47 protein-coding genes and 2 pseudogenes (2 of these 49 only partly in view) are annotated in these 57,671 nt (G+C 65.3%); 33 read left to right on the top strand and 16 right to left on the bottom strand.

Features of this window, described 5'->3' with window-relative positions; translation table 11 throughout:
- From WHH00_RS10400 to WHH00_RS10390, 3 genes are all read left to right on the top strand, one after another.
- On the top strand, positions 1 to 1,601 hold the 3' portion of the coding sequence (locus WHH00_RS10400; protein WP_406632554.1) for a putative baseplate assembly protein. 349 nt of this gene lie to the left of the window's left edge; the window shows 1,601 of its 1,950 coding nt (coding positions 350-1,950); the start codon falls outside the window, past its left edge; its stop codon occupies positions 1,599 to 1,601.
- A gap of 10 nt (positions 1,602 to 1,611) precedes the next feature.
- Positions 1,612 to 2,172: a phage tail protein I gene (locus WHH00_RS10395; protein ID WP_406632552.1), complete on the top strand. Its 561-nt coding sequence runs from the start codon at positions 1,612 to 1,614 to the stop codon at positions 2,170 to 2,172.
- A gap of 226 nt (positions 2,173 to 2,398) precedes the next feature.
- Positions 2,399 to 3,340 (top strand): NADase-type glycan-binding domain-containing protein, encoded by a 942-nt coding sequence (locus tag WHH00_RS10390; RefSeq protein ID WP_406632550.1) that lies wholly within the window; start codon positions 2,399 to 2,401, stop codon positions 3,338 to 3,340.
- On the opposite strand, the gene WHH00_RS10385 is transcribed toward WHH00_RS10390, so the two are convergent.
- Positions 3,337 to 6,171: a BTAD domain-containing putative transcriptional regulator gene (locus WHH00_RS10385; RefSeq protein ID WP_406632548.1), complete on the bottom strand. Its 2,835-nt coding sequence runs from the start codon at positions 6,169 to 6,171 to the stop codon at positions 3,337 to 3,339. The two genes, WHH00_RS10390 and WHH00_RS10385, sit on opposite strands and share 4 nt — an antisense overlap.
- Positions 6,172 to 6,977: 806 nt before the next feature.
- Here WHH00_RS10385 and WHH00_RS10380 point away from each other — a divergent pair.
- On the top strand, positions 6,978 to 7,796 hold the full coding sequence (locus tag WHH00_RS10380) for a hypothetical protein (protein ID WP_406632546.1): 819 nt from the start codon (positions 6,978 to 6,980) through the stop codon (positions 7,794 to 7,796).
- 166 nt (positions 7,797 to 7,962) lie between these two features.
- Here the strand turns inward: WHH00_RS10380 and WHH00_RS10375 are convergent, their stop codons facing one another.
- Positions 7,963 to 8,142, bottom strand: coding sequence for a hypothetical protein (locus tag WHH00_RS10375; protein ID WP_406632544.1), 180 nt, complete (start codon positions 8,140 to 8,142; stop codon positions 7,963 to 7,965).
- 136 nt (positions 8,143 to 8,278) lie between these two features.
- On the opposite strand from WHH00_RS10375, the gene WHH00_RS10370 reads away from it, so the two are divergent.
- From WHH00_RS10370 to WHH00_RS10355, 4 genes and pseudogenes are all read left to right on the top strand, one after another.
- A complete protein-coding gene (locus WHH00_RS10370) occupies positions 8,279 to 8,686 on the top strand; it encodes a hypothetical protein (protein WP_406632542.1) in 408 nt (135 codons plus the stop codon).
- Between the two features lie 407 nt (positions 8,687 to 9,093).
- Positions 9,094 to 9,912: an MFS transporter gene (locus WHH00_RS10365; protein ID WP_406632540.1), complete on the top strand. Its 819-nt coding sequence runs from the start codon at positions 9,094 to 9,096 to the stop codon at positions 9,910 to 9,912.
- 109 nt (positions 9,913 to 10,021) lie between these two features.
- Positions 10,022 to 10,318, top strand: a pseudogene (locus tag WHH00_RS10360) (recombinase family protein); the annotation flags it as partial.
- A 448-nt stretch (positions 10,319 to 10,766) separates the two neighbouring features.
- Positions 10,767 to 11,297, top strand: a complete 531-nt coding sequence (locus tag WHH00_RS10355; RefSeq protein ID WP_406632538.1) for a hypothetical protein — start codon at positions 10,767 to 10,769, stop codon at positions 11,295 to 11,297.
- Between the two features lie 101 nt (positions 11,298 to 11,398).
- Here WHH00_RS10355 and WHH00_RS10350 read toward each other — a convergent pair whose 3' ends face one another.
- Entirely contained in the window at positions 11,399 to 11,980 is a 582-nt protein-coding gene (locus WHH00_RS10350) for a transposase (RefSeq protein ID WP_406632536.1), read from the bottom strand.
- Positions 11,981 to 12,395: 415 nt separating this feature from the next.
- Entirely contained in the window at positions 12,396 to 13,430 is a 1,035-nt protein-coding gene (locus WHH00_RS10345; protein ID WP_406638558.1) for a LacI family DNA-binding transcriptional regulator, read from the bottom strand.
- A 212-nt stretch (positions 13,431 to 13,642) separates the two neighbouring features.
- Between WHH00_RS10345 and WHH00_RS10340 the strand changes: the two genes are divergently transcribed.
- The 15 genes from WHH00_RS10340 to WHH00_RS10270 all read left to right on the top strand — a co-directional run bounded on the left by WHH00_RS10340 (position 13,643) and on the right by WHH00_RS10270 (position 34,195).
- Complete coding sequence (locus WHH00_RS10340; protein ID WP_406632534.1) at positions 13,643 to 14,491, top strand: sugar phosphate isomerase/epimerase family protein; 849 nt, start codon at positions 13,643 to 13,645, stop codon at positions 14,489 to 14,491.
- The gene (locus tag WHH00_RS10335) at positions 14,488 to 15,498 is read left to right on the top strand and encodes a Gfo/Idh/MocA family protein (RefSeq protein WP_406632532.1); all 1,011 of its coding nucleotides are present in this window, start codon (positions 14,488 to 14,490) and stop codon (positions 15,496 to 15,498) included. Before WHH00_RS10340 ends, WHH00_RS10335 begins: the two co-directional genes overlap by 4 nt.
- A gap of 126 nt (positions 15,499 to 15,624) precedes the next feature.
- A complete protein-coding gene (locus tag WHH00_RS10330) occupies positions 15,625 to 17,151 on the top strand; it encodes an ABC transporter substrate-binding protein (protein WP_406632530.1) in 1,527 nt (508 codons plus the stop codon).
- Complete coding sequence (locus WHH00_RS10325; protein ID WP_406632528.1) at positions 17,151 to 18,092, top strand: ABC transporter permease; 942 nt, start codon at positions 17,151 to 17,153, stop codon at positions 18,090 to 18,092. The genes WHH00_RS10330 and WHH00_RS10325 overlap by 1 nt, the downstream gene beginning before the upstream one ends.
- Positions 18,089 to 19,975 (top strand): dipeptide/oligopeptide/nickel ABC transporter permease/ATP-binding protein, encoded by a 1,887-nt coding sequence (locus WHH00_RS10320; RefSeq protein WP_406632526.1) that lies wholly within the window; start codon positions 18,089 to 18,091, stop codon positions 19,973 to 19,975. The genes WHH00_RS10325 and WHH00_RS10320 overlap by 4 nt, the downstream gene beginning before the upstream one ends.
- Positions 19,972 to 20,877: an ATP-binding cassette domain-containing protein gene (locus WHH00_RS10315; RefSeq protein ID WP_406632524.1), complete on the top strand. Its 906-nt coding sequence runs from the start codon at positions 19,972 to 19,974 to the stop codon at positions 20,875 to 20,877. The genes WHH00_RS10320 and WHH00_RS10315 overlap by 4 nt, the downstream gene beginning before the upstream one ends.
- A 47-nt stretch (positions 20,878 to 20,924) precedes the next feature.
- Entirely contained in the window at positions 20,925 to 21,794 is an 870-nt protein-coding gene (locus WHH00_RS10310) for a sugar phosphate isomerase/epimerase family protein (protein WP_406632522.1), read from the top strand.
- A gap of 30 nt (positions 21,795 to 21,824) precedes the next feature.
- Positions 21,825 to 22,991 carry a Gfo/Idh/MocA family protein gene (locus tag WHH00_RS10305; RefSeq protein ID WP_406632520.1) on the top strand — a complete coding sequence of 389 codons (1,167 nt, stop codon included), beginning with the start codon at positions 21,825 to 21,827 and terminating at the stop codon, positions 22,989 to 22,991.
- Between the two features lie 103 nt (positions 22,992 to 23,094).
- Positions 23,095 to 24,156 carry a LacI family DNA-binding transcriptional regulator gene (locus WHH00_RS10300; RefSeq protein WP_406632518.1) on the top strand — a complete coding sequence of 354 codons (1,062 nt, stop codon included), beginning with the start codon at positions 23,095 to 23,097 and terminating at the stop codon, positions 24,154 to 24,156.
- A 91-nt stretch (positions 24,157 to 24,247) separates the two neighbouring features.
- Complete coding sequence (gene uxaC / locus WHH00_RS10295; RefSeq protein WP_406632516.1) at positions 24,248 to 25,654, top strand: glucuronate isomerase; 1,407 nt, start codon at positions 24,248 to 24,250, stop codon at positions 25,652 to 25,654.
- On the top strand, positions 25,651 to 27,087 hold the full coding sequence (locus WHH00_RS10290; RefSeq protein WP_406632514.1) for a mannitol dehydrogenase family protein: 1,437 nt from the start codon (positions 25,651 to 25,653) through the stop codon (positions 27,085 to 27,087). Before uxaC ends, WHH00_RS10290 begins: the two co-directional genes overlap by 4 nt.
- A gap of 214 nt (positions 27,088 to 27,301) precedes the next feature.
- Positions 27,302 to 29,125 (top strand): beta-glucuronidase, encoded by a 1,824-nt coding sequence (gene uidA, locus WHH00_RS10285; RefSeq protein WP_406632512.1) that lies wholly within the window; start codon positions 27,302 to 27,304, stop codon positions 29,123 to 29,125.
- Between the two features lie 53 nt (positions 29,126 to 29,178).
- Positions 29,179 to 30,594 carry a glucuronide transporter gene (gene uidB, locus WHH00_RS10280; protein WP_406632510.1) on the top strand — a complete coding sequence of 472 codons (1,416 nt, stop codon included), beginning with the start codon at positions 29,179 to 29,181 and terminating at the stop codon, positions 30,592 to 30,594.
- Between the two features lie 41 nt (positions 30,595 to 30,635).
- Entirely contained in the window at positions 30,636 to 31,865 is a 1,230-nt protein-coding gene (manD, locus tag WHH00_RS10275) for a D-mannonate dehydratase ManD (RefSeq protein ID WP_406632508.1), read from the top strand.
- A gap of 17 nt (positions 31,866 to 31,882) precedes the next feature.
- Positions 31,883 to 34,195 (top strand): gluconokinase, GntK/IdnK-type, encoded by a 2,313-nt coding sequence (locus WHH00_RS10270; RefSeq protein WP_406632506.1) that lies wholly within the window; start codon positions 31,883 to 31,885, stop codon positions 34,193 to 34,195.
- 37 nt (positions 34,196 to 34,232) lie between these two features.
- Here WHH00_RS10270 and WHH00_RS10265 read toward each other — a convergent pair whose 3' ends face one another.
- The 5 genes from WHH00_RS10265 to WHH00_RS10245 are packed head-to-tail and all read right to left on the bottom strand — an operon-like array spanning position 34,233 to position 39,247.
- Positions 34,233 to 34,856, bottom strand: a complete 624-nt coding sequence (locus tag WHH00_RS10265) for a TetR/AcrR family transcriptional regulator (RefSeq protein WP_406632504.1) — start codon at positions 34,854 to 34,856, stop codon at positions 34,233 to 34,235.
- A 28-nt stretch (positions 34,857 to 34,884) separates the two neighbouring features.
- Positions 34,885 to 36,087: an NAD(P)/FAD-dependent oxidoreductase gene (locus tag WHH00_RS10260; RefSeq protein ID WP_406632502.1), complete on the bottom strand. Its 1,203-nt coding sequence runs from the start codon at positions 36,085 to 36,087 to the stop codon at positions 34,885 to 34,887.
- Positions 36,084 to 36,281, bottom strand: coding sequence for a ferredoxin (locus WHH00_RS10255; RefSeq protein ID WP_406632500.1), 198 nt, complete (start codon positions 36,279 to 36,281; stop codon positions 36,084 to 36,086). The genes WHH00_RS10260 and WHH00_RS10255 overlap by 4 nt, the downstream gene beginning before the upstream one ends.
- A complete protein-coding gene (locus WHH00_RS10250; RefSeq protein ID WP_406632498.1) occupies positions 36,278 to 37,450 on the bottom strand; it encodes a cytochrome P450 in 1,173 nt (390 codons plus the stop codon). Before WHH00_RS10250 ends, WHH00_RS10255 begins: the two co-directional genes overlap by 4 nt.
- 51 nt (positions 37,451 to 37,501) lie before the next feature.
- Positions 37,502 to 39,247: an MFS transporter gene (locus WHH00_RS10245; RefSeq protein ID WP_406632496.1), complete on the bottom strand. Its 1,746-nt coding sequence runs from the start codon at positions 39,245 to 39,247 to the stop codon at positions 37,502 to 37,504.
- A gap of 210 nt (positions 39,248 to 39,457) precedes the next feature.
- Here WHH00_RS10245 and WHH00_RS10240 point away from each other — a divergent pair, with 210 nt between their 5' ends.
- From WHH00_RS10240 to WHH00_RS10205, 8 genes are all read left to right on the top strand, one after another.
- Positions 39,458 to 40,468, top strand: a complete 1,011-nt coding sequence (locus WHH00_RS10240; RefSeq protein WP_406632493.1) for a phosphotriesterase — start codon at positions 39,458 to 39,460, stop codon at positions 40,466 to 40,468.
- A gap of 68 nt (positions 40,469 to 40,536) precedes the next feature.
- Complete coding sequence (locus tag WHH00_RS10235) at positions 40,537 to 41,490, top strand: phosphotriesterase (protein ID WP_406632491.1); 954 nt, start codon at positions 40,537 to 40,539, stop codon at positions 41,488 to 41,490.
- Between the two features lie 48 nt (positions 41,491 to 41,538).
- Entirely contained in the window at positions 41,539 to 42,663 is a 1,125-nt protein-coding gene (locus tag WHH00_RS10230) for an FAD-dependent oxidoreductase (RefSeq protein WP_406632489.1), read from the top strand.
- Between the two features lie 4 nt (positions 42,664 to 42,667).
- Complete coding sequence (locus WHH00_RS10225; protein WP_406632487.1) at positions 42,668 to 43,618, top strand: alpha/beta hydrolase; 951 nt, start codon at positions 42,668 to 42,670, stop codon at positions 43,616 to 43,618.
- Positions 43,615 to 44,598, top strand: a complete 984-nt coding sequence (locus WHH00_RS10220; RefSeq protein WP_406632485.1) for an MBL fold metallo-hydrolase — start codon at positions 43,615 to 43,617, stop codon at positions 44,596 to 44,598. Before WHH00_RS10225 ends, WHH00_RS10220 begins: the two co-directional genes overlap by 4 nt.
- Positions 44,591 to 46,321, top strand: a complete 1,731-nt coding sequence (locus WHH00_RS10215) for a CocE/NonD family hydrolase (protein ID WP_406632483.1) — start codon at positions 44,591 to 44,593, stop codon at positions 46,319 to 46,321. Before WHH00_RS10220 ends, WHH00_RS10215 begins: the two co-directional genes overlap by 8 nt.
- 29 nt (positions 46,322 to 46,350) lie before the next feature.
- Positions 46,351 to 46,860 (top strand): MarR family winged helix-turn-helix transcriptional regulator, encoded by a 510-nt coding sequence (locus WHH00_RS10210; RefSeq protein ID WP_406632481.1) that lies wholly within the window; start codon positions 46,351 to 46,353, stop codon positions 46,858 to 46,860.
- Between the two features lie 82 nt (positions 46,861 to 46,942).
- Positions 46,943 to 48,430: an MFS transporter gene (locus tag WHH00_RS10205; protein WP_406632479.1), complete on the top strand. Its 1,488-nt coding sequence runs from the start codon at positions 46,943 to 46,945 to the stop codon at positions 48,428 to 48,430.
- Positions 48,431 to 48,607: 177 nt separating this feature from the next.
- Here WHH00_RS10205 and WHH00_RS10200 read toward each other — a convergent pair whose 3' ends face one another.
- The 4 genes from WHH00_RS10200 to WHH00_RS10185 all read right to left on the bottom strand — a co-directional run bounded on the left by WHH00_RS10200 (position 48,608) and on the right by WHH00_RS10185 (position 52,333).
- Positions 48,608 to 49,357: a maleylpyruvate isomerase family mycothiol-dependent enzyme gene (locus WHH00_RS10200; RefSeq protein WP_406632477.1), complete on the bottom strand. Its 750-nt coding sequence runs from the start codon at positions 49,355 to 49,357 to the stop codon at positions 48,608 to 48,610.
- The gene (locus tag WHH00_RS10195; protein ID WP_406632475.1) at positions 49,357 to 50,181 is read right to left on the bottom strand and encodes a fumarylacetoacetate hydrolase family protein; all 825 of its coding nucleotides are present in this window, start codon (positions 50,179 to 50,181) and stop codon (positions 49,357 to 49,359) included. Before WHH00_RS10195 ends, WHH00_RS10200 begins: the two co-directional genes overlap by 1 nt.
- On the bottom strand, positions 50,181 to 51,311 hold the full coding sequence (locus WHH00_RS10190) for a cupin domain-containing protein (protein ID WP_406632473.1): 1,131 nt from the start codon (positions 51,309 to 51,311) through the stop codon (positions 50,181 to 50,183). Before WHH00_RS10190 ends, WHH00_RS10195 begins: the two co-directional genes overlap by 1 nt.
- A 176-nt stretch (positions 51,312 to 51,487) precedes the next feature.
- Positions 51,488 to 52,333: an IclR family transcriptional regulator gene (locus WHH00_RS10185; RefSeq protein WP_406632471.1), complete on the bottom strand. Its 846-nt coding sequence runs from the start codon at positions 52,331 to 52,333 to the stop codon at positions 51,488 to 51,490.
- Between the two features lie 48 nt (positions 52,334 to 52,381).
- Here WHH00_RS10185 and WHH00_RS10180 point away from each other — a divergent pair, with 48 nt between their 5' ends.
- Positions 52,382 to 53,740, top strand: a complete 1,359-nt coding sequence (locus tag WHH00_RS10180; protein ID WP_406632469.1) for an MFS transporter — start codon at positions 52,382 to 52,384, stop codon at positions 53,738 to 53,740.
- Complete coding sequence (locus WHH00_RS10175) at positions 53,733 to 54,983, top strand: FAD-dependent oxidoreductase (protein ID WP_406632467.1); 1,251 nt, start codon at positions 53,733 to 53,735, stop codon at positions 54,981 to 54,983. The genes WHH00_RS10180 and WHH00_RS10175 overlap by 8 nt, the downstream gene beginning before the upstream one ends.
- Positions 54,984 to 55,645: 662 nt before the next feature.
- Here the strand turns inward: WHH00_RS10175 and WHH00_RS10170 are convergent.
- The 3 genes and pseudogenes from WHH00_RS10170 to WHH00_RS10160 form a co-directional block, all read right to left on the bottom strand.
- Positions 55,646 to 56,284 (bottom strand): recombinase family protein, encoded by a 639-nt coding sequence (locus WHH00_RS10170; RefSeq protein ID WP_406638556.1) that lies wholly within the window; start codon positions 56,282 to 56,284, stop codon positions 55,646 to 55,648.
- Between the two features lie 108 nt (positions 56,285 to 56,392).
- Positions 56,393 to 56,823: pseudogene (locus tag WHH00_RS10165) on the bottom strand (AAA family ATPase); the annotation flags it as partial.
- Positions 56,824 to 57,217: 394 nt separating this feature from the next.
- Positions 57,218 to 57,671, bottom strand: the 3' end of a protein-coding gene (locus WHH00_RS10160; protein WP_406632465.1) for a benzoate/H(+) symporter BenE family transporter. 938 nt of this gene lie beyond the right edge of the window; the window shows 454 of its 1,392 coding nt (coding positions 939-1,392); its start codon lies beyond the right edge, outside the window; the stop codon is at positions 57,218 to 57,220.

The following is a 57,671-nucleotide window of genomic DNA, read 5'->3' as shown; positions in this document are numbered from 1 at the left end:
TGGTGTTCACGACCACGCGGGAGCTGACCATTCCGCCCCGCCGCCTGGCGTATGTCATGGCGCAGGGGAGCGGCGGCACACCGGTGCCGCATGCCGAGGTACTGCACGGAGACAGCGGCTTCGCCTGCTTTGGCACTCCGCCGGCGCTCGGGGATGCGTTGCTGCTCGGGTTGAACGATCAGGCGCCATCCTGCGCGGTTGCCCTCCGGTTTGAGTGCGAAGTCAGGGGAGTCGGAGTCAACCCGCGGAACCCTCCCCTCGTATGGGAGGCGTGGAACGGCGCTGACTGGATCGCCTGCGAGCTCGACAGCGACGGGACCGGAGGCCTGAACCGGCCAGGTGACGTAGTCATCCACCTTCCCGACACGCACGCGGCTTCCCTGTTGGGCGGGTCCCGGGCAGGTTGGCTGCGGTGCCGCGTCGTTGAGCCGCCACCGGGGTACCCGTCCTACAGCGCATCGCCCATAGTCCGGTCGGCCAGCGCGTTCACCATCGGCGGTTCCGTGCCGGCCGTCCATGCGGAGACCATCACCGATGAAATCATCGGCATGTCAGAGGGCGTTCCCGGGGAGAGCTTCGAACTGGGCAGACGTCCCGTTGTGCCCGGCGGTGAGGATTTCATTGTCGAGATCGCTGCCGGGCCAGGCTGGGAATCCTGGACGGAGGTGGACTCGTTTGCGGGGTGCGGACCGAAGGACCATGTGGTTGTAGTCGACCGCACAGCGGGAACTGTGCACTTCCCGCCCGCCGTCCGCGAACCTGACGGTTCGCTGCGGCACTTCGGGGCAGTGCCGCCGGCCGGCAGCCCCGTCAGGGTGCCGCGTTACCGCACCGGGGGAGGACCGCGCGGGAACGTGGCTGCCCGGGCAGTATCAGTGCTGCGGTCAACGATTCCCTTCGTCAACAGCGTCGAGAACCGGCGGGCTGCCCACGGGGGCGTGGCTCCGGAAACGATCGAGCAGGCCAAAATCCGGGGGCCTTTGGCTTTGCGGACCCGGGACCGGGCCATCACCGCCGAGGACTACGAACAGCTTGCGAAGCGGGCGGCGCCGGACGTAGCCCGGGTCCGCTGCATTCCGGCGCTGGCAGAGGACGAGGCCGGCGGGGTGCGGGTGCTGGTGGTCCCGGCAGCGGTGCCGGACAAGGAAGAACGCCTCGCATTCGAGGACCTGGTGCCCGATGATAAAACGCTCTCCGCCATTGCGTCGTACCTGGATGCTCGGCGACCGGTGGGCGCACGGGTTCTCGTGGAACCGCCCTTTTACCGCGGTGTTACGGTCGTGGCCAGGCTGACGGCACGGCCCAGGATTTCCCGCGAGGTCCTGCAGCGGGAGGCCCTGCGGGCGCTCTACCGGTACTTCGACCCCATCCGCGGCGGCCCTGATGGCGACGGCTGGCCTTTTGGCCGTCCCGTTCACGCCGGGGAAGTCCACGCGGTGCTTCAGGGACTGTCCGGAACGGAAATCGTGGACGAGGTGCTCGTGTTCGCCGCGGACCCCATTACGGGCCGGCGCGGGGAACCGCTGCAGCAGGTCGAGGTGGAACGCAATGCCCTGGTCTTCTCCTTCGACCACCGCGTTCGCGTATCGGAAGGTGCATGAGATGCGGGGGATGGTCAGAGGACTGCCCAGCGCGGTGCCGCTGGCACCGCAACTCCCGGCCGTCCTACAGGAAGACGCTTTCCTGCGCAGGTTCCTGATGGCTTTCGACGACGCCCTTGCGCCGGTGTTCACCACCCTGGACGGCCTGCCCTCCTACTTTGACCCCCGCTTGGCGCCCGAGGATTTCCTCGATTGGCTGGCCGACTGGGTGGGCGTTCGGCTGGACGAGACCTGGCCCGCATCCCAGCGGCGAGCTGTTGTTGCCAATGCAGCAGCCATCCACCGCCGCCGTGGCACTGTCGCCGGAGTGGCGGACGCCGTACGGCTTGCGGTGGGAGGGGTGCTGGATGTGAGGGTCGATGACAGCGGCGGCGCCACGTGGTCCTCGACTCCGGGTGGGCGCCTTCCCGGAAACGCTGCTGCGTTGTTGCACGTTCGCGTGTACGCCTCCGCGGTGGAGGACGTGAATGTGCGGCGCCTGGAAGGAATAGTCAACGCTGTGAAGCCGGCCCACGTTCCCCACACCTTGGAAGTAGTGCCGCGAGTTACCCGTCTGCCTGACGATTCCTGAGGAGGCCCAGGTGTTGATCTGCGGAGAATGCAGTACGCGAAATAACGACGGCGAGAGCTTCTGCGCCAACTGCGGAGCCTACCTCGTATGGCAGGGTGATCAGGAGAAACCTTCAAGAGATGCAAAAGCAGGGCCGGAGGCGGACCCCGGTGACGGAAAGACGGTTCTCATGCCGAAGGTCCCGGCGCCTCCCGACCATGGCCCGGCGTCGCAGCGGAGTACCAGAATGGACCAGCCCTCAAGCGTGCCGCGCGTTACGCTTCTCCCCGGAACCTTCCCGGAGGAGGAAGCTGCTGGGGTCATTAGAGCGGAAAAACCGCTGAAGCCAGTTCCCGGTGGCGACAGGACCGAGCCGCCTCCAGAGGTGAAGCCCGGCCGGCGGACGACACCTCTGGAAACCAGCCCTCCTCCTCCCAAGGATGAAACGCCGCCAGTTCCAGGCGAGCTGATCTGCGGACGGTGCGGTGCAGGGAACAACCGCGAGCGCCATTACTGTCGACGGTGCGCAGCGAGCCTCGCCGAGGCCGCCGTCGTACCGCCTCTTCCCTGGTGGCGGAGGCTCGCCAGCCGCCGGCCGAAGGCTCCGCTGCCCGCCGGGACCCGGCCGAAGCGGAAGCGGCGGCACTTTCCTGTGAGGCTGGTGTCCTTCCTTGCGGTGCTTGGGGTTTTAGGCGGCGCGGCATATGCAGGGAGGGGCGCCATCGACACTGCCGTGGCACAGGTTCAGGACAGATTCCTAAGTTCAGATAAGCGGGCCATGTCCGTCACCGCTTCCAGTTCCCAGCCGGACCGCCTGCCTGACTTTGCCATAGATACCTTTAGCAACCGGTCATGGGCCGCCGGGGTAGCGGGCAACACCAGCGACCAGTTCTTGGATTTTGTTTTCGAAAGGGAGTTCCGGCTGACCCAGATATTCATCACCGGCGGCGCGTCAGACGACTCAAACGTTTTCATCAAGGATCGGCGCCCACTCAATGTGGAGGTGACAGCGGTCCAGGCGGACGGGCAGCCGAAGATTGAAAGTTTCGAACTCAAGGATGTGAAGGAAAGGCAGCCCTTCTCCATCGTTGCGGACCGGGTCTCGGCAGTGCGGCTTAGGATTCTGGATTCGACGGGTCCGGAGGAGGCCCCGGTAGCTATCGCGGAGGTACAGTTCTCGGGACGCTAATGATCCTTTCCTTCGGCGAAGCCATATTCCGCGTCAACGCCGAGAGTATTCAACATGCGGTCGTATTTTCTCTGCGCGCGTTGTGCGGCAGCCGGATTACCCAGTCGTTGAAATGTCTCCACCAGGGTGCGCCATGATTCGTCGCGCCATGGATCGATTTCAACACTTCGTGTTGCGGCGGCGGCCGCAGCAGCAGTATTACCCAGACTCAGTTCAACGCTGGCAAGGGTAGCTGCCGCCTCAGCCGCCCGTTGGCGGTACCTTTCGCGTATATCTGAGACCCATTCCGCCGGACCATCCTCCGGCAGCACCTCACCGGAATAGAGTTCGACAGCGTGGCGGAGCTCCTGCGCCGCGCCAAGGGAGCCGCCAGCGGACTTCGCCAAGGATGCGGCGTGCAGAGACTGGTCGAAATCGGCGAGATCAAACGTCGACCCGGTGCCGAGAACCAGCGCGTAGGCCGCACCCTGCCGGACTAGAAGCTGCCCGCCTCCAGATACTCCCTCAGGCTGCAAAGCACCCCGAAGGCAGGACACGCTCACTTGAAGGGCATGCAAAGCTGCCGGTGCATCCAAATCGGGCCACAGTATCCCTGCAAGCCGCTCCCGGTGCACCAGGCGGCCCGCGTTCAGGCAAAGAATCCGCAGGACGGTCCTGGCCTGGGGCCGGATTCTGGACAGATCCACAGGCACCCTTTCACGGCTGAGGGCGAATTCGCCCAGACAAGTGATTTGAAGTGAAGGCAGCCGGGCACGCTCTGGCATGGGTTCGGTGTTGCCGTCACTGTGTCGTATTGGCGGCTCATAGTCGCTGGCCACCGCCGGCGGCAGGCTTGGCGGCGGGACCAGTTCGTGGCGGCACGGCGCCAACCACGTCCAGGGACGGCACACCAGGCCTGCAGATTGTGCGGTTTCGGAGGCCTGACGCATGAGCTCCGGGTATTCCTCCGGTTTGTGAAGCGCCATTGCCGCGTAGGCGACGGCAAGCGCTCCCGGAACCGACGCTGTTCGGGCGAAAGCCTCTGCTGACTGAGCGTCCTCGGGAGCGCAAGGCAAGTCGAGGTTTGCGGAGACAAGTGCCTCCGCGGAGTATGTCCAGGCCTCAAGTGTGCCTGCGGGAAGCCGTCGGAAACGCTTGGCCAGTGCTTCAAGTTGCCCAAGATCCGCGGCGCCGGTCCGCAGCCGCAACAGGACTGCACCTGCGGCGATGAGGGCGGCGCCCCATTCGTCGCCCCGGTCCTCGCAGGCTGCGATAACAGAATTGGCCGCCACGAATGCTGCAGGAGTTCCCGGGAGGGCCGCCTGGATACCCCCGGCCAGGCGCCCCAGCCAAGTGAAGCCACGCCGTTCTGCCTGACGCTGCACGGAGTCGACTTCGGCAGCCATATCCCAGGAGTCCGAGCCAGCGGAGTCATGTCCGAATACGGCCAATGCAAGCTGTGCTGCGAGGGCAGCTGCAGGGTCCAGGTCCAGCCGCTCGGCGCACTGAATGAGCAACGGCAACGCGGACCGCTGATCGCCCGCAAGCAGAAACGCTAACCCTGTGAACAGGTATTCCGGATGGCCTTTGATGGACGACGAGCAGGTCGTCGAACGCGGATTTCCCTTGATGGCCTTGCGCAAATTCCGAACAGGGCTGTCAGCGCCTTCCGGTTCGCCACGTACGGACCAGACCGCCGCTGTCAGACGTAGGCCGTTGGCAATCCGCAGGCACTCGGGGTCGGTAGTCAGGTCCCGAACCCGAGCTGCAGCACCCTCTGCCGCCGTGGCCCGGCCGTCGTCGAGCATTTCCCTCGAACGGGCGGCGAGGACCCAGGCGTCGTCCGGCATCACACGGTCCGGGATGGAAGCCGCCCATCCGCAACGGCCGGGCTGCAGGGCTGACCCGCCAGCCCTGGCCAGCAGGAGTTTGACGCTCTCCCAGTCACCGCCCTCGGCCAGGATCCGCAAACCCTCTCCGACTTCCCCTTCCCGTTCAAGCAGAGCGGCAGTACGTTGCCTCAAGCCAGCCTGTTCTTCGGGCTCCATCTCGTCAATACCGGCAAGGAGATACAGACGTAATACCTTCGGCATTCGGTATGTGGCCCCATCGTCATCCGTAGCGATAATGCCCAACTCTTCAAGCCTGTGAAGCACGGCTCGGCTGTCGTGCCATTCGAGCAGGGCGTCACACCGAGACGGCGTGATGAAGTCCAGCAAGCTCGTCACGGTTAACAGCCGATTCATATCCGGCGTTGTGCCGGCTAGGAAGTGATTGACCAGGTAGTCTCCGGCAAACCGCGACCTGGAGTTGAGTGACTCCGCGGCACGGCGCCTTTCTACGTTCGAACGGTTCGTCGTCGCCAGATGGAAGAGGTACAGAGCTGCAGCCCATCCATCCGTTACCCGGGCCACATTCGATACACCGTGCACGCTGAGTGGGCGCTTGAAGGTAGTGCGGAAGAGCTGCTCAATTTCATAATCGCGAAACCGCAGGTCGTCACCAAAAACGCTGAAAGCGTTCCGCATTTCAGACTTGGCCATATTGATACGGGGGAAATGCCTGCTTCCAATAAGGAAGTGCATGTGCGGTGAATTGACCGCAATGAGTTGTTCCAGCTCCTCCTCTGCAGGGGTGCCTGCGAGAAGGTGGAAATCATCAACAACGAAGTAGATATGCCGATCGAGCAATTCTGCCGCGTTGGCTAGACCGGGAAAGGAGCTTGCCGGCTCACGTTCAATGGCGGCACCTAACGCACACGCAAGGAAGGAGAACATTTCCCCAGATTTCGCATCCGGGCTTCCCGATTGATACCAAACCACATCGCCGGGGTACTGGGCTGCCCATTGCATGAGCAGAGTGGTTTTTCCGGTTCCGGTGGGGCCTACTGCAAGTCTTAGCCGCGGATTGACGACACCATGGGGCGCCGACATTAGCCGTGGACGGAGCAATCCAGGAGCTAAAGGCGTCGTCGTCCGTCGTTCAAGAGGCGGGTCGGCCATACCGTCCTGCTTTCCTAAAGTTCTCGGTACCCATTGTTTCGCCGGGACCTTTGCAAGTCCACCGTTTCGAGTATTTACGGGACGTGTTAGGTAGGTGGATCTAAAGGAAGGGGTCCAGGGCCGACAAACGGGGCCACGGCTATCAGTTACCCCGGTTTCTGCCACCGTTGAATAGACCATCGGTGTGCGGAAGTTCCCGTTGATGGCAGTTGGCCCTTGACCTTGTAAAGGTCGAGAAGGTCCCGCAGGTTCCGCTGGCCTGCAGGTCCTTAGCCTCTTTTGACGCGGCCTTCGCGTCCATAGCATGAGCGCATTAGTGGCGCCGTTTCAGGCGGCAGCTTGTGGAAGATGAGAGGGAAGCAATGTGCGCTCACCGGAAGCTTGCCCCTCGGACAGTTGTTATTCTGTCCGCGGCACTGACCTTGCTCCTTGGCGGGTGTACGCAAGGGGGCACGCCCTCGTCCCCGACCCAGTCTTCGTCATCCGGATCTGCCCAGTCTCCCTCAACCAAAGCAGCCGAGTCTCCAATGGCCGTGTCGGGCAGCCCGGCCTGTGATCTGATCACCCCCGAGATCGCTGCCAAGATCGATCCCGATTTGGCGCAGATGGGGTCGGAAGGCAAGTTCGGGGGGAGCCCGGCGTACGGTTGCGGCTACATGAGTAAAGCGAGCAAGAGCCGGGCACTGTCCGTCTCGTTGACGTCGCCCGCGTCGGCGGCGCAAATTGCCGAGACGAGAAAGACCCCGGACTGCTCAGCAGTTGAGGGCATCGGTGACTTCGCATGCATGCAGTGGACGGGGTGGTTCCGTGGCGAGTCCGGAGGGGCGTCGGCCAATACTGTCCTGAAGGCTGTCCGGGGCAACGAGTCCCTCGACCTGCGCATCGTCGAATTCCCACCAATATCGCCGGAGTTCCCGGTACCGGATGGGGATGCTGCGGCGCGCGCACTTGCCCAGGCCCTTGTCGAGGCCGGGTGGGGCAACGGGGCTGAGCTTCGGGTTCCCCCTGCGCCACCTGTCGGTCCGCAAAGTTCTACGAACAGTCCCGTATGTGCCCTGGTCAGCGACGACGCGCTCAAGCAGGCATTTGGCGCCACAACCCAGGCGCAGGTTCTCCCGGGCGAGGGCAATTGCCGGTACAGCTTTGGCGCATTGGGGACACCTGGTCCGGACTCGCTTGTATTCTCCATCGAACTTCACGAGGGAGGTGCGTCCCTGCTGTCCCGTCAGGTTCCCGATGGCCAAAGCATCGAGAGTGTTGGCGACAAAGCGATCCTCATCATCCGGTCGGAACCGGGTGGACCGAAGTCCCTCAGGCCCGAGAGCGATGTGCCGGTCACGGTCCTGTCCCTCATGGTGGCCCGCGGGCAGAGCATGGCTATTTTCACGGCGCAGATCCTGATCTCACCGGCCGGCCCCAACGAAGAGCAGGTCAAGGAACAGTTCGTCACTTTGGTTAAGAGGATCGACTTTTGAGCCAGCCCATGCTTGCCGCCCCACAAGCTCTTAGGAATGAATCGGAGGAAGCCCTGGTGCATCTGGAAGCCGGAAGATGCGTGCGAAGGCCCCTGCGTGCTGACAGCTTCCGCCCAGCGGTCGTGCTGGTTGCTGGGCTACTGATCCTCACGGCATGCGGACCCGGTCAGCCTGGTGGCACCACGCCGTCCAGCGACATCAGCAGCTCGCCAGCTGCCAGTGTTACCGCCTCGCCGTCGGCTGAGGTCACCGCCACGCCACAGAAAGTCTTCACGGACCAGGAGCTCATGGCAATCAGCAGCAGAGTTCTGGAGCCGCACGGCGGAAGGGCCGAAGACACAGCCATGGCCCGCAAGTCTTATGCCTTGATGCCCCAGCCGCCAGCGTCTGCTTCGACCTCGTCAATACTGGGTCCGACCGAGCCGGCTGAGTGCAACGTCTTCCACAGGTCGTGGCAGCACCAGGTGCAATTGGATCTCTCCATGGGCTTCGCGCAGGGCGAGGTCTTCAACCTGGGAGCTCACGGAACCGGCATGATCCTCTTTGATGTCAGAAGTGCCCCCCGGGAGGCTCTCGCTAAAGCTGACTTTGATTACAGCCAGGACCTGATGGTTCGCTGCGCCACGTTCGACCAGACGGTGTCCGGAGCTGCCGGGCCCCAGAAGATGATGATCCAGCTTCTCCCCGGTCCGGACATCGGGGAGAAGGCTTATGTCACCAAGGAGTCCTTTAGCGGGAACGCTGCTGGGGTCGGGCTCCGCGTCCTAGCTGGAACGGTGTCTCTCGACATGGGGTCCAACACAGGGCTGGCGATAACTGAGGAAGAGGCGCTGAACCTGATGTCGCAGATCGCGAAGGAGTTTCTCGAAGAGGTGAGGAATTCGCACTAGCGTGAAGGTTTCCGCCAACTGTTCGCTCCCCGTCGCATCCTGCCCTGGCGTCAGCCGGGGATGACGTCGTTGAGCCGGGCTTCCTTGGCTGCGGTCAGCTTCCCGGCCCGGGTAGTCTATGCGCTGGGTGTGCAGCCAGACCCCGAGGGCCCGCTCGGCCCGGTCGTCGATCCTGTTGCCCCGCGGCCACTCGTTGCTGGCGGCCAAGTAGGCAGCCACCTCGGCCAGGCGCTGCTTCCACCTGGCTGCGTCGGCGTCGCGTTTGATCGGCTGGTCACGCCAGTTCGGGGTCGTATCGAGGCCGTGCGGGCGATGGTGGTCAGCGGAATGGCCCTGGTAGCGGCGACCTATGCCTGGCGCGCTTCGGTTACGGGCTTTTCCTGCCCCGGTTCACGGAGGCTTTTCAGATGGGTTCGGCCACTGCGGGGTTCATCCAGGCCGGGAGCTTCCTTTCATTCTGTTTGGCGGCAGTCCTGGCTTTACGCCTTGCTGCCCGTCCGACGCTGGTCGTGATGTGCGCGGGCACGACTGCTGCCCTGGGATCAATCGGTGTGGCGGTTGCGCCCAACGTCGCTGTCCTCGCAGTGAGTGTCGTCCTGGCCGGTGCCGGCGCAGGGTTCGCGACGCCGGGCCTGGTCACGTTCATCGAGCGCAATATCGCCCCTGCACGCCAGGAGAGCGCGCAGACGATTGTTAATGCCGGCACCGGGGCGGGCATCGTCGTCGCGGGCATCCTTATGCTTCTCACGGTTGGCCAATGGCGCCTGGGCTGGGTGGCCATCGCGGCCCTGGTTGCCATGGCAGCAGTTGCCACCCTCCGTGCTGACCGGGCTGCCGGCCGGGACAGGGCGGTCGGCCGGCCATCCCAGGTGCGGGCCCCCGACCTGGCGCCACTGGCCTGGCCCATCGCCGCGGCAGTCCTGGCCGGGGCGTCCAGTGCCGCGGTCTGGACTTTCGGTCGCTCGGTCATGGCCGCTTCCCGCACCGGTGAAGAGACATGCTCCATCCTTGCGTGGATGGTCCTGGGCGCCTTTGGGGTACTCAGCGCGACCGCCAGAAAGATCGTGCAGGCCTGGAGCCTGCGGACGGCCTGGAACCTGACCTCGCTGGTCATGGCAGGGGCGACCATCGTCCTGGGTCTGGCACCGAGCATTCCCTTTAGCGCGTATTCCTCCGTGGCGCTGTGCTGTTCGACCACGTCTCACCGGTCCTGGCCTTCACCGTAGCCGGAATCCTCGGACTCCTCGCAGTACTACCGGCGATGAAACGTCCCCTACGGCGCTACGACAGCGGGCCACATGAGATTCAAGGCGCCCCGTACGCGAACGGTGCGCGGCTTCGGGAAAGCTCGTCTTCGGCATTTTCGCGGCCCTCGCTGAATTCGAACGCGAACTCATCGCCGAACGCACCCTCGCGGGTCTGGCCTCCGCCCGGGCCCGCGGCCGCAACGGTGGACGACCTTACAAGATGACCGCCGCCAAACTGAGGCTGGCGATGGCCTCGATGGGCAAGCCCGGTACCAAGATTGCTGAACTCTGCAGTGAACTTGGTGTCACGCGCCAAACCCTGTATCGGCGTGTGTCGCCGACCGGGGAGTTGCGCCCCGACGGTATGGAACTGCTTTCCCGCTAGCCGGATCCGGCTTTCAGCTGCCAGGAATCCTCATCTCAGTGAAGCGCGACGGCCACTGGATTCTCGATTTCGATGGATATCCAAATTCTTCGTTTCCGAGAAGGGGCTCAAGGTGTCAAAGCAGATGGTCCTGGGCGGGGTCGCCGAGGTCATCAGAGTGCGCGGCCGCCGGCAGCGGGGGCTAGAACCGTACCCAAAGTAGGGTAGGGCAACACCTCCCCGAGAAGCAGGAGGGGTGTAGCGTCAAAGGTACGGGAGCCTCCGCATAGCGGGCTGACCCATGATGCAGGGAATGGCTGGGAGCCCTCCCAACCCAAGCCGCTATCTGGTCCTCTTGAAGGGCCGGGAACAGAAATCCCGAGAAGCAATTGTCGGGACTGGCTGGGGGTCCAATTCCCCGCTAATTAGCGGAGGCCAAGTCCTACCTCTTTTGCTGCAGGAGACAAAGATGTCTAAGCGTTTTCTAGCAATCATCGCCGCACTGGCGATGCTCTTGTTCGGCGTCACCACAGCGGCACTGGCCGCCACCACCACCAATCCCGCTGCCGCCCCGACGGGCACGCATCTTCAGACGGGAACTATCGGCTGTAGCGTCGACCCAACAACACAGCTCGTCAGCTGCACCACGTTCGAATTGGCGGGCGTCGGAAACGCCAACGCCGAAGCAACCTTGTCCACGACCTACACAGCCACGGTCCAATGCCGCAACCGCGGTGGCCAGATCGTCGAGGTCAAGTCTCAGGTAAAGACTGTGCCGGTGACCACTGGCAGCCTCGAGCCCAAGAACGGCAGGCTCAGCGTCCCAGCTCTGAGCTCGTCGCCCGTCCCGACGGCGGCACAGTTCGAGGCCCTTGCGACCTGCCCCAACGGCAACTGGACCAAGGAACTGCTTGGAGGAACCATCACGCTCAGCAGCTTCACCTATAAGCTGCACTTCGCCGGCTTCACCGGCGACTACATCACGATCACCGGGCCGTGACCATCGCACGCCAGTAGTTTCGCGCAAGGCGGAGAGCCGGGGCCAAGCCCCGGCTCTCTAATGTGGAACTGTCCGATTTTCGGTGGATCCAAGGTTGGCATTTAGTTGATTCTTCCGTCGAAGCTGATGGCGAAGGCGTTGAGCGCCGGCTTCCATCGTGTGGCCCATCGTGCGCTGCCTATGCCGGTGGGGTCCAGTGCCCGGGTGGCGAGGCAGAGGCATTTCAGCGCCGCCTGCTCTGTGGGGAAATGCACTCGGGCCCTGACCGCGCCCCGGTAGCGGGCTTTGAGGGATTCGACGGCGTTGGTGCTGCATATGACCCGCCTGATTTCGACGTCGTAGTCTAGGAATGGCACGAACTCGCTCCAGGCGTTTTCCCATAGCCGGATGATTGCCGGGTACCGCTTGCCCCACTTGCTCGAGAACTCGACGAAGCGCTCATTCGCCGCGGCCTCGCGAGGGTGCTGTGTAGACCGGGCTGAGGTCCCGGGACATTTCGGTCCAGTATTGCCGGGCCGCCTACCATAAGGTGTGTTGCGGACCAGGTGCACGATGCAGCCTTCGCCGCCGTCCGCGGCCCACAGCCCTAGGATGTCGCGTTCACCGTTAAGGGTGACGCCAATGCTATTCTCTGTGGCCTTTTCGCCTTCGTCGTCGCTACGGGCCGGCCCACGTTCCCTCATTCGCATTGGGGGTAGCTCATACGGGACGTCTTGTGAACGACGGTTCGTGAGACTGTGACGCTCACTGCTCCCATTCCTGTGACTTTCTGCGGTAAATGGCGGCCTTTTCGCGGCGCTATTTGTTGCGTGGCGCAGACCGTAAGGGGATCCCTTACCGTGATGATGGCCAGTCTGGGCATCCTGCCGGTCTACCTGAGGATGGCTTGGCGCGGGGATTCGGACAACCCGGCCCTCCCACCGGTCCTCACGCTTGCGGAACAGGTTTGGGCCGGCCGTCCCGACAGCCTCGCCGGTGTAGAGCAATAGCCTCCAGGGGGTGGACGCTGGTACGACACCGCGGAACAGCGTCTCATTGCGTATTGAGTAGGAATGCGAAGAACCGGGCCCATAGGCCCGAGGAAAATTGCGTCCGGCCCTACAACCCTTCGTGACGGCTGCCCAATGCCGGTATCGGTCCGGTGGAGCCTCGAACCGTGAGGTGCGTGGGCATGACAGAGCGGTTGCGGATGCCGCCCCCAGCCAACGGATTGAGCTTCGCCAGCAGCATGGACACCGCAACTCGGCCTGCCTGTTCAATGGGCGAGGCCATGGTGGTCAGCGGGGGATTGCAGAAGTCTGCGCCGAAGATGTCGTCACAGCCCACGATGCTTATCTCTTCAGGCACCCGGATTCCCCGCTCGCGCAGGCGCTGGAGCATGCCAATGGCAATGAGGTCGTTGAAGGCGATGCAGGCTGTCACTCCGCTGTGGACTGCGGCGTCCGCGGCTGCTGCACCGGACTGCGTCTTGGGGGCGAAGGGCCCGAGGCTGCGCACCTCCACACCCCGGTCCTGTGCTGCCTCGGAAAGCGCGGCCCAGCGGCGTTCACTGGACTGGGAGGTCAGGGGGCCGGCAATGTAGGCAATCTTGGAATGGCCCAGTGAAACCAAGTGGTCGAGGGCCTGGCTGGTGGCGGAGGGGGTGTCGATGATGACGGCAGGAACCCCGGCAACGTCACGGTTGATGGTGACCAAGGGTGCCCTGCCGGCAGCGGAAAGCAGCTCGGCATCACTGAGCCTGGACGCCGCCACGATGACTCCGTCGGCGGTCTTGCGAAGCTGCTCCAGGGTATTGGCTTCGACCTCGTCCGACTCCTCGGTATCTACCAGCAGCTGCGTATAGCCTGCGGCCTTGAGCTGCAGCTGGGTTCCCCGGATCAGGTCAAAGTAAAAGGGATTGGTGATGTCCGGCACGAGCACTCCCACTGCTCCCGTGCGACCGGAGCTCAGCGCCTTTGCCTGCGCATTGGGCATGTAGTTCAGGGCTGCGGCGGCCGCCTGGATGCGTTCACGGGTGCGGACGCTCACCCGGTCCGGGGTGGAAAGGGCCCGCGACACAGTGGAGGCCGCCACACCGCACCGGACAGCGATGTCATGGATGGTGGCCGGACGGTCCATCCCTGCAGCTTGCATCGCCATGGCGCTCCTCTTCAAGCGTAGTGACACAGAGTCCCTGTGACTCCTGACACAGCGGAACAGCTCTAAGGATGCCACAGGTTGCATAAAATGGCAACCGGTTGTCATTGGTGCGGCAATGAGCTTACGATGTCCGGACTGCCCGTGAACTGAGTCACCCCGCCAGGCCTGGACCACCGCCCTGCCGGAGGTGCACCAAGGAGACTCCAATGACAAAGCAAGCAACAGCCGTGTGGCCGCTCTCTGGATTCGGCGACGAAGTGGATCCGGACCCGGCCATCCAGGCGTCCGTCCTGCTCGCCCTCGGCGCCACCCATATCGAGGTCCGCAGTGCGTGGGGAACCAACGTTGCAGAGTTCTCTGCCGATCAGGCGGCAGAGCTCAAGGACATCCTCGACGGCAAAGGGCTCAAAGTTTCCGCCATTGCCAGCCCCATCGGCAAGGTGGACGCTGCTCTTCCCGTTGAGCATGAGCTGGAGCGCCTGCGAAAGGTCATTTCAGTGGCCCGGGCGCTGGACTCCCGGTACATCCGGATCTTTTCCTTCTACCGGGCCGAGGGCCGGCGCCCCGAGGATGTCCGTGGCGAGGTGATGGTCCGCATGGCCGCGCTCGCGGCACTCGCGGAGGAATCCGGCGTCGTGCTGCTGCACGAAAACGAGAAGGACATCTATGGCGATACGCCCCAACGGGTGCTGGACATCATGGAAACCGTCGGCTCGCCGGCGCTTCGCGTGGCCTGGGACAACGCGAACTTCGTCCAGGTGGGCGTCAAGCCCTACACGGAGGGGTATGCCATGCTGCGCCCCTACCTTGAGTACCTGCAAGTCAAGGACGCGATCGCGGGCACGGGCGAAGTGGTGCCGGCGGGCGAGGGGGACGGCGAACTGGATGACACCATCAAGGCTTTGGCCGCGGACGGTTACAGTGGCTTCGCATCCCTTGAACCGCATCTGGCCAGCGCCCACGAATTGGGAGGCTTTTCCGGCCCTGTGGCCTTTGGTGCCGCGGCCCGTGCCTTCGCGGGGCTTGCTGCGCGGCACGGAGTTGAGCTCGCGTGAGCATCAGGGCGGCCGTCATCGGCTGCGGTGATGTTTCCGCCGTTCATTTTCAAGCTTTGGAAAAGCTCGACGGCGTCCAGCTGGCAGGGGTGTGCGATACGGATCCCGGCCGGCTTGCCGCAGCCGTGCAGGCCTACGGTGTGCCAGGTTATCCGGACCACCTCAGCCTGCTGGAGGCAGTGGGTCCGGACGTTGTCCACATAACCACGCCACATAACATGCATGCTTCCGTGGCCTCGGACTGCCTGGAGCGCGGCGTCAGCGCCATTGTGGAAAAGCCCCTGGCGCACACGCTTGCGGAAGGGCGGCGGCTGGTTCAGGCTGCCCGGAACGGCACCGCAAAGATCGGGGTCTGCTTCCAGAACCGCTACAACTCCACCGCGCAGGCCATGCACGCCCTGCTGGCCTCTGGAGAACTGGGTGCCGTGGCGGGCGCGTCCGCAACGGTCATGTGGCACCGCAACGCGGATTACTACCGCAGCCGGCCGTGGCGGGGAACCTGGGAGGGCGGCGGAGGCGGCCTCATGATGAACCAGGCAATCCACACTGTTGACCTGCTGCAATGGCTGGTGGGAGACGTGGTGTCCTTGAGTGGCCACGCTGCCACGCGGTTCCTCGGCGGCTCGATCGACGTTGAGGACACCGCCGAATTCGTGGCAGAGCATGCGGGAGGGGCGCGGAGCGCCTTTTATGCCACGCTAGCCAACGCGGTCAACGCGCCGGTCACCCTGGAGATCGTGGCGGAGAAGGCGACGCTCAGCCTCCGGGGCGACCTGACGGTGACTTACGCGGACGGGCGCGTGGAGACTGTCCCGGAACGCGCTTCGACGTCCGGCGGGCGGGACTACTGGGGCGCCTCGCATGAGCTGCTGATTGCAGACTTCTACGCCCGGCTGGACGATCCGTTTCCTTTTTGGATAGATCCCGCCGAAGCGGAAAAGTCGCTGCGGATCGTGAAGGACCTCTACCGGCAAAGCTATCCGGACAGCGTCCAGGAAGTCATGTGACCGGATAATTGACAACCGGTTGCCAAGAATGGCAACAATGCGTACTGTAATTCGCACAGGCGGGTGTGGTGCACACCACACGACCCTTCTCACTACCCTCACGTTCCACAGATCCAGGAGCCAACAATGAAGTTAGGTCCCCGTGCGGCAGCCGCCGCCATCATTACCAGCGCAGCCCTCGCGCTCACGGCCTGCGGCGGCGGCGCGCAGGGCAACAACCCCAGCGGCCCCAAGACGGCTGCCCTCTCCCTGGGCACCGTGCAGGAAATACGTTCCTGGGATCCGGCCCAGGCCCATGTGGGCCACATCCTGCAGCCGTACCAGGCCGCCTACGACTCCTTGCTGCTGCGCGAACCGGACGGCACGCTCAGCCCCATGCTGGCCACCGCCTGGAAGTACAACGAGGCCAACACCAAGCTCACGCTGGACCTCCGCACAGGCGTAACCTTCAGCGACGGCGCCACCTTCGACGCCGAAGCAGCCAAAGCCAACCTGGACCACTTCAAGAAGGCCAATGGCCCGCAGATGGCCCAGCTCACCGCGGTCTCCGACGTAGCGGTGGTGGATGCTGACACCATCGAACTCAACCTCACCACCCCCGATCCCTCGCTGGAGTTCTACCTCAGCCAGGCAGCAGGCCTCATGGGCAGCCCGAAGGCCCTGGGCACCGAGGCCATCAAGACCGAACCCGTGGGCAGCGGCCCGTACGTGATGGACAAGGCCGCAACGGTCAAGGACTCGCAGTCGGTGTTCACGGCCCGGCAGGACTACTGGAACAAGGATCTCCAGAAGTTCGAGAAGGTCACCTTCAAGACCCTGACGGATCTGACCGCCCGGACCAACGCCCTGGTTTCGGGGCAGGTTGACGCTACGCTGCTTGACCCCAAGACCGGCAAGCAGGCTGAGGGCGCCAAAATGCAGCTGGCCTCCAACCAGGTGGACTGGCAGGGACTGCTGCTCCTGGACCGTGACGGCGCCAAGAATGCCCCGCTGCAGGACGTCCGCGTCCGGCAGGCCATCAACCACGCGTTCGACCGCAAGACCATCCTGGACCAGGTGCTGCTGGGACAGGGCACCCCCACCTCCCAGCCCTTCGGCAAGGAAAGCGGCGCCTGGGTTGAAGAGCTTGAGGACAAATACCCCTACGATCCCGAGAAGGCCAAGGCCCTGCTGAAGGAAGCGGGCCATGAAAACGATGTAGTACTCGAACTCCCGTCGGTACCGGGATGGGAAACCCAGATCGCTGTGGTCAAGCAGCAGCTGGCCGATGTGGGCATCACCCTGAACGTGGGCTCTGCCATCACGAATACCTTCACGTCGGACGTTGCGGCCCAGAAGTTCACCAGCATGTACTTCTCGCTGTTCCAGGGGGAGCCGTGGGTTGCCATCAACCAGATCGTTTCCACCAAGGCGCTGTACAACCCGTTCAAAAACACCACCCCCGAACTCCAGGCAAAGATCGACGCCGTGGAAAAGGGTGGCAAGGATGCAGGCAAACTGGCCCAGGAAGTGAACAAGTACGTCGTGGAGCAGGCATGGTTTGCCCCGCTGTTCCGTGTCAACCAGATGTACTACCACAACGACAAAATCACGGTCACGCCTCAGATCCAGCAGGCTGTTCCGTCGATCTACAACTACGCGCCGGCCAGCTAATGATTCAGTTCATCCTTAAACGCCTCGGCAGCGGACTCGTGGTCCTCGTCGCCGTTTCGGCGCTGACCTTCTTCCTCCTCTACCTCTCCAGCGGAAGCATCGCCCGGAACATCGTGGGTGACCAGGCCACACCAGAGCAGGTGGCGCTGAAGGAAACCGAGCTGGGGCTGGACCAGCCCATCCTGGCCCGGTACCTCGACTGGGTGGCCAACGCCCTACAAGGGAACCTGGGCAGCTCCTGGTTCACCTCCGAACCCGTAGCCAACGCACTGGCCACGCGGATCCCCGTGACCATGACCATGGTGTTCACCGCCATGATCCTCATTGCCATCATTGCCACCCTCATCGGGATGGCGGCAGCGGTGAAGCGGGGCTGGGTGGACCGTGTGGTCCAGGTCGGTGCGATCATCGGCGACTCCGTTCCCGGCTTCGTCATTGGCATCATCCTGGTGACCATCCTTGCCATCCAGATGGGCATGTTCCCCGCGACCAGCACCATCTCACCAGGGGTCGGGGCCGACGCGTGGGTGCTTTCGCTGACCCTGCCGGTGATTGCGCTCCTGATTAATGGGGTGACCGGCGGCGCCCAGCAGATCCGCAGCGCGGTGATCAAGCAGCTGGAGCGCGACTACGTCCGCACGCTCCGCAGCCGCGGCATCAAGGAAAGGGAGATCCTTTTCAAGCACGTCCTGCGCAGCGCCGCCCCGGCGGGGCTCACCGTGCTGAGCCTGCAGCTGATCGGCATGCTGGGCGGCGTGGTCATCATCGAGCAGATCTTCGCCCTGCCCGGGATGGGCCCGCTCGCCGTCGCCGCCACCAGCCAGAGTGACCAGCCGGTGGTCATGGGCGTTGTTATGTACACCGTCGCCGTTGTGATCGTGGTCAACCTGATCGTGGACCTGCTCAACGGCTGGCTCAACCCGAAGGTGCGTGCCTCGTGACCGAGTCCGTTGAAACCACAGCCCTGACCCCTGCGCCAGGAACCCCTTCCCCCGGCACCAGCACCACGGGCGCTGGCGGTCCGGGCCAGTCCGGGACGGTGGTCCGGTCCACGGTGCTCAAGCGCCTGCTCCGGAATCCGCTGGGCGTGATCGCGATGGCGGTCCTGCTGGGCATGGCCCTGCTGGCGGTGTTCGCTGACGTCCTGGCCCCGTTTGATGAGAACTTTGCCAACATCTCCAAGACCCTCGCCGCCCCGGACGAGATGAACATCCTGGGCACGGACAGTTCCGGCCGCGATGTGTGGAGCCGGTTATTGTTCGGTGCCCGGTTGACGCTGCTTTCGGCGGTGTTGTGCGCGGCGGTAGCGATCGGCATCGGCCTGCCTGCCGGGCTGATCGCCGGCTATTACGCGGGCAGGTTCGAAGCCATCTCGAACTGGGTTGTCAGTATCCTCATGAGCCTGCCGGGCCTGATCGTGCTGCTGACCATCCGCGCAGCATTCGGCCCGTCGGTCTGGATCGCGATGATCGCGTTCGGGATCCTGATCAGCCCGTCCTATTTCCGGCTGACCCGCTCAGCAGTGCAGTCGGTCCGCAACGAACTCTACGTGGACGCCGCCCGGGTCTCCGGGCTCTCGGATGCGAGCATCATTGCCCGGCATATCTTCTCCGTGGTCCGGGCCCCGATCATCATCCAGACCGCCGCGATCGCCGGGGTGGCCATTGCCATCCAGTCGGGGCTGGAGTTCCTGGGCCTGGGGGACCCGGCCAAGGCGAGCTGGGGCGTGATGCTTTCGGAGGGGTTCAAGAACGTCTACCTCACCCCCACGCTGCTCTTCTGGCCCGCCTTTGCGATGGCGCTCACCATCGGCGCGCTGGTCCTGCTGGGCAACGCCATCCGCGACGCCCTCGAGGACGGCGAGAAGATCAAGCACAAAAAGCAGGCTGCGCCGGCAGGAAGCACGACGGCGCGAGGGGACAGGGTGCGTCCGTCCCGCAAGGGCATGACCACCGTGGAGGAAGGGACCGAACACCACCTGGTGAAGGTCACCCACCTCGGCGTCGGGTATCCCCAGGCGGACGGTTCCATCAAGAAGGTGGTCGATGACGTGTCCTTCCACGTGGACCGCGGGGAGATCCTGGGCATCGTGGGCGAGTCCGGCTCGGGCAAGTCCCAGACGGCGTTCTCCATCCTGGGCCTGCTCCCGGACACCGCCCGCATCGTGGCCGGATCCATCCAGTTCGACGGGAACTACACCGTGGCACCCGGGGATACGAAGGTTAACCAGGGCAGGGTCGCGGCACTGCGCGGCAAGCGCATTTCCTACATTCCGCAGGAGCCCATGTCCAACCTGGACCCGGCGTTCACCATCGGCTACCAGCTGGTTACCCCCATGGTCCGCGTCCTGGGAATCTCTAAGGCCGAAGCCAAGCGGCGGGCCCTGAAGCTGCTGGCCGACGTCGGAATCACCCACCCGGACCGGACCTTCAGCGCCTACCCGCACGAGGTCTCCGGCGGCATGGCCCAGCGCGTGCTGATCGCCGGGGCGATCAGCTGCGAACCGGACCTGATCATCGCCGATGAACCCACCACGGCCCTGGACGTCACGGTCCAGGCTGATGTGCTGGACCTCATCCGGGACCTCCAGGCCCGCCTGGGGGTGGGCGTGCTGCTGGTCACCCATAACTTCGGTGTGGTGGCCGATCTCTGCGACCGCGTTGTGGTGATGCAGAACGGCCGCCTCGTGGAGGAAGGACCGGTCCGGGAGATCCTGTCCACCCCGAAAGAGCCCTACACCCGGACCCTGCTTGGTTCGATGCTCGAAGGCAGGGAACCCATGACCATGCTCGTCACCGCCACCCCGAACGGAGCCACATCATGACCGCCTCCACGGCCAACGCTGGCGCCACCGCGCCGGATGAACGAACCAGCGGCGCCGGGCTGCTCGCTGTTGAAGACCTCGTGGTGGAATACCCGGGCAAGGGCTGGCGCTCCCGGCCGTTCCGTGCCCTGACGGAGATCAACATCAGCATCGGCCAGGGCGAAACCCTGGGCCTGGTGGGGGAATCCGGCTCCGGGAAAACCACCCTGGGCCGCGCCGTCCTGGGCCTGGCCCCGGTCACCGGCGGACGGATCATCTTTGAGGGCAAGGACATCAGCCACGCCACCCGCAAGGAACGCCGCGTCCTGAGCCGGGACCTGCAGGTGGTCTTCCAGGACCCCTACACCTCCCTGAACCCGGCCCTGGAAATCGGCGACATCCTCGCCGAACCCCTCGGAGTCCAGGGCAAAGCACCCGCGGAGGCCAGGAAACGCGTCAGGGAACTCCTGAACCAGGTGGGCCTGCCCGCCGACGCGATCCACCGCCTGCCCCGCGAGTTCAGCGGCGGCCAGCGCCAGCGCGTGGCCATCGCCCGCGCCCTGGCACTGTCGCCGAAGCTGATTGTCTGTGACGAGCCGGTCAGCGCCCTGGACCTCTCCACCCAGGCCCGCGTCCTGGACCTGTTCCTGCAAATCCAAAAGGACACCGGCGTCTCCTACCTCTTCATCTCCCACGACCTGGACGTGGTCCGCCACATCAGCCACCGTGTCGCCGTCATGTACCACGGGGAAATCGTCGAACAAGGCCCCGCCCACACCGTCACCACCAACCCCGAACACCCCTACACCCAGCGGCTGCTTCTCGCCTCCCCGGTCCCTGACCCCGACCGGCAGGAACAACGCCGCGCCGACCGCCACCGGCTCCTCGAGGCCCAGCGCCGGCAGGCAAGCACAGCCGCCTAGGGGCGCGGATAAGACCACCACCATTCAACAAAATCGGAGGACTACACATGGGCAGCACTGCCACCATCGGCGTACAGGCCATGATGCTGAAGGACAGCTTCGCGGAGATCGGACCCTTCGAGACGCTCCGCAAGGTCAGCGCCATCGGCTACAACGCCGTCGAAATTTCCCAGATCCCCATGACACCGGAAAACGTGGCCGAACTGGAGCGCTCCCGCACCGAGCTCGGCATGGACGTGGCCGCGCTTTCGGTAGCCCTGGAAAAGCCGGAAGGCCGCCCGGGCGATTCACTCCGCGACGACTTCGACAAGATCGTGGACGATGCCGCCAGGCTGGGCTCGTCGCTGCTGCGGATCGGCATGCTTCCCTTCCCCGCAATGAAGTCCCTGGACGCCGTGATCGATTTTGCCAGGGAAGCCAACGGGTACGCCGAGCGCCTCCAGGAGCATGGGCTGAGCTTGTACTACCACAACCACCACATCGAGTTCGCGAAGTTCGACGGCAAATACATGCTGGATATCATCGCCGAGAACTCACCGGCCATGGGCCTGGAAATCGATGTGCACTGGGTCCAGCGGGGCGGGCTTGATCCCGTCCGGACCCTGCAGAAGTACGCAGGCCGGACCGCCATGGTCCACCTGAAGGACTACCGGATCGGCTCCATGCCGGAAGCAGCATTCGGAATGCTGGGCAGTGGTGATTTCGCCGGCTTCATGCAGGCTTTCAAAGACGTGGTGCAGTTCGCCGAAGTGGGTGAGGGAAACCTGGATTTCCCTTCCATCATTCCTGCGGCCCAGGCCGCCGGGGCAAAGTACCTGCTGGCGGAGCAGGACGACCTCTATGGCCGCACCGTGTGGGATGCGCTGCAGACCTCGCACGACAACCTGGTGGCCATGGGCCACGGCGACCTTTTCTAGATTCCAGAAAAAGATACGGAGAACCAATTCATGGCCAAGAAAGTACGCCTAGGCATCATCGGCCTGGGCCAGCAGGGCGGCGCCTACGCAAAGTTCATCACCGACGGACTGGTCCCCAATATGGAGATCGGAGCCCTCTGCGACACCGATCCCGCCAAGAAGGACGCTGCTGCGGCTTCCTATCCCGGGGTCCCCTTCTACGACGACTACATCGCCATGCTGGAGAGCGGAAACGTGGATGCCGTGGTCACTTGCGTGCCGCACTTCCTGCACCCGGAAATGGGCATTGAAACGCTCAGGCGCAACATCCACGCGCTGGTGGAGAAGCCCGCCGGCGTATACACGAAGCAGGTCCGTGAACTCAACGGCTTCGCGGCAGCGAAGCCGGAACTGTCCTTCGCCATCATGTTCAACCAGCGCAACAACCCGTTGTACCGCCGGTTGAAGGAGATCGTGGAGAACGGCGAAATCGGTGCCATCCGCCGGACCAACTGGATTATCACCAACTGGTGGCGCCCGCAGGGCTACTACAACTCCAGTGCGTGGCGGGCCACGTGGGGCGGGGAGGGCGGCGGCGTGCTGGTCAACCAGGCACCTCACCAACTGGACCTCTGGCAGTGGATCTGCGGCGTCCCGAAGTCCGTGTATTCGAAGGTGGCGTACGGCTTCCGGCGGGACATCGCCGTCGAGGACGAAGTCACCGCCGTGGTGGACTACGGCAACGGCGCAACCGGCGTGTTTGTCACCGCCACCCACGACATCGTGGGCACCGACCGCTTCGAGATCCTGGGCGACCAGGGCAAGATCGTCGTCGAGAATTCCAAAACGGCAACGGTCACCCGTCTGAAGAAGCCGGAGCGCGAACTCAGCGACGGCATGGGCATGGACGATGTCCGGAAGCTGTTCATGGGACAGCTGAACCCGGAGGAGTACTACAGCACCGAGGTGATCGAATTCGAGTCCGCCTGGGGAGCGCAGCACTCCGGCGTCCTGGAGAACTTTGCCGCGAACATCCTGGACGGCACGCCGCTGCTGGCCCCCGGCTCGGACGGGATCAGCGGGGTCAGGCTGGCCAACGCCATCCATCTCTCGAGCTGGACCGGCACTGAGGTGTCATTGGACTTCGACGAGGATGTGTTCCTCGCCGAACTCAATAAGCGCATCGCTGAAGAAGGCACGTTCCCGGAGCGCAGCTAGCCCCCTGCCACCGCCCAACTGGGTAGCAGCAGGTGTCGTTTAGACCCGTCAAAACGACACTTGCTGCGACCTGGTTGGGTTGTTTCCTCGCTAGGATGGGGCGGTGACCGAACCCAAGACGCACGGCCCCGCCGCAACGCCGCACACCGCCAGGAAACCGGCCCGGGACGGCAAGGGCAACGCCACCATCTACGACATCGCCAAAGTGGCCGGCGTCAACCCCTCCACCGTTTCGAGGGCGCTCAGCAAACCCGGCAGGGTCAGCGCCAAGACGCAGAAACTCATCGAGGACGCGGCCGCAGAGCTGAACTACCAGGTCAACCCCTTCGCCCGGGCCCTGCCCACCGGCCGGACCAACACGTTCGGGCTGATTGTCGCCGACATCACCAACCCCACCTTCTTCGACATCATCCGGGGCGCCCAGACCACCGGAACCCTGCGGGACTACACCCTGGTGCTGGCCGAATCCGCCGAATCCGCAGCCACCGAGCTGACGGCGGCGCGGCGCATGATGACCACGGCTGACGGCCTGATCCTGGCCAGCCCGCGCATGGACGACGACGACATCCGCGCCCTGGCCCGCGACAAGCCCGTGGTGGTCATCAACCGGGAAGTGGAGGGCATGCCATGCGTCATCCCTGATGTCCGGAAGGGCATCGGGGAAGCAGTCCGCAGCCTCGCGGCCAACGGGCACAAGAAGATGGCCTTCGTGGCGGGCCCCGCCAGGTCCTGGATGTCCGCCCGCCGCTGGGAGGGCGTCCAGGCCGCCTGCGAGTGGTCCCGGCTCGAAGCTGTGCGGGTGGAATCCACCAAACCAACGGTCGACGGCGGCCGGCAGGTGGCGCGCGACGTGCTGGCAACCAACGCCACGGCTGTGCTGACGTACAACGACCTCCTGGCCATCGGCCTGATGCAGGAGCTCCAGGCCGGCGGCATGGCGGTCCCGGACCAGATCAGCATCGTTGGCTTCGACGACATCTTCGGAGCAGACTTCACCACCCCTCCGCTGACAACAGTGCGCTCACCGCTGGGGGAGTGCGGCGCCGGGGCGGCCACCTGGCTGCTCGACCTGCTGCAAGGGAAAGGGGAACCGGACGGGACCCTCCGCGTGGAAACCGAACTGGTGCTGCGCGGCTCCAGCGGCCGCCTCCTGGGTTCCACCTGACCTCGACCAAGGCTCCACCGCCCAAAGGCAACGTATGGCAATTAATGGCAACCGGTTGACAAAAAGAGTGCATAACCCGGACCATTGACCTATGTCACAGTCGATTGCCGCCAACCCAGACAGGCTCCTGCCCGCGGACCCAGGAACGCGCAGCATCGCGCGGGACCTCCTGCAGCGCGTCCAGGACCTCCCCATCATTTCCCCGCACGGGCACGTTGATGCCTCCGTCATCGAGCAGAACACGCCGTTCCCGGATCCGGCAGCGCTGCTGGTCAGCCCGGACCATTACGTCACCCGGCTGATCCATGCCAGCGGCGTCCCGTTGGACCGGCTCCGGGCCTCCACCACATCACAGCCGGACAGCCGTTCAGTCTGGCGCGAGTTCTGCAACGCATGGCCGCTGTTCGAGGGCACCGCGTCCGGGTACTGGCTCCGCACCCAGTTCTCCAGCGTCTTTGGCCTTGAGGGGGAGCTGGGCGCGGACACAGCCGATGCCAGCTACAACGCGATTTCCGCAAAGCTCCAGGAGCCAGGCTTCCGGCCCCGCGAACTGTTCAAGGACTTCAACATCGAGGTCCTGGCCACCACCGACGATCCGCTGGACACCCTGGCCAGCCACAAAGCCATCGCGCAGGACCCCACCTTCCACGGGCGCGTCCTGCCCACCTTCCGCCCGGACGCCTACCTCAACATCGCCCACCCCGCGTGGGCGGAAAACGTGGACCGGCTCATTGCGGCAGCGGGCGACGGCGGCACGGGCTACGGTGCCTACCTCACCGCACTGGAGAACCGGCGTCGTTATTTCGTGGACCACGGCGCGGTCTCGGCAGACCATGGGGTCCGCACCCCGGCCACCCTGAAGCTTGATCCAGCGGACGCTGCGAAGCTGTTTGACCGCGCCCGCTCGGGCACGGCAACGGCCCGGGACCGGGACGACTTCGAGGCCCACATGATGTACCAGATGGCCAGGATGTCGGTGGAGGACGGGCTGGTGATGACCATCCACCCCGGCTCGTACCGCAACCACCACGAACCAACCTTCAACAGCTTCGGTGCTGACACCGGGCACGACATCCCGTTCGCCATCAACTACACCGAGGCCATCCGACCGGTCCTGCAGGACTTCGGCACCGCCAAGGACTTCCACCTGGTCCTCTTCACCCTCGACGAGACGGTGTTCTCCCGCGAACTGGCACCCCTGGCGGGGTTCTACCCGTCCGTCTACCTGGGCGCACCGTGGTGGTTCCTGGATGCGCCGGATGCAATGCTGCGGTTCCGGTCCGCCGTCACCGAGACAGCAGGATTCTCGCGATCCTCCGGTTTCATCGACGACACCCGGGCCTTCTGCTCCATCCCTGCCCGGCACGACGCCTCACGCCGGATCGAAGCCTCCTTCCTGGCCCGGCTGGTGGCCGAACACCGGGTCAGCGAGGAGCGCGCACATGAACTCATCGTGGACATCGTGGACGGCTCGCCGCGGCGGGTGTTCAAGCTGTGAGCACCGGACTGCGCACCGTGTCCGCCTCCGCTCCGGCCGTGGACCTTCCGCTGCTGAACCGCGCCCTTCACCCCATCCCGAAAGCCCCGGTCCGCATCGTCCACCTCGGGCTGGGAGCCTTCCACCGTTCCCACCAGGCCTGGTATACCCAGCAGGCCGGAGACGCCGCGAACTGGGGCATCGCGGCCTTCACCGGCCGGCGGCCGGACGCCGCAACGGCCCTGGCCGGACAGGACGGCCTGTTCACACTGGTGGAACGCGCCGACACCGGCGACTCCTTCACCGTGGTGGGCAGCATCGTTGAGGCCGTGGACGGCGCCGACATCCAACGGTTGACGGAGGTCATGGCCGCACCGGCTACCGCAGTGGTCACGCTGACCATCACCGAAGCGGCCTACGGCCTGGGCTCCGACGGAAAGCTGGACATCTCTGCGCCGGAGGTCGCGGCCGACCTCGCGCGGCTGGGCTCCGACCAGGGTAATCCCGCGACGCCCCTTGGCCGGCTGGTGCTGGCGCTGGCAGCGCGCCGTGATGCCGGGGCAGGTCCGCTGGCCGTCGTCTGCTGCGACAACCTCTCCAGTAACGGCACGGTTGCCCGGGAGGCCGTGGCCGGCTTCGCCGGTGCGTGGGACACCGGGCTGGCTGCCTGGATCGGGACGAACGTCAGCTTTGTCAGCACCTCCGTGGACCGCATTACCCCGCGCACCACCGGGGAGGATGTGGCCGGCGTCCAGGCCGCGTGCGGTTACAGGGACTCTTCGCCGGTTATTGCGGAACCCTTTTCCAGCTGGGTGCTGAGCGGTGACTTCCCGGCCGGCCGGCCGCGCTGGGAGGACGCGGGCGCATTGTTCGTGGAGGACATCGAACCCTACGAGAACCGCAAGCTGTGGCTGCTCAACGGTGCCCATTCGCTGCTGGCCTACGCCGGGCAGCTGCGGGGGCACAGCACTGTGGCGGAGGCCTTGGCGGACCCTCTGTGTATGCAAGCCGTGGAAGCATTCTGGGACGAGGCTGAGGCCAACCTTTCAGGGACGGAGGCGACGGCGGACCTGCAGATCCCTGCGTACCGTGCCGCCTTGCTGGCCCGTTTCGGCAACGCCAGGATTGCCCACAACCTCGCGCAGATTGCCTTGGACGGCAGTACCAAGCTTCGGATGCGGGCAGTCCCTGTCCTGCAGGCCGAACGCGCCGCAGGCAGGTCCGGAGCCGCTGCCGCACTGATGATCGCTGCGTGGATGGACTGCAGTTCTGCATTGCCAGGCTTCCAGGATCCGCTGGGCGATGAGGTGGCAGCCGCCAACAGCCTCGCAGGAGCGGGACGCGTCCGGGCACTGCTTGCCGTCGTGGACCCGGCCCTGGCCGCTGATGATGCCGTGGTTGAACTGGTCCAGGGCCAGTGCGGGAGGTTCGCCGGGCACCCTGCCTCCGGGTAGGAGCACGGCAGGAGCAGGCACAAAAGGACTGCCCGGCCCCTCCCTGGGGTGCCGGGCAGTCTTTGTTGCTTGTTTTTTCAACAAACATTTGGCAACCGCTTGCCAAATGTTTGCCAAGTGACTAGCATTACATCAAGAGCACAACCCCGGCCGGTGGCCACCCCAGACATTTCTTCTTCACGCGAAGCCCGCAAAGACGCGATAGGAATCCCAAATGCTCAAGCCCCAAGCGAGCGAAAGCCGCGAACTCGTCAACCTGGATGGCCTGTACCGGTTTAAGGTTGACTTTGACCGGACCGGGCACCGCGACGGCTGGTTCAAGGCACCGCTGGACACCGCCCTGGAAATGGGGGTTCCGGCCAGCTACAACGACGTCTTCCCCGACAAGGCCATCCGCGACCACGTAGGTTACGTCTGGTACCAGCGCGAGGTGCGCGTTCCGCGCGGCTGGGCAGGGGAGCGAATCCACCTGCGCCTGGACTCCGCCACGCACGAGGGAATGGTGTGGGTGGACGATGTCCTGGTCGCCCAGCACACCGGCGGCTACATGCCGTTCAGCGCCGACATCACGGACCACGTCACCCCCGGCCGGGCCTTCCGCCTGACCATCTCCGTGAACAACGAGCTCACCCAGGCCACCATCCCGCCCGGCACCATCACTGTTACCGCGGATGGGCGGCGGCAGCAGAGCTACCTGCACGATTTCTACAACTATGCGGGCCTGCACCGCAGCGTCTGGCTCTACAGCACCCCGGCCGTCACCGTGGACGACATCACCGTCGTCACCGGCTTCGAGGGCCCCACCGGCACTGTTGACTACGCCATCACGACGGCGGGCGGCAGCGGGAGCGAAACGGTGACCGTCTCGCTCCACGATGCGGACGGCGTCGAAGTGGCCACCGCGGACGGCGCCACCGGCGCACTGGTGATCAACGACGTCGTCCTCTGGCAGCCCGGTGCCGCCTACCTGTACAGCCTGACCGCCGAGATCCGCAACGGCACCAACCTGCTGGACAGCTACACGCTGCCGGTCGGCGTCCGCACCGTGGAAGTCCGCGGCAAGGAATTCCTCATCAACGGCGAGCCGTTCTACTTCACCGGCTTCGGCATGCACGAGGACCACGTAGCCATCGGAAAAGGCCACAGCAACGCTCAGATGGTCAACGACTTCCAGCTCCTGGACTGGGTGGGCGCAAACTCATTCCGGACGTCGCACTACCCCTACGCCGAAGAGGTCATGGAGTTCGCCGACCGCCACGGCATCGTGGTCATCGACGAAACCGCCGCCGTCGGGCTGCACCTGGGCTTCGGCGCCGTCTTTGGCGGCATCGCAAAGAAGACCTATGAGGACGGCGGAGTGGACGCCAAGACGGCCGCCAGCCACCGGCAGGCCATCGAGGAACTCGTTGCCCGGGACAAAAACCACCCCTCCGTGGTGATCTGGTCCATCGCCAACGAGCCGAACGGATCAGAGGAAGGCGCCCGCGAATACTTCGAACCGCTGGCACAGCTCACCCGGGAGCTCGATCCCACCCGTCCCGTCGGTTACGTCAACGTCATGTTCGATACGCCGGACAAAGAACTGCTCGGCGACCTCTTCGACGTCATCATGCTCAACCGCTACTACGGCTGGTACCTGAACAACGGGGACCTAGAAACAGCTGAACAGGTCCTGGAAAAGGAACTCCGGGAATGGGAAGCCAAGTACGGCAAGCCGATCATCATGACCGAATACGGACCTGACACCATGCCCGGCTTCCACTCCATCTACGAACAGCCCTGGAGCGAGGAATACCAGGCCGCCTTCCTGGCCATGTACCACCGCGTCTTTGACCGCGTGGATGCCATGGTGGGCGAGCAGGTCTGGAACTTCGCCGACTTCCAGACGTCCAACGGCATCATGCGCGTGGACGGCAACAAGAAGGGCGTCTTCACCCGCGACCGACGCCCCAAGCCTGCAGCGTTCGCGCTCCGCCAGCGGTGGACAGCACTGGCCGGTACTAAGAACGGCAGCACCAAAACCGTTTCCAACCCCTAACGTTTCACTTTTGCCGCCCCCTACCGGCGGTACCGGGTAAAGGAGCCCACACCATGAAAAAGCTGAGCAAACTGAGCATCGTCGGCTATGGCGCCGGCGACGCCGCCAACAACCTGGCCTTCACCACCGCCACCATGTTTCTGCTCGTGTACTACACGGACGTTGCCGGTATCTCGGCAGCGGCAGCCGGAACCCTGCTGCTTTCCGTCCGCATCTTCGACGCTTTCGCCGACGTCTTCGCCGGCCGCGTGGTGGACCGCACCTTCAGCAAACGGTTCGGCAAGTTCCGCCCGTTCATCATGTTCGGCTCCATCCCGCTGCTCCTGCTGAGCGTCGCAACCTTCTCGGTGCCGCAGCTAGGTGAATCCGGCACCCTGCTCTACGCCTACGTCACCTACGCCGCACTCGGCCTGGCCTACAGCCTGGTCAACATCCCCTACGGCTCCCTGGCCGGGGCGATGACCCAGGATCCGGGGGAGCGCGCCAAGCTCGGCTCTGCCCGGATGGTGGGTGCGCTCCTGGTCGGGTCAGCCCTGGGCATTTTTGTGGCCCCTCTGATCAAACCCGGCGCCGACCTCCAGGGAACCTTCACCACCATCACCCTGGTCTTCGTGGCGATCGGCGCGGCGCTCTACTTCTTCACCGTCCTCACGGCCAAGGAACGCGTCCACCGGGCCGTCCCCAACGTGACGCTGAAACAGAGCATGGACACGCTCAGGACCAACAAACCACTCCTGATGCTCTGCCTCAGCTCCTTCTTCTTCCTCACCGGCTACCTCGCTCTGACGTCCGTGCAGCTGTACTACCTGCGCGACGTCCTGGGCCGGCTGGACCTGTACCCCGTGCTGTCCATCGCCCAGCTGGTCCTGACCTTCGTGCTGGCCGCGTTCATGCCCAGGCTGGTCCGCGCCATCGGCAAGAAGCGCGTCTACATCTACTCATCCCTGGTGACCGTGGTTGGCGGGACCATCATCTTCTTCACGCCGGCCAGCCAGGTGTGGATCGGCTTCACCGGCCTGCTCATCAGCGTGGTGGGCGTCCTCGCCGTCAACATCGTGGTGTGGGCCCTGGAAGCGGACACCGTGGAATACGGCGAATGGAAGACCGGCGTCCGCACCGAGGGCATCACCTACGCCCTGTTCTCCTTCACCCGCAAGACGGGCCAGGCTGTGGGCGGCGCGCTCGCCGCCTACGCCCTGGCACTGGGAGGGTACAAGTCCGGCGCCACGCAGTCCGCCGAGGCAGTGTTCGGAATCCAGGTTGCCGCAGGCGCCCTGCCGGCCATCCTTACCCTCCTCGCCGTCCTGGTGATGTCCAAATACAAGCTCACGGATGCCATGCACGCCGAAATCCTCACAGAGATCCGCGCCCGCCGGGAAAGCGGCGCACCGGACGGTGGGGCCTCCGCTCCCGAGTCCGGCCGCACGGCCAACGCCCCCGCGGCACCTTCCGCCGCCACCCCCAACTGACCACCAGCCCCGCCTCCATCCCAGCCCTGAAAGGACCTGCAGTGAAAATCATTGCCGCCGACGTCTTCGTGACCAGTCCCTCCCGCAACTTCGTGACCCTCCGGATCACCACCGAGGACGGTGTGACCGGCATCGGTGACGCCACCCTGAACGGCCGCGAGCTCGCCGTTGCCGCCTACCTGAAGGAGCACGTGGCGCAGCTGCTGATCGGCAAGGACCCGCACCGGATCGAGGACACCTGGCAGTTCCTGTACCGTTCCTCGTACTGGCGCCGCGGCCCGGTCACCATGGCCGCAATCGCCGCCGTGGACATGGCGCTGTGGGACATCAAGGGCAAAATGGCCGGCATGCCGGTCTACCAGCTCCTGGGCGGGGCATCCCGCAACGGGCTGCGCGCCTACGGCCACGCCTCGGGAGCTGACCTGCCGTCCCTGTTCGATTCGGTCCGGGAGCACCTGGAGCTCGGCTACAAGTCCATCCGCATCCAGACCGCCGTTCCCGGCATCAAGGCCGTGTACGGGGTGGCGGCCCAGGCGCAGGCTTCGGGCGAACGCTACGACTACGAACCCGCCGGCCGCGGCGCGTTCCCGGTGGAGGAGGACTGGGACACCCGCGCCTACCTCCGCCACCTGCCCACCGTGTTCGAGGCTGTCCGGAACGAGTTCGGCCCCGAGATCCCGCTGCTGCACGACGGCCACCACCGGATGACGCCCATCCAAGCCGCGAAGCTGGGCAAGGCGCTGGAGCCCTATGACCTGTTCTGGCTGGAGGACTGCACCCCTGCCGAGAACCAGGAAGGCCTGCGCCTGGTCCGCCAGCACACCACCACCCCGCTGGCCATCGGTGAAATCTTCAACACCGTCTACGACTACCAGACCCTCATCAAGGAACAGCTGATCGACTATGTCCGCGCCGCCTCGACCCACTTCGGCGGGATCTCACCGCTGAAAAAGGTCATGGACTTCGCCGCGCAGTACCAGATCAAGTCCGGCTTCCACGGCCCCACGGACATCTCTCCGGTGGGCTTTGCCGCCCAGCTGCACGTAGGCCTGGCCATCCACAACTACGGCATCCAGGAATACATGCAGCACTCGGACAAGACCAACGAGGTCTTCCAGCAGTCCATGACCTTCAAAGACGGCTACCTGCACCCCGGCGACAACCCCGGCATCGGTGTCGAATTCAATGAGGAAGCCGCCGCCGCATTCCCGTACCAGCAGGCCTACCTGCCCTACAACCGCCTCATCGACGGAACGGTCCACGACTGGTGAGTACGCCTAATCCCGAAATGACAGTTCACGCTGCCGGACATCCCAAGCTCCGCGTGATCGTAATGGGCGTCTCCGGCTGCGGCAAGACCACCATCGGAGACCTCGTTGCCCGCGAACTGGGCGTTCCCTTCCTGGACGGCGACTCCCTCCACCCCGTGGAGAACGTCGCCAAGATGGCTGCCGGCACGCCGCTGACCGACGAGGACCGCTGGCCGTGGCTCGCCACCGTGGGCACCGAGCTGGCAAATGCGGGCGACGGCGGGCTGGTCCTGGCCTGCTCCGCGCTGCGCCGCAGCTACCGCGACGCCATCCGGCAACAGGCCCCGGACACCATCTTCCTGCACCTGCACGGCAGCAAGGACGTCCTCCGGGCCCGGACAGAAGGGCGCTCCGGCCACTTCATGCCGCCGGCCCTCCTGGATTCGCAGCTGGCAACACTCGAACCGCTCGACGCCGGCGAAACCGGCATCGTTGTGGACATCGCGGCGCCCGTGCAGCAGGTGGTGCGGGAGGCACTCGCCGGACTGGCCGCCGTCGGCCCTTCCACAGAACGAAGCGCAGGGGGTGCCGCGGGCACCCAGGCCCGCCAGTTCGACGTCGACCTTCAGGCCGCGCCGTTCAGTCTCGACGACGACGCCCTCACCTGGGTGGAAACCACCATCGCCGGCATGAGCCTCGAGGAAAAAATCGGGCAGCTGTTCATCAACCACAACAACGACTACTCCGCGGAGTACCTCGACGGCGTGCTGGACACCTACCACGTGGGCGGCATGCGGTACCGGCCGGGCCCCTCGGCCGCGGTGCAGGAACACATCCGCTATGCGCAGTCCAGGACCCGCATCCCGCTGCTGGTGGCCTCCAACCCGGAAATGGGGGGAGCCGGAAGCTGCGACGACGGAACGTTCGTGTCCACGCACCTGCAGGCCGGCTCCCACCCGGACAAGGCCATCGCCCGTCAGATGGGCCAGGTTGCCGGCGTCGAAACCGCGGCGCTGGGCTGCAACTGGGCCTTCGCCCCGATCGTGGACATCCACTACAACTGGCGCAACACGGTCATCTCCACCCGGTCCTTCGGCAACACCCCGGAAATCGTTGTGGAGCGGGCCAAAGAATATTTCGATGGCATCAGCGAGTCACCCACCGCCTGTGCCATGAAGCACTTCCCGGGCGACGGCATCGACGAACGCGACCAGCACGTGGTCACGTCCTACAACACCTTCGGCTACGAGGAGTGGAACCGGACCTACGGGCACGTGTACCGCGAAATGATCGGCCACGGCGTGCAGTCCATCATGATCGGCCACATCGGGGCACCGGAACTGTCCAGGCACTTCCGCCCCGGCATGGCGGACGCGGACATCCTCCCGGCCACACTGTCTCCGGAGCTGCTCCAGGACCTGCTCCGCGGGGAGCTCGGCTTCAACGGGCTGGTCCTCACGGACGCGTCCCAGATGATCGGACTGACCCAGGCCATGAAGCGCAAGGACCTGGTGCCGGCCACCATTGCCGCCGGCTGCGACATGTTCCTGTTCTTCCGCAACCCCGCGGAGGACTTCCAGTACATGATGGACGGCTACAAGTCCGGCGTCATCACCGAGCAGCGGCTCCATGATGCCCTGCGCCGGATCCTGGGGCTGAAGGCCTCGCTAGGCCTCCATGTGAGGGCCCGCAACGGGCTTGTCCCGCCGGCGGAAGCGCTCGGCGTGATCGGCAGCGACGCGCACCGGGCCATAGCAGCGGAGATCGCGGACAAGACCGTCACCCTGGTCAAGGACACCGCCCGCAATCTGCCCATCACCCCGGAGACGCACAAACGGATCCGCCTGTACGGCATCTCCGGCGGCGCCGATTTCACCCGTGCGGACCCGCTCGCCTACCTGGACACGGTCAAGGAGGAACTGGAAGCGGCCGGCTTCGAGGTGCACCTGTTCAGGACGGCGGACCAGCGGGAGGCCGCGGGGGAGACCGGCGTGAACTTCATGTCGGTGATTTCTGAGGAAGCCACCGGGGACTATGCGGAGAAGTACGATGCCGCTTTTGTGTTCGCCAATGTGAAGGGGTTCGCCCAGGAGGCGGCCATCCGAATCAAGTGGTCCACTCCCATGGCCGCGGAAATCCCGTGGTACGCCACCGAGGTTCCCACCGTGTTCGTTTCGCTCAACCAGCCAAACCACCTGATTGACGTGCCCATGGTGAAGACGGCAATCCACGCCCACGCCGGGTCCCGCGAGGCCATCCGGGCCACCATCGAAAAGATCCAAGGCAAGTCGGATTTCCAGGGCACGTTCAACGACAACGTGTTCTGCGGTTCCTTCGACACCAGGCTCTAGGAGCGGACCCCAGCAAAGGGCAGCAGCCGGCTATCGGCTACTGCCCTTTGCCGTCGTCGCAGAGCAGGTGGTACCAGGCGTCGGCGAGGACCTCGAGGGCGTGTTCGCGGTTTGGCTCAAGCTTGCGCCTCGTCCAGAGCGTGGCAACGTAGTCGAGCTGGGTGAAGGCGAGCGTGCCGCGGATGTGGCGCGTCTCCTCAGGGAAGCGGCCGGCCAGTTCCAGACCGCGGACGATGTCCGAGATGACCTCCTCATGCCAGCCCTCAACCAGGTCCCGGACCTCGCGGTCCACGGCGGCAGCCTCGTCCAGCACGTCCAGGTACGGGCGGAAGACCGGCCACAGTGCAGCCCGCGACTCCAGCCACGCGAGGATGCCAGGCAGCTCGCCGGCCCGCACCACATCCACCAGGTCGGCGGCAGTGGAGGCGCGGCCGGGCCCGTCAGCACGGTCCAGCACCGCGTTAACGCGGGCCATGAAGTCCTTCATCAGGTCGCTGCGCGTCGGGTAGTACGCATAGAACGTCACCCGCGTGGTGCCGGCCGCCGCGGCGATCTCGTCAATGGTGGTGGCTGCGTAGCCCTTCTCGGTGAAGAGCTCGAGGGCCTTCTCGACGATGGTGTCGCGCGTCAGCTGCTTCTGGGCTTCTCGCAGTGAGGGCATGAAGCAATCCTATCGGGGCTCCGCAGGGTCAAAGTGCCGCCGGCTCAGGCGGCCGCACCGGCAAGGCGGCGGAACCGGCAAGGCGGCGGAGCCGGGGAATGGGAATCCGGTAGTTGAGCGCCGCAGCGGTCCCGGAGCCATCCGGGTTTTCCCAGCGCAGCAGCATTGACCCGGGGTCCGCTCCCTGCTCAAAGTATCCTGGCGGACCAATCACGGGCGTGCGACCCACTGCCTTCAGGGCCAGGCCAAAACCCTCGGTCCAGAAGTACGGCTGGAAGTCCAGCTCCCCGGCGTCGTCGCCCTTGAGCAGGCCGTGGGCGGCCACCTTGGCCTGCTCGATGGCACTGGTCCACAAGGGCACCCGGGACAACCCGCGGCTGGTGGGGAAGAAGGCCACGTCGCCGGCCGCAACGATATCCGGACGGACCCGTCCCCGGGAATCGACGTGCAGTGACCCGTTAACCAGGAGATTGGAACCGCCCAGCCACTCGACGTTCGGTTCGTCGCCGATGGCCGTCACAATGAGCTCCGCTTCCAGCCGGGTGCCGTCGGCCAGGACAACATGCGTTCCGCCACCGGAGCCCTCCAGCCGCGCCTTGCCGCCCCTGGCCAGCCGCAGGCCGCGCCTGGTGGCCGCATCCACGAAGATCCTGGACAGATGCCCGCCGAGCTGGCGCTGCAGGGGCGGGACATCGGAGACGAGCGTGACGTCGCACCCGGCGTCCAGGCAGCCCGACGCGACTTCCATGCCAAGCGGTCCGCCGCCGATCACCACCACCGATGGCCGTGAGGCGACGCGTTCCCTGAGCAGGATCGCGTCCTCAATGGTGCGCAGGGTAAATTCCCGGGCTGCCTGCCCGGGGGAGAGGCGCCTCGCCCGGGAGCCTGAAGCGATGACCAGGCCGTCGTAGGGCAGCTCACCGCCCCCGTCCAGCCGGACCACTTTGGCGCCGGCGTCCAGGCCCGCAACGCCGACTCCAAGCAGCTCCGTTGCCCCGTGCGTTGGTGCCGGCAGCCCGTGGGCGGCCAGGCCGCCGTCGTTGGTCCCGCCGGTGCTGCCTCCCTCCACACCGTGCAGCAGCGCCTTGGACAGTGCGGGCCGGCTGTAGGGGCGGTGCGGTTCTGCACCCACCACCGTCAGTTCGCCGTCGAACCCCGCATCCCGCAACGAGTCGCAGGCCGTAAGCCCGGCGATGCCGTTGCCCACCACCACGATCCTGCGCATCGTCATGCCGCGGCAGCCAATCGCAGCGCGGCCACCGGGCAGACCCTGACCGCAGCCTTGGCGGCGTCCAGGTCGGCCCCGTCCACCTCCGGCACATCGATGACCAGTTCGCCGTCGTCATCCAGGTGCATCAGCGTGGGCGCGGCTTCCTCGCAGAGGCCGTGTCCTTCGCAGCGGGGACGGTTTAGTTCGATCCTCATGCTGCCACCACCTTTTCGACCTGGAGCAGCTCGAAGCTCCGGGTAATGTTGCTGGGCTCCCGGAGCTCATCCGAAACGGCCAGTGATACCACCCTGCGGGCAAGCGCCTCGATGATGGCGTGCGCTTCGAGCTTCGCGAGGCCCTGGCCAGCGCAGCCGTGCGGGCCGTAGCCGAAGGAAAGATGGTCCACCGGGTTGCGCAGCACGTCGAAGGTGTCAGGATTTTCGTAGTGCCGCGGGTCGCGGTTGCCGGCGCCGAAGAGGATGCCCACCTGGGCGCCTGCCGGAATGGTGGCGCCGTCGATATCCACGTCGCGGGTCGCCTTGCGGCCCCAGATGTGGACCGGCGCCCAGTAGCGCAGCACCTCGGCGAAGGCTGCGGGAACCAGCTCAGGGTTTTCGCGCACCAGCTGGAACTGCTCCGGGTGATGCCCGAACAGCGCGATGATGTTCCCGATGGAGGCGATGGTGGTGTCCACGCCCGCCCCCAGGTACTGGTGGATGATGTGTCCCGCAGAGCCCTGGGGAATGTCGCCGCGTGCCTCGGCGTCGAAAATCCCGCGGCCGATTGAGCCGGGTGCGAGGTCCTCCGCCGTGACCGATGAGCACCAGCCGTAGAGCTCGCCGGCGATCGGGAAGCTCTCCTGCGTGCGCTGGTTCAGCGGGCCAATGACCTGCATGGCGGCCTGGCCCCAACGAAGCATGTTGTCCTTGACGTGCCCCTGGAAGCCAATGAGGTCTGCAACGATCTCGATCGGGAAGGCCCGGGCCAGGGAATCGATGGCCTCGAAGCTGCCGCCGGCGGCAAGCTCCGCCACGAGCTTGTCCGCTTTTTCGTCGATGACCACTTTCAGGCCGCGGAGTGCCCGCGGGGTGAGGTTCTGGGACAGCGTGGCGCGCAGCTGCGTATGGATGGGCGGGTCGGAGGCGAGCGAGGTGCCCTGCAGTGCGTCGTTCACCATGGGGTTGAAGCCGATGCTGGTGGACGAGAAGGTTGCCGGATCACCGAGGGCGTCGCGGATGGCGTCGTAGCGGGTCAGGACGTAGAGGTCGTTCTTGGGCAGGTGGACCACGGCGGCCTGCTCGCGGAGGGCGGCGTATGTGGGGTACGGGTCCACAAGGATGCGGTCATCCCAGATGTCGATGTCGGGTTCGGTAGGTGCAGTCACGGTGTTCTCCTTTTGGTAGGGGCAGGTAGTGGCGGACGCCGGCCGTCAGCGTCAGACGGCGGCTTCGGCGTTGGCCGCAGTCGTTTCCTGGGCTGCGGCGATGGCGTCGGCTGATGGCGCCGAAGACCGCGCGGAGATGAAGAGGGTGAGGGCAGCGGAAAGGACCGCCGCGATGCCGGCGGCGAGGTAGACAGTCTGGAAGCCCTGTCCGAGCGAAGTCCCCGCCACGCCCTGGATCTGCGGCTGAGCCGAGGTGAGGGCCTTGACCATGGCGTCCACGGCCTGTGCCGGTGCGCCACCGGCCGCTGCCTGGCCGGAGAACTGCGCAATGACTCCGTCCCACCCGGAGAGGTAGCCCAGCGGCGGCACGTTCGACAGTCCGGCTACGGCCTCTGCCGGCAGCCCTGCCCCGCCGAGGATGCCGGCCAGGGGCCCGGCAAAGGCAGTGGCGCCGACCCCGAAGGCAATGGCGGAGCCGATCACGGGCCCCAGGGCGAAGCCCAGGTCGCGCAGGAGGTTCGTTGTTGCCGAGGCCATGCCGATCTGCTGCGGCGGAACGGTGTTGATGGCCACGGCGGTGATGGAGCCGACGGTGAGCGCGAATCCGATGCCCAGCAGCAGCAGCGGCGGAATGAACGCAGTCCAGGGGGTCCCGCCGAAGGCCTCCGGCGTGCCCAGGGGGAAGGTCGAGAGCCAGAAGCCGGACACAGCCATAAAGGCAAAGCCTGCGGTGAGCACCCAGCGCGGGGCGACGTGGTGGATCAGCCAGCCCACCACCGGGATCAAGGCAAAGGCCGGGCCCTGGATGAAGATGAACAGCACACCCACCTTCCAGGCTTCGGCGAGGGCGAGCCCGCCGACGGCGACGCTTGTGCTGAACGCGATCGCGAGGAAGGCGAACATGCCCGTGACGGCCACAATGCCGGTGATTGAGTAGGCGCTGTTCCTGAACAGCGCCAGGTGGATCAGCGGCTGCTCGGTGCGTGTTTCGATGATCACGAAGGCGACAAGGAGGATACCGCCCACGATGTAGCTTGCGATGACCTCGGCGCTGCCGAAGCCGGCGTCGACCGCCGTCACCGTGGCGTAGAGGACGGCGATCAGGCCGAGCGCGAGGGTGAACTGGCCGGGCAGGTCCAGCTTGCGTCCCTCGGCGGCCGCGGAGTCCTTCGCGCGGACCGCGACGATAATAACGACGACGGCGATCGCGGCGGCTGCGTAGTAGGCCACCCGCCAGCCACTGAAGACGTTGGGCGAACCCGCAGCCGGACCTGCCACGGTGAATGCCTGGGAGGTCAGGCCAGCCAGCACGGGGGAGATCACCGCACCAAGCGACAGGAAGCCGGCCCAGGTGGCGATTACCTTTGCCCGGGCGCGGTGGTCTGGGGTGATCGCCGCGATCATGGACAGCGAAATGGGGAAGAGGATGCCCGCCCCGATGCCGCCGACCGCCTGCGCCGCGATCATCATTTCGGTGGTGGTCGCCAGCGCAGCCAGCACGGAGCCGGCGACACTGACTGCGGCACCTGCGTACAGCAGCTTCTTACGGCCGAACATATCGCCCAGCAGCCCCCAGCTGAGCTCAAACACCACGATGCCCATCATGAACATGCCCGCTATCCAGGTCAGGCCTGCGCCCGAGGTGCGGAATTCCACCGCGAAGGTGCCGTTGAGTGCGCCCGGCAGGGCATTGGTGATCTGGGCCAGGGTGACCGCGCTGTAGGCGGCTAGAAAGGTGGCCCGTATGGACCCGGGGCTGGACGGTGATGCTGTCTGCGCGGTGGCGGCCTGACTCATCGGTGAAACTCCTTTGTTTCCTCGCTCAAGTGATGTCCGTAACAGTTTGGAGGAATTTCTTACATGGTGTCAAGGAAATTTGGTAGAAAAAGACTCCTTGACACTATGTAAAGAAATATGTGATGCTGGCTGCACCGCAACGGAGCGACGGCACGTTCGAACTCCGCGGCGCTCCTGCATTCAGCACCCGATCTCCAAGGGAGAAGCCAAGTGAGTCACTCAACACCAGTCGCTGCCGGCGGCGCGTTCCAGCCCGAGGCCGGGAAGGCCGTCAATACGGTCCTGGGTCCCGTCCCTGCGTCTGAACTGGGCGTGGTCGCGGTCCACGAGGCACTGTTGTCGGTGCTCCCCGGTGCGCAGTACGCGCCGGACATTTCCATGGACAGGGCGGAGATCTTCGAGGCCCTGGCAGCGAAGCTCAAGGACTTCCGCGAGCATGGCGGCCAGACGATCGTGGACAGCACCGGCATGTTCCACGGCCGCGACCTCAAGCTCTACGAGGCACTGTCCCGCTCTACCGGCGTCCACATCGTCGCCTCCACGGGCCTCGGCCCGGAGGAGGAGCTCGGCGGGTACTTCCTGACACCACAGACCAACCCGCCCACGCCGTGGCCGGCCGAAAAGTTCAGCGATCTCTTCGGCAAGGAGGTCACGGAGGGGATGGTGGTTCCCCGCGTGGAACGCCGCGCCCCCGCCGGGATCGTGGCCACTGTCGCCGACCGTGCCGGCATGACCCCCACGGAGGAGAGCCTCTTCCGTGGGTCCGCCCGCGCCGCCAAGGACACCGGCGTCCCGGTTTCCATCCGGTTCGGCGGCGATGTCCTGCACGACCTGGACATCGTCCTGGACGAGAAGATCAGTGCCGACCGCGTGCTTGTCGGTGATCTGGACCGCCGGGATGCAAAAGGCTCCGCCTTCGAGGTGGCTGAACGCGGGGCCTTCGTGGGCATCGACCATGTGGGACTCAACGACCATGCCGATTACGTCACCGACCAGGAGCGCGCCGATCTGGTGCTTGAGCTGGTCAACGCCGGCCATGCAGGCAAGGTCATTCTTTCGGGAAACTCGATTGGCGTGGCCAAGGGCCTGCCGGAGTACAACCTCCCCTTCAGCCACGTACTGAGTACGTTCGTGCCCTTCCTGAAGGCCCGCGGCCTGGGCGAAGAAGACGCGCAGCGCATCCTGGTGGACAACCCGCGCAACCTGCTCACCGTGCGCTAAGTACGCGCCGGCCCATCCACAAACAAAGCTTTCGAACCCTGAGATGAAGGAATGAGCAGGACTTTTCAATGAGCAAAGTCAACACAGTGCTGGGAACCATCCCCGCCGAAGAACTGGAAATCGTGGCGGTCCACGAACACATCGGCTACGGCATGCCCGGTTCCGAGCTGGACACCAAATGGTGGAAGTCCCCGGAGCAGGCCTACGAGGAAACCGTTCCGAAGCTGCGGAAGTTCCGTGAATACGGCGGCGGCACCTTCGTGGACGCCACAGGCATCTGCAATGGCCGGGACGTGGACTACTACAAGTCCCTGTCCCGGAAGACGGGCGTACACATCGTGGCGTGCACCGGCTTCGTGGGCGGCGACACCGCCCTGCCGCACTTCTCCCGCGCCACCGTGGACTACCTCACCAAGGTGTTCATCCACGAGATCACCGTTGGCATCGGCAGCACCGGCGCCAAAGCCGGCGTCATCAAGGTGGGCGTGAGCCGCGGCGGACGGATGACGGACCTGGACAAACGGATCTACCGGGCTGCGGCCCGCGCCGCCGTCGTTACCGGAGCCCCGATCCTCACCCACCTGGCCATCGACCCCGAACCGGCGGTAAGCATCTTCAGCGAAGAAGGCCTCCCGCTGGACCGCGTGCTCTTCGGCCACGCCGACGACGGCCTGAACGCCCCGATCACCCCGCATGACTGGATCTACGAAAAGGGCGGCCGGATCGGCTTCGACACTTTCGGCTACGACCTCGAACTGCCGGATCCGCCGTTCTGGGGACGAAAGCGCGCCGAACGCATGGAGCACTTCGTCAAGCTCGTCAACAAAGGCTACGCGGACAAGCTCCTCGTCTCGGCCGACGCAAACTGCAGCCCCCTGGGCTGGCCGGGTGTGAAGGGCCACACCATCAACTACATCTTCGAGGACATGATCCCGGACATGCGGGCGGCCGGCATCGACGACGCCACCCTCAAACTCCTGCTCCAGGACAACCCGGCCGACTTCCTGTCGCTGAGCGCCTGACCCCAGGCAAACCCCCACAACGCAGACAGCCAAGAAAGTGATGAAACCATGAAGTCTTCGGAGATCAAGGACCTCAAGATCGCCATCGTCGGCGCGGGCTACGGCGGCGCTGCCGCTGCCAAGGCCCTGAGCCTGCTCGGTGCCGACGTCAAAGTCTACGAACAGGCCCCCCAGATGGGAGAAGTCGGCGCCGGCATCGGCCTGCGTCCCGCCACCATGGCCCGGTTCCGCCAGTGGGGCATCTTCGACGCCGTCGCCCAGGTGAGCTCGCCGAGCGACTACTTTGAGATCCTCACCGCCACCGGTGAACCGATCATGAAGGACACCTGGCCGGAGTTCGGCGCAGAGAAGAATACGTACCTCATCCACCGCCGCGACTTCATCGAGGCCCTCCTCGGCGTGCTCCCCGAGGGCATGGTGCAGCTCGGCCACAGGTTGGAGACCGTCGAAGACAAGGGTGGCCGCTCCGTCCTGACCTTCACCAACGGCGAGACCGCCGAGGTTGACCTGGTGGTGGGTGCCGACGGCATCAAGTCCACTGTGCGCGAGCAGCTCTTCAGCCGCAAAGGCCCGGTGTTCTCCGGCGAGCACGCCTACCGCGTGGTGATCTCCGCCGACGACGCCCACGGCATGGTGAGCGACGACAACCTGCGCATGTACATCGGCAAGGGCACCAAGGTCTACCTTTTGCCGCTGCGCCACCGCAACCAGATGTCCTTCGACATCACCGCCCTGAACCCTGACGGCACCTGGGCGCCCGCGATCAGCAAGGAGGACCTCCTGAAGACTGTGGAAGGTTTCGACGAGCGGATCGTGGCAATCGCCCGCGGCCTGGACATGGACACCGTGAACATCCGCGCCGTCTACGACATCGACCCCGTCGAGTCCTGGCACACGGACTCCGTTGTCCTTATGGGGGACGCGGCCCACTCCATGCTGCACCACCAGGGCCAGGGCGCGAACTCAGCCATCGAGGACGCGGGGGCGCTGGCAGACGCACTGGCCCAGGCCGGTTCGGTCAAGGAGGCGCTGGCCCTGTTCCAGGCCACCCGCAAGCCGGTGACGGACGAGCTGCAGCGCATTTCCCGCCAGGGCTGGAGCGAGGAAGAGGTCAACGACGTCTTCCCGGGGCAGAAGCCGGCGTCGCAGAAGCCCGTCCAGGTGGACGCATAAAGCCATGACCATCCATCCCGAAATTGCCAAAATCCTGGCCACCCTGCCGGCACCGGACGGTTCGCCCTTGAACCCGGAAGCCATGCGCGCAGGCGAAGCGGCCCACGTCCCGCCGCTGGAGGACCGGCTGCCGCTCCACGCCGTCGAGGACGCCACGGCCGTGACGCCAACCGGCGAGGTGCCCGTGCGCATCTACACACCTGCCCAGGCGGACTCCTACCGCCTGCTGGTCTACTTCCATGGCGGCGCGTTCTTCCTGGGCAGCCTGGATACCCACGACCACGTGGCCCGGGCCCTCGCAAAGGAAACCGGCCACAAGGTGATTTCGGTGCGCTACCGCCTGGCCCCGGAGTCAGTCTTCCCGGCAGGCCTCGACGACTGCTACGGCGTGGTCCGCTGGGCAGCCGAGCAGGGGAGCAGCCTTGGCTGGAACGGGAAGAACCTCGCTATCGCCGGTGACAGCTCAGGCGGCAACTTCGCCGCCGTCGTGGCCGGGAAAGCCCACGACGACGGGTTTGACCGCATCACGCACCAGGTCCTCTTCTACCCGTCCGTGGACCTGGACTTCGACGGCGACCGCTACCCATCGCTGCGGGAGAACGCCGAGGGGTACGGGCTGGAGACGGCAGGCCTGGCACCCTTCAACGCCTTCTACATCAACAGCGGCGCCGACCCTGCCAATCCCCTCGTTTCCCCCATCAAGCGCCAGGACCTCACCGGCCTTCCGGCCGCTTTGGTCATCACGGCCGAGCACGATCCCCTGCGGGATGAAGGCGAACTCTACGGCCGGCGCCTGGAGGAGGCCGGCGTGGAGGCAACGGTCAGCCGCTACGACGGGGCCAACCACGGATTCGTCCAGAACTTCTCCTGGATTCCGGAGTTTTACCGGGCGTTCGAGGAGACAGCTGAATTCCTGAACGCGGGCACAGCGTCTGCCGGGAGCACAGCGCAATGACGGCGCCGGTCGCCATTCATCCCATGGTCTCCCCGTGGGGGCGGTTCGGCCTCTACAGCTTCTTCATCGACGCCCCTGAGCCCGCCATCGTGGACACCGGGATCGCGTCCTCGCCGGCCGAGGGCATGGTGCCCGCGCTGGAGGCGATCGGCCGCCGGATCGAGGACGTCCGCTGGATCTTCCTGACCCACGGACACATCGACCACATCGGCGGCGCCCACGCCCTGTGGGAGCTCACCGGACGGCGCGCGCAGGTGGTCATCCACGAGGCCGACGCACCCATGCTCCGCTCGCGCCGGGGCCACGTGGACGAATACCTTTCCGGACGGGCGCAGTACCTGCACGACCCCGAGGGTGAGGCGAAGCTGACGGCCGCCACCAATGCTGTGATCTCGGGCGAGATGGAACCCGCCATGGTGGTGCGTGGCGGTGAGACCATCTCCCTCGGAGGCGGCGTTACAGTCTCCGTCCACTCGATTCCGGGCCACACCCGCGGGTCGGTGGCCTATGTGGTTGACGGACAAAACGATGTGTTCGTGGGCGACGCCGTACAGGTCCACGGCGCGGCCAACGGCTTCCCGGGATTCGTTGACCCGGCCGGCTACCGTTCCAGCCTGGAGTACCTCAGGGACGTGATCCGCCCCCGGCACCTCTACCTCGGGCACCCCTACCGCCGCGCAGACGGCACACCCTACGGCGTGGAACTCGACGCCGGGCAGGCGCGGGAGGCGCTCCAAGGGAGCCTTGAGATTGAGGCACGCGTGAAAGAGGCGGCCTGCGGCTGCCTGGCTGCCGGCCTGCAGGAGACGGACTCGCCGTACTCGCCCTTCGCCGGCGTTGCCGAGGCGCTTCATTACGACGCCGACCCCTCCCTGGAGCCGTCCCCGTTCTTCACCACGCTCCACGGCTACCGCAAGGCGTTGGACCACCCGCCGATGAACCACTTGACCGAAGATGAGGAGACCAGCACCCATGGATGACTTCCAGTTACTGAATGCCGGCGGGGAAAAGATCGCTGTCCGCAAGGACCTGCGGGTTCCCATGCGCGACTGCGTGGAGCTCGCCGCGGACGCCTACCACGGCACTGATGACAAGCCGCGCCCGGCGCTGGTTGCGTTGAGCCCTTACGGCAAGGAGCTGCAGGCGCTGGCCCTGACCACCCCGCCGCAGCGGCGCCCGAGCCCGATGTGGGACGGCTGCATCGAGGCCGGCGACATTGCCCGCATCGTCAAGGAAGACTACGTCCACGTCATCGGAGACCTGCGCGGCTCCGGCCACTCCGGCGGCGAGCACATCGGCAACTACAACGCCGGCGGTGTTTCACTGGGCCAGGACGCCTACGACTTCATCGAGTGGGTCGCAGCCCAGCCGTGGTGCGACGGGAACGTGGGCATGGTGGGCATCTCCTACTTCGGCTCCATGCAGGTCCTCGCAGCAGCCGAACGCCCGCCGAGCCTGAAGGCCATCTTCGTCTCCGGCGGCCACTACGACTTCTACGAGACCACCTACCACGGCGGCGTCATGTGGTTCATGCCGCGTGCCGCCCGCGAAGGCCGCGGCGGTGACTCCGGCTGGGCGTTCACGGACAACGTGAAGTCCCGCATGATCGAGGAATATCCGCCCGCCGAGCTCAAGAAGCTCGTTGAGAAGCGGCTGCAGGACCCGGACGTGGCCGCCTGGCCCAACCTGGTGCACGTCCTGAACTACCCCAAGAACCACGAAGCCTGGTTCGACATTGTCATGAACGAACTCGACGGTGACTGGTACGAGGAACGCAACCCCATCACCCTGGCGCCGAAGATCGACATCCCCGTCTGGCTCCAGCTCGACCAGGGCCGCGGCTGGACCCTGGACGGCACTGTCGAGCTCTTCAACGAGCTCAAGGGCCCCAAGAAACTGGACATCGGCCCTTACCCGCCCATGCAGTCCCGGCCCTTCATCGAAGAACACGACAAGATGTTCCGCTGGTACGACTACTGGATCAAGGGCATCGAGAACGGGGTCATGGACGAGCCCGCCGTCAGCGTCTTCGTGGAAGGCTCACGCGAGGTGGTCACCGCCGACCAGTGGCCGCCCAAGGACATCGAGTACACGTCGCTGTACCTGCGACCGCGGCGCTCGCTGTCCACGGAGCCTGAGCCGATGGGCGCCGACTACGCCGCCCCGGACGGCTTCTACCAGGCGCCGCTTACCGTGACCGACAAGGTGGAGATCCTCAGCTGGTCAACCCCGCCCTTCGAGGAGGCAACGGAGATGATCGGAAGCGGGGCCGCGCACATCTTCGCAGAGATCGACCAGCCGGACACCAACTTCATCCTGCGGCTCTGGGACTACGCACCCAACGGCAAGCGTCAGCTCATCACCAGCGGCTACCTCAAGGCCTCCCACCGTGAACTGGACGAACGCACCACCGAGGGCAACCCGTACCACCCGCACACCCGCACCGTGCCGGTGGAACCCGGAACGGTGGAGGAATACGTTCTGCGCCTCTACCCGTTCGCGAACACCTTCATGCCGGGGCACAAGCTGACGGTGGAGCTGTCCAACGCCGAACCCCTTGCCGACGAGCACAATGCGCTGCTGCCGCCTGACGCGTTCCACCTGCCGGTGGGCCGGCCCGTCACACACAAGATCTACCGCGACGCCGCCCACCACTCCCGGCTCGTCCTGCCCTTCACCACCGGCAAGGCGGGGAAGAAGTAGCCGGCAGTACGCTCTCCTATGCTTGGGGGATGCGTTCCTCGCCGTCCTCTGATCACGAACAGTCCCTTCACGAAGAACCCGCCCATCCTGAAGGGCAAGCGCCGCAGGCTGATAAGCAGCTGGCCGTGGCGGTGCTGGACATCTCCTTTGAAGTGCGGAGGAAGTCGCATGAGGGGACGGGTGTGCTGCCCCTGTCCAGCGGCGTGCTCGACGTGATCCGGGTGATAGAACGGCATCCCGGCATCACCGTTGCGGAAGTGGCATCGCGGCTGGGCCGGCAGCTGAGCAATACCAGCTCCCAACTCCGGGAGCTGGTGGCACTCGGGCTGGTTACACGCGTCCGGGACGGCGCCGACAAGCGGTACGTTGCGCTCCATCCGACCAAGGAGTCGCAGCGTATCAAGGCGCTTCTTGAGGGGGCGTGGGCGGAGGCGCTGGCGTCGGCGAGCTCCCGGCTGCTGCCCGAAGAACGCGATCAGATAGCAGCGAGCCTGCCTGCCCTGCAGCGGCTCGCCGCACTGCTTGCCGAGCCCGAGTAGCGCAGATCACCCTCCAGGAGGCGGTACTGCACGCTTCATGGACGGTTATACTTTTATAAGTATAACTACTTGAAGGGTAACTATGGGATCGGCACTACAAACAGCACGCACAAAAGCAGCGCAGGAGAACTGGTCGGAGGCCAGGCACCAGGCCCCGTCCCGGGGGCGCTGGTGGGCGCTGGTGTTCCTGGCTCTCGCCCAGTTCATGGTGGTCCTGGATGGCACCATCGTGAACCTCGCCCTGCCGCGGCTGCAGCAGGAGATGGGGATCACCGACTCCACCCGATCGTGGTTGGTCACGGCCTATGCGCTTGCCTTCGGCGCCTTCCTGCTGCTCGGCGGCAGGATTGCGGACTTCTGGGGACGCAAGCGGACCTTTATCGTTGCCGCCATCGGCTTTGCCGTCGCTTCGCTGCTGGGCGGCATCGCGCAGCAGCCGTTGGAACTGATTGGAGCCCGGGCCCTGCAGGGACTCTTTGCAGCGCTCCTGGCCCCGGCCGCCCTGGCGCTCCTCACCGTGGCTTTCCCCGGCGGCAAGGACCGCGGCACTGCCTTCGCCTTCTTCGGCTCCATCAGCGGCGTCGGCGCTGCCGCGGGTGTCCTTTTGGGCGGCTTCCTGACCGAACACGTGAGCTGGCGGTGGTGCTTCTTCGTGAACGTGCCCATCGCCGTCGTGGCCCTGGTGGGCGTGTGGTTCCTGGCCACCGAAAGCCGTGCCCAGGGGAACACAAAGTATGACTGGCCGGGCGTCATCCTTGCGGCGCTGGGCCTTGGCTCCCTGGTATACGGCTTCACGAATGCCGAGCACGGCTGGGGCGCGCCCGAGGCCTGGGGCTTCATCGCTGCAGGCGCCGTGCTGATGGTGCTGTTCGTCCTGGTTGAGCGCACGGTGAAGCACCCGCTGCTGCCGTTGCGCGTGGCCACCGAGCGGAACCGCGCGGCCGCATTCCTGGCTTCCTTCCTTGCCGGAGCCGTCCTCATCGGCGGAATCCTGTTCATCAACTTCTACATCCAGATCGTGCTCGGCTTCGCACCGTTCCTGGCCGGGCTCGCCTCCCTGCCCATGACTGTGGCAGTGATTGTGACCGCAGGCATCGTGGCAAAGAACCTGCCGCGGCTCGGCGCAAAAATCCCGACGGCAGTGGGTCCCGTGTTCATGGCTGCGGCCATGCTCTGGCTCACCCAGGTCACAGCCGAGGGAACGTACCTGGTCACCACGCTGCCTGCCCTGGTCCTGCTGGGCGCCGGACTGGGCATGGTCTTCGTGCCGATGCAGAACCTTGCCCTGTTCGGCGTGGACAAGGACGATTCCGGCGTGGCAAGTGCCCTGGTGAACGCCTCACAGCAGATTGGCGGATCCCTGGGCATCGCACTGTTCAGCACCATCGCCGCGGCGGCCAGTGCCGGGGGAGCCTCACTCGCTGCCTTGTCGGCCGGCTACTCGACGGTGTTCCTCTGGGCGGCGGGCGTGGCCATCCTGACCACCCCGATTGCGCTCCTGCTCATCACCATCGACCGCAGGACGTTCACAGGTACAGACGGGGACGCCCCGGCGGTCCACCTGGGCTGAGTCCACGCCTGCAGTCCCGGGGCACTTTGGCGCGGACACGCCGGGAAACTAGCGGCCGCCGTCGTGCGTCATACTCGAAGTGCCCCCGGACGGCGGGCACTGAGACAGCAGAAAGCCCCTTTCCTGATCTGGAGTCCAGTTCAGGAGAGGGGCTTTCGTGGTGCCGCCAGGACGTGCCTAAATCCATTTCGGTGGGGCAGGGACGCCTTCCGTGACGGCCGGGCCCGTGGCCGTGACGCCGCGGGAACCGCGGCCGGCGGCCCATTCGACGACGGCGGGCAGCGGCCCGGTGATGACCGTCGGGTCCGCGGCGCCCGAGTCTCCCAACGCCAGCGAAGTACCCGTGACTTTGACCAGGAGTCCGGTGTCGGTGCCGCGGGTGTGCCAAGCGCCGGTGATGTCCTTGAGCAGGCGTTCCAAGACGGGGGCGGGGATGTCACTGAAAGTGGCGCCGTTGTCCAGGTCCACGGCGTGCATCCAGACTTCCCGGGTCCGCATCCACACGGTTTCCTCCGCCGGGACAATACGTCCCTGGGCGGTTTTGACCTTGTGATGCCAGGCGTCAGCGGGCAGGTCGCGCCATTCGACGTTCAGGTGCACGGCCGAGTGGTCGAAGAGGTGCCGTAGGGCGATGGGGGAGAGGGTGGACCCGAAGTCGATTTCGTAGTTGCGGGCCTTGGGTGAGGCGTACATAGGTGTTTCAGTTCCGGTGGCCGCCCACTCGATGAGCCGTGCGATGGCGCGGGCGTTGTAGCCCACGTGTGACACGACATGGCGGCGCGTCCAGCCGGGCAACAGCGAAGCGCCGTCCAGGTCCGCGTCGGAGAGCTCGTTGAGCTTGCGGGCGAAGAACGCGGTGCCCCGGCGCGCCTGGAGCAGTGCGTCCAGGAGGGCCGGGTCCTGCGTCTGGTCGTGGCGGGCAACCATCAGGCTTCCTTGACCACGCGGTTTCTCAGCTGGCCGAGGCCTTCGATGGTGGTCACCAGGACCTGGCCCTCCTGCAGGTAGCGCTTGGGGTCCTGCGCGTGGCCCACGCCGCCGGGGGTGCCGGTGGCGATCACGTCGCCCGGGTTCAGCGTGATGATCGTGGAGATGTAGGACACCAGGAATTCGGGGGTGAACACCAGGTCCGACGTCGGCGTGCTCTGCTGGACGTCGCCGTCCACGGCGGAGGTCATCAGCGGGCCGGGGGTGAACTCGTCCTTGGTGACCAGGGCCGGGCCGAACGGGGTGGACTTCTCCCAGGTCTTGCCCTGCAGCCACTGGATGGTGCGGAACTGGTAGTCCCGCATGCTGATGTCGTTCAGGACCGCGTAGCCGGCGATGTGGCCGGCGGCATCTTCCTCGCTGATCCGGCGGCCCTGCTTGCCGATGATGACGGCGAGCTCGGCTTCCCAGTCCACGGTGTCCGATTCCCGCGGCAGGGCAAGATCGTCATTGGGCCCGATCAGGGACTCGGCGTACTTGGCGAACAGGGTGGGGTACTCGGGGACTTCCCGGCCCATCTCCTTGATGTGGTTGCGGTAGTTGTGGCCCACGCAGATGATCTTGCCCGGTGAAGGCACGACGGCGGCAAGGTCCGCGCCGTCGAGGGCGTGCGTTGCGCCGTTGGCCGCTTTCGCCGTGGCTTCCCAGTTGGGGTCCTGCAGCAGGGCGCCGACGTCCGAGAAACCGGGGATCCCGGTGAGGGTGTCGCCGTCCTGGCGGACCGCCGTCGTGCCTTCGGAGGTGCGGAGGGTGAGGAGTTTCATTACTTGGTGCGTCCTTCGATGTAGGTGCGGTTGAAGTTCAGGCGCTCAAAGATGGGGGCGTCGCTGAAGCGGAACAGATCAAATTCGGTGTTGGCCTGAAGCGACCAGGCAGCCCAGGACGGGACCACGAACAGGTCGCCCTTGGCCAGCTCCTTCGTTTCGCCGTTCAGGACCACCGAGCCGGTGCCTTCGAAGACCTGCCAGACGCTGGAGCCCACCTCGCGGACGGTTTCGGTGGTGGCGCCGGCGCGGAGGCGGTGGAACTCGGCCCGGATGGTTGGCATCACGTCCCCGCCGGTGGTGGGGTTGGTGTAGCGGATGGCGGCGTGGCCCTGGGAGACCGTGGCGGGGTGGCCCTCGTCCTCGAGGAGCAGCTGCTCGCGCAGGGCGGCGTCGGTGTACTTCCACCGGTAGGCAGCGATGGGGGAGCTGGTGGTGTCATCCAGGCCGGAGAGCGGGCGCAGGCCGGGGTGCGCCCAGAGCCGCTCCGAACGCGAGACGTCCGGGGTGGCCTCGTCAGTGACCCGTTCGGTGCCGAACTCGAAGAACCCGGCGTCAGCGTAGTGCACGAACGGGATGTCCAGGCCGTCGATCCAGGCCATGGGCTCATCGGTGTCGTTGTGGTGGCCGTGGAAGTTCCAGCCCGGGGTGAGCAGGAAGTCGCCGCGGGACATCCGTACGGGGTCGCCGTTAACTACGGTCCATACGCCTTCGCCCTCGACGACGAAGCGGAACGCGTTCTGGGAGTGGCGGTGCTCCGGGGCGGTTTCGCGGCCGCCGAGGTACTGGATTGCTGCCCACAGCGTGGGGGTTGCATAGGCGGTGCCGCCCAGTCCCGGGTTGGCCAGGGCAATAGCACGGCGCTCCCCGCCCCGGCCCACGGGAACCAGGTCACCGGCACGCGCGGCCAGCGGGTAAAGGTCGCTCCACCGCCACACATGCGGCACAGCTTTCGGCGACGGGACCATCGGCATGAGGTCACCGATCTCGGTCCACAGCGGGATCAGGTTCTCCTTGTCGAAGTCCTTGTAGAGCTGCTCAAGCTGCGCAGCCTCCTCCGGCGTCGGCTCCGGGGCGGTGATCCCCGCGGCCACTGATTCATGGGTCGTGTTCTCGGCGCTGATGGACACGTGGGCCTCCTTTGTAGGTCAGAACAGTTCTTCGGCGTGGCCTGACTCTACGGAAGGGCGGTGTGTGAGCTCCAACATATTCTGCTGTTCAGAATTCCAGGACGGTACTGTGGGCGCGGAGGCAGCGTCCCCAGTCAGCCGGTGTTTCGTCCCGCTTGTGTTTGGTCCGGCTGCTTCTAGTCCGGCTCTGCCGGGTTTGCCGCGATGTCGATCTCAAGCTGCCGGCAGCATTCCTTCAAGGCGGGGACCAGCCCGGCATCGAAGACTGCGCGGAAGCGGGTGGCGGGCGTGGCCACGCTAAGGGCGCCCACAACGAGTCCGTGCCGGTTGTGCAGCGCCATCCCTAAGGCACTCACGCCGTCCTCCGTCCCTTCGAAGTTGGCAGCGAAGCCGTTGCCGCGGATGGACTCCAGTTCGCGCAGGAACTTCGGATACTCGTCCTCGGGGATGGTGTCTCCGCCAATTTCGGCGTTGTTGCTGCGGAACAGCTGTTCCAGCATGTGCGGTTCGAGTTCCGCAAGCATTGCCTTGCCCCCGGAGGTCTTGTTCGCGGGCATCACAGTGCCTTGGCGGTCGCCGACCCGCAGCACATTGTTGCCCTCCACCGTGGCCAGGAAGCGGACTTTGGTGCCCACGCGCACCATGAGGTTCACCGTCTCGTTGAGTTGGGCCGAGAGGAGCTCCATATGGGGCTGGGCGAGCGAACGGAGCAGCCTGGTCCAGCTCAGCCCGGCGGGGCCGACTCCCATGGCTGGCCCGGGAACGTAGCGGCGGGTCTCGTCCTGCACGGCAAAGCCGCGGTACACCAGCATGGCCAGGAGCCGGTGGGCGGTGGAGGGGGCCACCCCCAGCTCCTCGGCCGCGTCCTTCAGGCGCAGCGTCCCGCCGTCGCGCAGGAGCTGGAGGAGCTGCAGCGCATTGTCCACCGCCTCGATGGAATAGGTGGGCCGCTTCTGCACAGGAGGCTTTTTCTGTGCAGGCTTGCGCGCTGGCGCGTTGGGGGCGGTCTGCTTTTTCTGCACATCAGAATTGTATTGTGGTTCATCCTCGGTGGCCATGACAGTAGTGGGATGAATCACACACTTCCCGCTGCAGCGACGCATCGGTCCTCACCCGGGGCTTCCGCCCCCGCCCCCGCCTCCAAGGACGGGTCCAACAAGGGGCGCGGCCGGTTCTCCAAGGCCTCGGCGGCCGCAGTCCTCGTATGCTGGCTGCTGGTGGTCTTCGATGGTTACGACCTCATCGTGTACGGCACTGTCCAGTCCTCCCTGATCACCGAAACCGGCTGGGGCCTCACCAAGGCCACCGCCGGGACCGTCGGTTCCATGGCCTTCCTGGGCATGATGATCGGGGCGATCTTCGCCGGCCGCATGGCCGACTCCTGGGGCCGCCGCAGGACCATCCTCGGCTGCGCCATCGTCTTCTCCATCTTCACCGTCCTCTGTGCCTTCGCTCCCAACGCCGCCGTTTTTGGTGCCTTGCGGCTCCTCGCCGGCATCGGGCTCGGCGGCCTGGTCCCGTCCGCCAATGCGCTGGTCGCGGAACTGGTTCCCGCCAAATGGCGGTCCATTGTGGCCACCCTAATGATGTCCGGTGTCCCGATCGGCGGCTCCATCGCCGCCCTTGTTGGCATCCAGCTCATTCCGGCCTTCGGCTGGCAGTCGATGTTCCTTGTGGCCGTGCTGGCCCTGGTGATCGTGGTGCCGCTGGGGCTCAAGTACCTGCCGGAGACCCTGGCGCCCGCCGGCAAGGCAGCCTCAAAAACGGAAGCTGGGACTGCCGCTGCCAAGGAACCGTCCGGCTTCTCCCTGCTCCTCCGCGCACCCTACCTGGGCATCAGCATGCTGTTCGCCGTTGCCACCATCGCTACCCTGTTCGCCTGGTACGGGCTGGGGACCTGGCTGCCGAACCTCATGCAGCTGGCAGGCTACAACCTGGGGTCCGCACTGACGTTCGCCTTGGCCCTGAACCTCGGGGCAGTGGCCGGATCCGTCATCACCGCCTGGGCGGGAACGCGCTTTGGACCCATTCCGACGGCGATCGCTGCAGCCGCCGTCGCCGCCGTCGCACTGGTGGTGCTCGTCAGCAAACCTTCCGTCGCCATCGTCTACCTCATGCTGGTCCTCGCCGGCGTCGGAACCCATGGCACCCAGTGCCTCATCATCGCCGCAGTGGCAAGCCACTATCCCGCACACCTGCGGGGAACGGCACTTGGCTGGGCCCTCGGCACGGGCCGGATTGGCGCCGTCGCAGCGCCCCAGGTGGGTGGCCTCCTGCTGGCCGCCGGGCTGGGAGTCAATTCCAACTTCCTTGCCTTCGCCGGAGCCGCAGCCATCGCAGCGGTCCTGCTGGCCGCCGTCGGCATCAACCTCAAAGCAAAACTCTCCCTTCCTTCTTCAACCCCAACAACAGGAGTTAGCAATGTCTGAGCACGCCACGTCCACCGATGTCCTGGTGATCGGAGGAGGGATGGCCGGCCTGGCCGGCGCCCTCGCACTCCGCGAGAACGGTGCCAACGTGACCCTCGTGGAGCGCGCCCCCGAATTCGGCGAAGTGGGGGCAGGGCTGCAGATGGCACCCAACGCCTCCCGCGTCCTCCGCCGCTGGGGCCTGCTGGAGAAGGCGCTGGAAATCGGCGTCCAGCCCAAGCACCTGGTGTTCCGCGACGCCGTTACCGGTGAGGAGCTCACCCGCCAAACCCTAAATGGGGAATTCGAGGAACGTTACGGCGCGCCCTACGTGGTGATCCACCGCAGCGACCTGCACCGGGTGCTGCTGGAAGGCTGTGAGGCCGCCGGCGTCAAGCTCGTGAACGATGTCACGGTGGAGAGCGTGGAGACGGTCGGCAACCGGGGCGTGGCCCACACCCTGGCCGGCGTGGACTTCGAGGCCGACGTCGTGATCGGCGCTGACGGCCTCCGTTCCACCTTGCGACCGCTCGTTGCGAACGATGAGCCGGTTTCTTCGGCTTACGTCGCATACCGCGGCACCGTGCCCATCACCGACGAGACGCCCAAGGCGGACCTTGAGGATGTCATTGTCTACCTCGGACCGGACTGCCACCTGGTGCAGTACCCCTTGCGGAAGGGCGAGCTGCTCAACACTGTGGCAGTCTTCAAGTCGCCGTCATTCGAACGCGGCGAAGAGCAGTACGGGGGAGTGGACGAGCTGGAGGCCGCCTACAAGGACTGCGTGCCGGCGGTGCAGGAAGCACTGAAGAACCTGGCTACCGGCATTCGCTGGCCCATGTACGACCGCGACCCCATCGAGAACTGGGTGGCTGGCCGGATGGTGTTGATGGGCGACGCTGCGCACCCCATGCTCCAGTACTTGGCCCAGGGCGCCTGCCAGGCCCTCGAGGATGCTGCAGCACTGCAGGATGCTTCCGTTGGTACCGTCTTCACTTCGGAGGGCATTAACCCCGAGGCCTGGGATGTGGCTCTTCGTGACTTCAATGATGTTCGTGCCGGGCGCACCGCCCGAGTCCAGCGCACCGCCCGTGTGTGGGGCGAGTCCTGGCACGTGTCCGGCCTGGCCCGCACGCTGCGCAACCTGCTGTTCAAGAGCCGGAAGGACAACAACTTCCAGTACAACGACTGGCTGTACGGGCAGGATGGCGACGGCGTTCCCCCTGTGGCGCCCAAAAGGGTTTCAGAGGCTGCGGCTGCATAGCGTGTGCGCCCCAGTTAGCCCCGCCTGACTGCTGCGGACGACGACGGGACCAGCCGTCGTCGTCCGCTTTCGTGTGCCACTCCTTGCGGTTACACGGTGGCGCATTGTTGATGCCGTGCTCGGAGGCGATGACGGCTTTAGAACAGGACTGTCGGCGCTCAACCAGCTCGGTCGCCCGGTTTGTCTTTCCCGCCCATCCCAGGCGCCGCCTCGATAGAGTCTCCCGGCCCATGGCCAATCTGCCGACACCTGGCAAGAGCCCTTTTTGAAGCTTCTTCCCGCGTTAACTTATGTGGCCGCAACGTACCTTCCGTCAAGGCACTGCACCAGCGAACGGCCTAACGATCACGGGTGGCAATAGTGTCACCTATTTTGTCGTTGCGCGCGCTTACGGCAGGCCGCCGCCCGCTCATGATCCTGTAAGGCGTGCCATACACGCCTTCTGGGGCATCGCTGTCGGCGTTGGACCAGTTCGGGGCCCGCTCGCATGAAGAAAGGGTGTGGACTTTGTCCACACCCTGGGCTCCGGACTGGGGATTACTGCCTTCGGACTGCTCTGGATTCCGCGTGTTTTCGCTGTTTCCCAATGTTTGCAAGGCCTGGAATACAGTTCGAGTCCCACCTCGGGCACAGCATATCCCCTCGTCAAAGGGTTTTCTTCTTTAACGTTTTGACATGGCTTGTGGTGGCGACCCTCTGACGCTAGCTTTGCGGGCTGTGGCTGGGCTGCCGCTGAGCCTATTCACGTGTGTGGGTGGCGGGGAGGGTCCTGGCTGGTGGGCCTTCCGCCTGCTGTGGCTGGGTTTGTTCGGGTCCTCGTTCCGGTTCTGTCGGGTTGGTCGGGGTGGCCAACACTCGTTCATGGTCCGGGGGAGCGGGGACGACATGACGTCGCAGCACTTGGGGCGGAACTGTTCTTGCGGGGGCTCCTCTTCGACGTCAAGGGGGCAGCGGGTGCACGGTTTGTCCTGCCAAGGGGGGTGTGGACATTGTCCACACTTATGTCTGCTTGGTTTGATCGCCGGGGCGGAAGACTGACGTAGCGAATCTAAGGGTTGCTGGCAGTGCCTGGTGTCCTGACAGCGTAGGCAAGCCGTGGAGCGACTCAATCGGTCCAGCTTCCAGATCACCAGCTCGTCTCCGGAGCGCAGGTGATCAAGCACGATATTCAGCTCGAGCCCGGCGATCCGCGGGCCTTTCACATCGTGATCGGTGAAAATCCGGTCACAGCCGGCTTCTCGCAGCGCGCTTGTCTGAGGGTCGGCGGACTGCTCTCCGGTTCTGACTCTGTCATATCCGATGGTTGCCCTTTCGCTCCGCTTGTCTGATTCGTGGTTGGTTTCTGGGTTTTTGAATTTTGTGTGCGTTTTGGATGTGAACAGCGTCAGCCGCCGGTATGACGGTTGCGGCTAGCTGATGTCGATGACGAGTGTTGAGCGGGCGGCTTCGATGACGTCGTCGGTGATGGTGTTGAGTTCGTTGATTTTCATGACGCGTTCAACCTGGATGAAGAGCCGGTCGATGAGGCGAAAGTTTCCCCTGGTTATGCGGGCGACGGCGGCAATGGCCTGAGCGTCAGTGAAGTCTTCGGGGTCCAGGGCATGTCCGAGTTTGTGCCAGCGGCGCTGCAGGACGAAATGCAGTTCTTCTTGTTCGAGGGGACGGTATTCGTGGGCGAATCCGACCCTGCTGTAGAGCTGGGGGTACCGACTGAACCTTTTTCGATGCCGGGCATGCCGATGAGGATCACGGCTACGTTGTCGCGGTCGTATCGGTCACGCAACAGTTCCAGAGCTGTGGCGCTGAGGCGTTCGGATTCGTCGATGATGAGCAGTTCTATTGTAGGTGGCTTCTCAGTGGTGGTCGGTGCCGCCTTGATGTTTGTCCCCGGTGATCAGATTGCAGGTATGGGGCTAATGAGTTTTGGCGACGACGTCGTAATCCAGAAGGCAACTACCGGTCACGTCAACTGGGCCCAGTCTGCTGCAGTGGGGGTGACAGGCCTTGTGGGTGGGGCGGGCTTTGTTGCCGCACGAAGCACTATGGCAGCTGCGTCCTCGCTGTCACAGCTTGGTGGTTACTTAGCGATCAACGCAGGCGTCAACGGAACCGCCGGCGCGGGCGCCAGCGGTTTACTCTACGTACTCAAACGCGGCGGAGTTGATAGTTGGCGTGATGCTTCAGCTGTCGCGCATCCACGACCTGGCGTTGTGGGCGGCGGAGCTGAGTATCCCTCAGTGACGCTGAGGTCCTCCGCTTGGGTGGGGGCTGGTCCGAGGACGACGTTGTGGGTTGACCCTCTCGAGATCGAGATGGTCCGGACGCTCCAGCAGCCGTGAGGCGGAGTATCCGATGACCAGGCCCCAGAAGGCTGCGTGGATGTTGAACAGATCCAGGCCGGAGATGGTCACCACGAAGGCCACCAGCGCTCCCAGAGTGAAGGTGGTGGAGAAGGCGGTCACGAACGCCTGCTGGAGTGCCCGCAGCATCGCGATTCCGCCAAGGACCAGGACGAATTCCTTGGGCGTGGCCAGCATCAGCCGGGTCAGGGTGGGAGCCAGCGCCGCGCAGGCCAGGGCGAGGCAGCCGTAGGTCACCGCTGCTGTGTACTGCCGTTCTTTAACTCCCGACGACGTCAACAGGGCGTTCGTAGGGCCCGTCACGCAGGCGGATACGGCACCCAGGCTG

The organism is Pseudarthrobacter quantipunctorum, from assembly GCF_045291495.1.
In the GTDB taxonomy this organism is placed as follows: Bacteria; Actinomycetota; Actinomycetes; order Actinomycetales; family Micrococcaceae; genus Arthrobacter; species Arthrobacter quantipunctorum.
The sequence above is the reverse complement of the archived record's forward strand: the minus strand, read 5'-3'. Positions and strand labels throughout refer to the sequence as shown.

What these genes read in the sequence shown, in the direction of transcription:
- uidB (WP_406632510.1), top strand. Translation starts at nt 29,179, where the DNA reads ATGAAAAAGCTGAGCAAACTGAGCATCGTCGGCTATGGCGCCGGCGAC.
- WHH00_RS10370 (WP_406632542.1), top strand. Translation starts at nt 8,279, where the DNA reads ATGGGCTTCGCGCAGGGCGAGGTCTTCAACCTGGGAGCTCACGGAACC.
- WHH00_RS10390 (WP_406632550.1), top strand. Translation starts at nt 2,399, where the DNA reads ATGGACCAGCCCTCAAGCGTGCCGCGCGTTACGCTTCTCCCCGGAACC.
- WHH00_RS10340 (WP_406632534.1), top strand. Translation starts at nt 13,643, where the DNA reads ATGACAAAGCAAGCAACAGCCGTGTGGCCGCTCTCTGGATTCGGCGAC.
- WHH00_RS10385 (WP_406632548.1), bottom strand. Translation starts at nt 6,171, where the DNA reads ATGCAATGGGCAGCCCAGTACCCCGGCGATGTGGTTTGGTATCAATCG.
- WHH00_RS10395 (WP_406632552.1), top strand. Translation starts at nt 1,612, where the DNA reads ATGGTCAGAGGACTGCCCAGCGCGGTGCCGCTGGCACCGCAACTCCCG.
- WHH00_RS10215 (WP_406632483.1), top strand. Translation starts at nt 44,591, where the DNA reads ATGGATGACTTCCAGTTACTGAATGCCGGCGGGGAAAAGATCGCTGTC.
- WHH00_RS10195 (WP_406632475.1), bottom strand. Translation starts at nt 50,181, where the DNA reads ATGAAACTCCTCACCCTCCGCACCTCCGAAGGCACGACGGCGGTCCGC.
- WHH00_RS10330 (WP_406632530.1), top strand. Translation starts at nt 15,625, where the DNA reads ATGAAGTTAGGTCCCCGTGCGGCAGCCGCCGCCATCATTACCAGCGCA.
- WHH00_RS10305 (WP_406632520.1), top strand. Translation starts at nt 21,825, where the DNA reads ATGGCCAAGAAAGTACGCCTAGGCATCATCGGCCTGGGCCAGCAGGGC.
- WHH00_RS10225 (WP_406632487.1), top strand. Translation starts at nt 42,668, where the DNA reads ATGACCATCCATCCCGAAATTGCCAAAATCCTGGCCACCCTGCCGGCA.
- WHH00_RS10345 (WP_406638558.1), bottom strand. Translation starts at nt 13,430, where the DNA reads ATGCAAGCTGCAGGGATGGACCGTCCGGCCACCATCCATGACATCGCT.
- WHH00_RS10210 (WP_406632481.1), top strand. Translation starts at nt 46,351, where the DNA reads ATGCGTTCCTCGCCGTCCTCTGATCACGAACAGTCCCTTCACGAAGAA.
- WHH00_RS10245 (WP_406632496.1), bottom strand. Translation starts at nt 39,247, where the DNA reads ATGAGTCAGGCCGCCACCGCGCAGACAGCATCACCGTCCAGCCCCGGG.
- WHH00_RS10265 (WP_406632504.1), bottom strand. Translation starts at nt 34,856, where the DNA reads ATGCCCTCACTGCGAGAAGCCCAGAAGCAGCTGACGCGCGACACCATC.
- WHH00_RS10260 (WP_406632502.1), bottom strand. Translation starts at nt 36,087, where the DNA reads ATGACGATGCGCAGGATCGTGGTGGTGGGCAACGGCATCGCCGGGCTT.
- WHH00_RS10175 (WP_406632467.1), top strand. Translation starts at nt 53,733, where the DNA reads ATGTCTGAGCACGCCACGTCCACCGATGTCCTGGTGATCGGAGGAGGG.
- WHH00_RS10365 (WP_406632540.1), top strand. Translation starts at nt 9,094, where the DNA reads ATGGGTTCGGCCACTGCGGGGTTCATCCAGGCCGGGAGCTTCCTTTCA.
- WHH00_RS10315 (WP_406632524.1), top strand. Translation starts at nt 19,972, where the DNA reads ATGACCGCCTCCACGGCCAACGCTGGCGCCACCGCGCCGGATGAACGA.
- uidA (WP_406632512.1), top strand. Translation starts at nt 27,302, where the DNA reads ATGCTCAAGCCCCAAGCGAGCGAAAGCCGCGAACTCGTCAACCTGGAT.
- WHH00_RS10255 (WP_406632500.1), bottom strand. Translation starts at nt 36,281, where the DNA reads ATGAGGATCGAACTAAACCGTCCCCGCTGCGAAGGACACGGCCTCTGC.
- WHH00_RS10235 (WP_406632491.1), top strand. Translation starts at nt 40,537, where the DNA reads ATGAGCAAAGTCAACACAGTGCTGGGAACCATCCCCGCCGAAGAACTG.
- WHH00_RS10355 (WP_406632538.1), top strand. Translation starts at nt 10,767, where the DNA reads ATGTCTAAGCGTTTTCTAGCAATCATCGCCGCACTGGCGATGCTCTTG.
- WHH00_RS10310 (WP_406632522.1), top strand. Translation starts at nt 20,925, where the DNA reads ATGGGCAGCACTGCCACCATCGGCGTACAGGCCATGATGCTGAAGGAC.
- uxaC (WP_406632516.1), top strand. Translation starts at nt 24,248, where the DNA reads ATGTCACAGTCGATTGCCGCCAACCCAGACAGGCTCCTGCCCGCGGAC.
- WHH00_RS10375 (WP_406632544.1), bottom strand. Translation starts at nt 8,142, where the DNA reads ATGGCTGTGTCTTCGGCCCTTCCGCCGTGCGGCTCCAGAACTCTGCTG.
- WHH00_RS10325 (WP_406632528.1), top strand. Translation starts at nt 17,151, where the DNA reads ATGATTCAGTTCATCCTTAAACGCCTCGGCAGCGGACTCGTGGTCCTC.
- WHH00_RS10200 (WP_406632477.1), bottom strand. Translation starts at nt 49,357, where the DNA reads ATGGTTGCCCGCCACGACCAGACGCAGGACCCGGCCCTCCTGGACGCA.
- WHH00_RS10350 (WP_406632536.1), bottom strand. Translation starts at nt 11,980, where the DNA reads ATGAGGGAACGTGGGCCGGCCCGTAGCGACGACGAAGGCGAAAAGGCC.
- WHH00_RS10205 (WP_406632479.1), top strand. Translation starts at nt 46,943, where the DNA reads ATGGGATCGGCACTACAAACAGCACGCACAAAAGCAGCGCAGGAGAAC.
- WHH00_RS10380 (WP_406632546.1), top strand. Translation starts at nt 6,978, where the DNA reads ATGAGTAAAGCGAGCAAGAGCCGGGCACTGTCCGTCTCGTTGACGTCG.
- WHH00_RS10270 (WP_406632506.1), top strand. Translation starts at nt 31,883, where the DNA reads ATGACAGTTCACGCTGCCGGACATCCCAAGCTCCGCGTGATCGTAATG.
- WHH00_RS10180 (WP_406632469.1), top strand. Translation starts at nt 52,382, where the DNA reads ATGAATCACACACTTCCCGCTGCAGCGACGCATCGGTCCTCACCCGGG.
- WHH00_RS10230 (WP_406632489.1), top strand. Translation starts at nt 41,539, where the DNA reads ATGAAGTCTTCGGAGATCAAGGACCTCAAGATCGCCATCGTCGGCGCG.
- WHH00_RS10220 (WP_406632485.1), top strand. Translation starts at nt 43,615, where the DNA reads ATGACGGCGCCGGTCGCCATTCATCCCATGGTCTCCCCGTGGGGGCGG.